57 protein-coding genes (2 of these 57 running past the window's edge) are annotated in these 56,889 nt (G+C 58.4%); 19 read left to right on the top strand and 38 right to left on the bottom strand.

Going from position 1 to position 56,889, the window contains the following annotated elements:
• On the bottom strand, positions 1–812 hold the 5' portion of the coding sequence (locus JNJ66_01810) for a hypothetical protein (protein ID MBL8159171.1). Its footprint begins 145 nt before the window's first position; 812 of the gene's 957 nt are visible here — the first part of the coding sequence; it begins with the start codon at positions 810–812; its stop codon lies off the left edge, out of view.
• Positions 813–858: 46 nt separating this feature from the next.
• On the opposite strand from JNJ66_01810, the gene JNJ66_01805 reads away from it, so the two are divergent.
• On the top strand, positions 859–1,155 hold the full coding sequence (locus JNJ66_01805) for a hypothetical protein (GenBank protein MBL8159170.1): 297 nt from the start codon (positions 859–861) through the stop codon (positions 1,153–1,155).
• Between the two features lie 155 nt (positions 1,156–1,310).
• A complete protein-coding gene (locus tag JNJ66_01800; GenBank protein ID MBL8159169.1) occupies positions 1,311–1,637 on the top strand; it encodes a hypothetical protein in 327 nt (108 codons plus the stop codon).
• 14 nt (positions 1,638–1,651) lie between these two features.
• Here the strand turns inward: JNJ66_01800 and sbcB are convergent, their stop codons facing one another.
• From sbcB to JNJ66_01765, 7 genes are all read right to left on the bottom strand, one after another.
• Complete coding sequence (gene sbcB, locus JNJ66_01795) at positions 1,652–3,082, bottom strand: exodeoxyribonuclease I (GenBank protein MBL8159168.1); 1,431 nt, start codon at positions 3,080–3,082, stop codon at positions 1,652–1,654.
• Positions 3,083–3,116: 34 nt separating this feature from the next.
• Positions 3,117–4,427, bottom strand: coding sequence for a GTPase ObgE (gene obgE, locus JNJ66_01790; GenBank protein ID MBL8159167.1), 1,311 nt, complete (start codon positions 4,425–4,427; stop codon positions 3,117–3,119).
• Positions 4,428–4,530: 103 nt separating this feature from the next.
• Complete coding sequence (locus JNJ66_01785) at positions 4,531–5,526, bottom strand: LysM peptidoglycan-binding domain-containing protein (GenBank protein ID MBL8159166.1); 996 nt, start codon at positions 5,524–5,526, stop codon at positions 4,531–4,533.
• A gap of 474 nt (positions 5,527–6,000) precedes the next feature.
• Positions 6,001–7,080, bottom strand: a complete 1,080-nt coding sequence (gene mltG, locus JNJ66_01780; protein ID MBL8159165.1) for an endolytic transglycosylase MltG — start codon at positions 7,078–7,080, stop codon at positions 6,001–6,003.
• A gap of 1 nt (position 7,081) precedes the next feature.
• Positions 7,082–7,495, bottom strand: coding sequence for a Holliday junction resolvase RuvX (gene ruvX / locus JNJ66_01775; GenBank protein MBL8159164.1), 414 nt, complete (start codon positions 7,493–7,495; stop codon positions 7,082–7,084).
• The gene (locus JNJ66_01770; protein ID MBL8159163.1) at positions 7,485–9,197 is read right to left on the bottom strand and encodes a hypothetical protein; all 1,713 of its coding nucleotides are present in this window, start codon (positions 9,195–9,197) and stop codon (positions 7,485–7,487) included. Before JNJ66_01770 ends, ruvX begins: the two co-directional genes overlap by 11 nt.
• 39 nt (positions 9,198–9,236) lie before the next feature.
• On the bottom strand, positions 9,237–10,514 hold the full coding sequence (locus tag JNJ66_01765; GenBank protein ID MBL8159162.1) for a hypothetical protein: 1,278 nt from the start codon (positions 10,512–10,514) through the stop codon (positions 9,237–9,239).
• Between the two features lie 131 nt (positions 10,515–10,645).
• Here JNJ66_01765 and JNJ66_01760 point away from each other — a divergent pair, with 131 nt between their 5' ends.
• From JNJ66_01760 to JNJ66_01745, 4 genes are all read left to right on the top strand, one after another.
• Positions 10,646–11,056 carry a hypothetical protein gene (locus JNJ66_01760; protein MBL8159161.1) on the top strand — a complete coding sequence of 137 codons (411 nt, stop codon included), beginning with the start codon at positions 10,646–10,648 and terminating at the stop codon, positions 11,054–11,056.
• 170 nt (positions 11,057–11,226) lie between these two features.
• Positions 11,227–11,700, top strand: a complete 474-nt coding sequence (locus JNJ66_01755; GenBank protein ID MBL8159160.1) for a hypothetical protein — start codon at positions 11,227–11,229, stop codon at positions 11,698–11,700.
• A 62-nt stretch (positions 11,701–11,762) separates the two neighbouring features.
• Positions 11,763–12,164 carry a hypothetical protein gene (locus tag JNJ66_01750; GenBank protein MBL8159159.1) on the top strand — a complete coding sequence of 134 codons (402 nt, stop codon included), beginning with the start codon at positions 11,763–11,765 and terminating at the stop codon, positions 12,162–12,164.
• A 203-nt stretch (positions 12,165–12,367) separates the two neighbouring features.
• Positions 12,368–12,802, top strand: a complete 435-nt coding sequence (locus tag JNJ66_01745; GenBank protein ID MBL8159158.1) for a hypothetical protein — start codon at positions 12,368–12,370, stop codon at positions 12,800–12,802.
• Between the two features lie 115 nt (positions 12,803–12,917).
• Here the strand turns inward: JNJ66_01745 and JNJ66_01740 are convergent, their stop codons facing one another.
• From JNJ66_01740 to pyk, 18 genes are all read right to left on the bottom strand, one after another.
• Positions 12,918–14,795, bottom strand: a complete 1,878-nt coding sequence (locus JNJ66_01740; protein MBL8159157.1) for an alanine--tRNA ligase — start codon at positions 14,793–14,795, stop codon at positions 12,918–12,920.
• Positions 14,796–14,844: 49 nt separating this feature from the next.
• Entirely contained in the window at positions 14,845–16,038 is a 1,194-nt protein-coding gene (locus JNJ66_01735) for a PQQ-dependent sugar dehydrogenase (GenBank protein MBL8159156.1), read from the bottom strand.
• Between the two features lie 13 nt (positions 16,039–16,051).
• Entirely contained in the window at positions 16,052–17,221 is a 1,170-nt protein-coding gene (mnmA, locus tag JNJ66_01730; protein MBL8159155.1) for a tRNA 2-thiouridine(34) synthase MnmA, read from the bottom strand.
• Entirely contained in the window at positions 17,122–17,736 is a 615-nt protein-coding gene (locus JNJ66_01725; GenBank protein MBL8159154.1) for a YdcF family protein, read from the bottom strand. Before JNJ66_01725 ends, mnmA begins: the two co-directional genes overlap by 100 nt.
• A complete protein-coding gene (locus JNJ66_01720; GenBank protein MBL8159153.1) occupies positions 17,733–18,893 on the bottom strand; it encodes a cysteine desulfurase in 1,161 nt (386 codons plus the stop codon). The genes JNJ66_01725 and JNJ66_01720 overlap by 4 nt, the downstream gene beginning before the upstream one ends.
• Before the next feature lie 81 nt (positions 18,894–18,974).
• Positions 18,975–19,394 (bottom strand): hypothetical protein, encoded by a 420-nt coding sequence (locus JNJ66_01715; protein MBL8159152.1) that lies wholly within the window; start codon positions 19,392–19,394, stop codon positions 18,975–18,977.
• Positions 19,391–19,915: a hypothetical protein gene (locus tag JNJ66_01710; GenBank protein MBL8159151.1), complete on the bottom strand. Its 525-nt coding sequence runs from the start codon at positions 19,913–19,915 to the stop codon at positions 19,391–19,393. The genes JNJ66_01715 and JNJ66_01710 overlap by 4 nt, the downstream gene beginning before the upstream one ends.
• A gap of 63 nt (positions 19,916–19,978) precedes the next feature.
• A complete protein-coding gene (locus JNJ66_01705) occupies positions 19,979–20,776 on the bottom strand; it encodes a TatD family hydrolase (protein ID MBL8159150.1) in 798 nt (265 codons plus the stop codon).
• A gap of 4 nt (positions 20,777–20,780) precedes the next feature.
• Complete coding sequence (locus JNJ66_01700; GenBank protein MBL8159149.1) at positions 20,781–22,535, bottom strand: methionine--tRNA ligase; 1,755 nt, start codon at positions 22,533–22,535, stop codon at positions 20,781–20,783.
• Between the two features lie 106 nt (positions 22,536–22,641).
• A complete protein-coding gene (locus JNJ66_01695; protein ID MBL8159148.1) occupies positions 22,642–23,313 on the bottom strand; it encodes a C39 family peptidase in 672 nt (223 codons plus the stop codon).
• A 1-nt stretch (position 23,314) separates the two neighbouring features.
• A complete protein-coding gene (locus JNJ66_01690) occupies positions 23,315–24,088 on the bottom strand; it encodes a polyphenol oxidase family protein (GenBank protein ID MBL8159147.1) in 774 nt (257 codons plus the stop codon).
• Between the two features lie 50 nt (positions 24,089–24,138).
• Positions 24,139–24,939, bottom strand: coding sequence for a ribosomal RNA small subunit methyltransferase A (gene rsmA / locus JNJ66_01685; GenBank protein ID MBL8159146.1), 801 nt, complete (start codon positions 24,937–24,939; stop codon positions 24,139–24,141).
• Positions 24,926–26,062 (bottom strand): DUF348 domain-containing protein, encoded by a 1,137-nt coding sequence (locus JNJ66_01680; GenBank protein MBL8159145.1) that lies wholly within the window; start codon positions 26,060–26,062, stop codon positions 24,926–24,928. Before JNJ66_01680 ends, rsmA begins: the two co-directional genes overlap by 14 nt.
• A gap of 97 nt (positions 26,063–26,159) precedes the next feature.
• A complete protein-coding gene (locus tag JNJ66_01675; GenBank protein ID MBL8159144.1) occupies positions 26,160–28,298 on the bottom strand; it encodes a UvrD-helicase domain-containing protein in 2,139 nt (712 codons plus the stop codon).
• An 80-nt stretch (positions 28,299–28,378) separates the two neighbouring features.
• A complete protein-coding gene (locus JNJ66_01670) occupies positions 28,379–29,683 on the bottom strand; it encodes a hypothetical protein (GenBank protein MBL8159143.1) in 1,305 nt (434 codons plus the stop codon).
• A gap of 84 nt (positions 29,684–29,767) precedes the next feature.
• Positions 29,768–30,538: a triose-phosphate isomerase gene (locus JNJ66_01665; GenBank protein MBL8159142.1), complete on the bottom strand. Its 771-nt coding sequence runs from the start codon at positions 30,536–30,538 to the stop codon at positions 29,768–29,770.
• 141 nt (positions 30,539–30,679) lie between these two features.
• Complete coding sequence (locus JNJ66_01660) at positions 30,680–31,930, bottom strand: phosphoglycerate kinase (protein ID MBL8159141.1); 1,251 nt, start codon at positions 31,928–31,930, stop codon at positions 30,680–30,682.
• A 55-nt stretch (positions 31,931–31,985) separates the two neighbouring features.
• On the bottom strand, positions 31,986–33,428 hold the full coding sequence (gene pyk, locus JNJ66_01655) for a pyruvate kinase (GenBank protein MBL8159140.1): 1,443 nt from the start codon (positions 33,426–33,428) through the stop codon (positions 31,986–31,988).
• 117 nt (positions 33,429–33,545) lie between these two features.
• Between pyk and JNJ66_01650 the strand changes: the two genes are divergently transcribed.
• On the top strand, positions 33,546–34,640 hold the full coding sequence (locus JNJ66_01650) for a D-alanine--D-alanine ligase (GenBank protein MBL8159139.1): 1,095 nt from the start codon (positions 33,546–33,548) through the stop codon (positions 34,638–34,640).
• Here the strand turns inward: JNJ66_01650 and JNJ66_01645 are convergent.
• Positions 34,567–35,319, bottom strand: coding sequence for a phosphatase PAP2 family protein (locus JNJ66_01645; protein ID MBL8159138.1), 753 nt, complete (start codon positions 35,317–35,319; stop codon positions 34,567–34,569). The two genes, JNJ66_01650 and JNJ66_01645, sit on opposite strands and share 74 nt — an antisense overlap.
• Positions 35,320–35,337: 18 nt before the next feature.
• Complete coding sequence (locus JNJ66_01640; protein ID MBL8159137.1) at positions 35,338–36,000, bottom strand: hypothetical protein; 663 nt, start codon at positions 35,998–36,000, stop codon at positions 35,338–35,340.
• A gap of 90 nt (positions 36,001–36,090) precedes the next feature.
• On the opposite strand from JNJ66_01640, the gene JNJ66_01635 reads away from it, so the two are divergent.
• On the top strand, positions 36,091–36,552 hold the full coding sequence (locus tag JNJ66_01635; protein ID MBL8159136.1) for a hypothetical protein: 462 nt from the start codon (positions 36,091–36,093) through the stop codon (positions 36,550–36,552).
• A gap of 64 nt (positions 36,553–36,616) precedes the next feature.
• Positions 36,617–37,597 carry a DNA topoisomerase IB gene (locus JNJ66_01630; protein MBL8159135.1) on the top strand — a complete coding sequence of 327 codons (981 nt, stop codon included), beginning with the start codon at positions 36,617–36,619 and terminating at the stop codon, positions 37,595–37,597.
• 61 nt (positions 37,598–37,658) lie between these two features.
• On the opposite strand, the gene JNJ66_01625 is transcribed toward JNJ66_01630, so the two are convergent.
• Positions 37,659–38,108, bottom strand: a complete 450-nt coding sequence (locus JNJ66_01625) for a hypothetical protein (protein ID MBL8159134.1) — start codon at positions 38,106–38,108, stop codon at positions 37,659–37,661.
• Positions 38,109–38,334: 226 nt separating this feature from the next.
• Entirely contained in the window at positions 38,335–38,925 is a 591-nt protein-coding gene (locus JNJ66_01620) for a hypothetical protein (protein MBL8159133.1), read from the bottom strand.
• A 115-nt stretch (positions 38,926–39,040) separates the two neighbouring features.
• Here JNJ66_01620 and JNJ66_01615 point away from each other — a divergent pair, with 115 nt between their 5' ends.
• Positions 39,041–39,709, top strand: a complete 669-nt coding sequence (locus JNJ66_01615) for a hypothetical protein (GenBank protein MBL8159132.1) — start codon at positions 39,041–39,043, stop codon at positions 39,707–39,709.
• A gap of 92 nt (positions 39,710–39,801) precedes the next feature.
• On the opposite strand, the gene JNJ66_01610 is transcribed toward JNJ66_01615, so the two are convergent.
• Together JNJ66_01610 and JNJ66_01605 are read right to left on the bottom strand one after the other, a co-directional pair.
• Positions 39,802–40,812, bottom strand: a complete 1,011-nt coding sequence (locus JNJ66_01610; GenBank protein MBL8159131.1) for a hypothetical protein — start codon at positions 40,810–40,812, stop codon at positions 39,802–39,804.
• 77 nt (positions 40,813–40,889) lie between these two features.
• Entirely contained in the window at positions 40,890–41,450 is a 561-nt protein-coding gene (locus JNJ66_01605; GenBank protein MBL8159130.1) for a type II secretion system protein, read from the bottom strand.
• Positions 41,451–41,557: 107 nt separating this feature from the next.
• Between JNJ66_01605 and JNJ66_01600 the strand changes: the two genes are divergently transcribed.
• Together JNJ66_01600 and JNJ66_01595 are read left to right on the top strand one after the other, a co-directional pair.
• A complete protein-coding gene (locus tag JNJ66_01600) occupies positions 41,558–42,160 on the top strand; it encodes a prepilin-type N-terminal cleavage/methylation domain-containing protein (protein ID MBL8159129.1) in 603 nt (200 codons plus the stop codon).
• Positions 42,161–42,349: 189 nt separating this feature from the next.
• A complete protein-coding gene (locus tag JNJ66_01595) occupies positions 42,350–42,940 on the top strand; it encodes a prepilin-type N-terminal cleavage/methylation domain-containing protein (protein MBL8159128.1) in 591 nt (196 codons plus the stop codon).
• A gap of 429 nt (positions 42,941–43,369) precedes the next feature.
• Here JNJ66_01595 and JNJ66_01590 read toward each other — a convergent pair whose 3' ends face one another.
• Positions 43,370–44,353 carry a polysaccharide lyase family 7 protein gene (locus tag JNJ66_01590; protein ID MBL8159127.1) on the bottom strand — a complete coding sequence of 328 codons (984 nt, stop codon included), beginning with the start codon at positions 44,351–44,353 and terminating at the stop codon, positions 43,370–43,372.
• Positions 44,354–44,444: 91 nt separating this feature from the next.
• Positions 44,445–45,314 carry a hypothetical protein gene (locus tag JNJ66_01585; GenBank protein ID MBL8159126.1) on the bottom strand — a complete coding sequence of 290 codons (870 nt, stop codon included), beginning with the start codon at positions 45,312–45,314 and terminating at the stop codon, positions 44,445–44,447.
• A gap of 62 nt (positions 45,315–45,376) precedes the next feature.
• Between JNJ66_01585 and JNJ66_01580 the strand changes: the two genes are divergently transcribed.
• From JNJ66_01580 to JNJ66_01570, 3 genes are all read left to right on the top strand, one after another.
• Positions 45,377–47,125 carry a PAS domain-containing protein gene (locus tag JNJ66_01580; protein MBL8159125.1) on the top strand — a complete coding sequence of 583 codons (1,749 nt, stop codon included), beginning with the start codon at positions 45,377–45,379 and terminating at the stop codon, positions 47,123–47,125.
• A 209-nt stretch (positions 47,126–47,334) separates the two neighbouring features.
• Positions 47,335–47,997, top strand: coding sequence for a hypothetical protein (locus tag JNJ66_01575; protein MBL8159124.1), 663 nt, complete (start codon positions 47,335–47,337; stop codon positions 47,995–47,997).
• Between the two features lie 185 nt (positions 47,998–48,182).
• Positions 48,183–48,869, top strand: a complete 687-nt coding sequence (locus JNJ66_01570; GenBank protein MBL8159123.1) for a hypothetical protein — start codon at positions 48,183–48,185, stop codon at positions 48,867–48,869.
• A 204-nt stretch (positions 48,870–49,073) separates the two neighbouring features.
• Here JNJ66_01570 and JNJ66_01565 read toward each other — a convergent pair whose 3' ends face one another.
• A complete protein-coding gene (locus tag JNJ66_01565) occupies positions 49,074–50,123 on the bottom strand; it encodes a hypothetical protein (GenBank protein ID MBL8159122.1) in 1,050 nt (349 codons plus the stop codon).
• A 231-nt stretch (positions 50,124–50,354) separates the two neighbouring features.
• Between JNJ66_01565 and JNJ66_01560 the strand changes: the two genes are divergently transcribed.
• Genes JNJ66_01560 through JNJ66_01550 form a run of 3 tightly spaced genes read left to right on the top strand, consistent with a single transcriptional unit; the run spans position 50,355 to position 52,991 of the window.
• On the top strand, positions 50,355–50,657 hold the full coding sequence (locus JNJ66_01560; protein ID MBL8159121.1) for a type II toxin-antitoxin system HigB family toxin: 303 nt from the start codon (positions 50,355–50,357) through the stop codon (positions 50,655–50,657).
• Positions 50,650–51,861 carry an ImmA/IrrE family metallo-endopeptidase gene (locus tag JNJ66_01555; protein MBL8159120.1) on the top strand — a complete coding sequence of 404 codons (1,212 nt, stop codon included), beginning with the start codon at positions 50,650–50,652 and terminating at the stop codon, positions 51,859–51,861. The genes JNJ66_01560 and JNJ66_01555 overlap by 8 nt, the downstream gene beginning before the upstream one ends.
• 29 nt (positions 51,862–51,890) lie before the next feature.
• Positions 51,891–52,991: a beta family protein gene (locus JNJ66_01550; GenBank protein MBL8159119.1), complete on the top strand. Its 1,101-nt coding sequence runs from the start codon at positions 51,891–51,893 to the stop codon at positions 52,989–52,991.
• Here JNJ66_01550 and JNJ66_01545 read toward each other — a convergent pair.
• Together JNJ66_01545 and JNJ66_01540 are read right to left on the bottom strand one after the other, a co-directional pair.
• Positions 52,966–53,553: a sce7726 family protein gene (locus JNJ66_01545; GenBank protein MBL8159118.1), complete on the bottom strand. Its 588-nt coding sequence runs from the start codon at positions 53,551–53,553 to the stop codon at positions 52,966–52,968. The two genes, JNJ66_01550 and JNJ66_01545, sit on opposite strands and share 26 nt — an antisense overlap.
• Before the next feature lie 392 nt (positions 53,554–53,945).
• Positions 53,946–55,037, bottom strand: coding sequence for a hypothetical protein (locus JNJ66_01540; GenBank protein MBL8159117.1), 1,092 nt, complete (start codon positions 55,035–55,037; stop codon positions 53,946–53,948).
• A gap of 119 nt (positions 55,038–55,156) precedes the next feature.
• Between JNJ66_01540 and JNJ66_01535 the strand changes: the two genes are divergently transcribed.
• Entirely contained in the window at positions 55,157–55,786 is a 630-nt protein-coding gene (locus tag JNJ66_01535) for a hypothetical protein (GenBank protein MBL8159116.1), read from the top strand.
• Between the two features lie 365 nt (positions 55,787–56,151).
• On the opposite strand, the gene JNJ66_01530 is transcribed toward JNJ66_01535, so the two are convergent.
• On the bottom strand, positions 56,152–56,889 hold the 3' portion of the coding sequence (locus tag JNJ66_01530) for a putative DNA binding domain-containing protein (protein MBL8159115.1). 696 nt of this gene lie beyond the right edge of the window; 738 of the gene's 1,434 nt are visible here — the last part of the coding sequence; its start codon lies off the right edge, out of view; its stop codon occupies positions 56,152–56,154.

Genomic DNA, 56,889 nt, shown 5'->3' with positions numbered 1-56,889 from the left:
CTAGTGCTCTCGACGACGCTCAGCAACATGTCCCAGGCCTCAGTGCGCGTCAGCGGTTCCGGCTCATCAGCAATCGCAGCCTGCAGTTCCTTGTTGGTGATGGCGAAGTGCTCAGGACTTATCTGACTGCCATTTTCCGCCATGTCGGTTCGCCCGACTGCAAAATGCACCTCGTACACCTGGCCAGCGGCCGCCATCTTAGGCCAGCGCCCCTCCCAGCCGGGCAGGTAAAGTCCAGGGGCATCAACTGCATCCTGGCGATCATGGAACGTGTCGGGCAGAAGATGCGTCACCCCGGCTTCGCTCAATACCTGCATCTCATGATCAGGACTGGTAATGCCAAACCGTCTCCACAACTCCGGCCGGGGCTGAGCGCCACGCCGTGCCGATGTTGAGTTCTGATCGGTAAACTTTTCCCCTGGCGCGAGAGCTTCAGGATAGACGACCATGTCAAGCGGCCGGCCGACAGCACGCTCCAGACGGCGCAGAGTCTTCAGAGACGACATTTCAGGTGGCATTGCCAGGCGTTCGACGAGTGGCGAGCGGCTGTCTGTAAAAGACTGGTGGGTCGACACTACCAGCTCATCGTCACACGGCAGCTGCAAGAAAGCTGCGATAGCGCCCCTGCCCAGGACGCTTGCCAAAAAACGATCACGCACCGGATGTATCTCATATCCGACATATCCGGTTGCATCTGCGAACTCTCCCAACTCATCCCGGCTGCGCCACAGACTTCCCACTTTTGCTTTGAACGAGCTAAGGTCAGCCAGGTTACCATTTGCACACGCTATCTCTACGGTCGGCTTAAGCATACATCTCCGATCTCCGCCCATTACTATTCGCTGTTATAATACCATCATGGAATCCATAAAACGCAACTGGCGCAAAGTGCCCCGTATCATCCGTATTCCGTTCGTGCTGCTGGCGGGCATTGCCACCATCATCGCCGGCATCATCATGCTGGTAGTGCCAGGCCCTGGCCTGTTGGCCATTTTTGCCGGTATTGCCATCATTGCCACCGAGCTGCCATGGGTGGACCGGCTGAAGCAGTGGATCGAGCGGAAATTCATGATTATCTACCGGTACGTCAAGAAACGCTGGAACGATCACCTGGGCCGGCACTCGGTGAGCCATAAACTGAAAAAGCGGTTGTAGCGCAGCAAAAAAGCGAGACCCGGACGGACGGCGGCCATGCCCAGGCGCAGGCCGCCGTTTTTATTATGCTTGTGCTTTAAAATATTATTGTGCCGTCAGCAAATACTTGGTATCGTAGTAATAAGTTTCATAGCAACATAAACGGAGGAGACCGCGTGAAGAACGTGTTTATTTTTGGCACATCCGTCAGCCTGGCTGGCGCTTTGGTAATGACTGATTTGACGGGCAACATCGCCAAACACGGCGGCGCCTTCCTGATGGCCGGCATCATACCTGGTCTCGACATTCAGTTGCCGTGGTTCGTCATGCTGGGGCTGTCGCTACTGGTGCTGGTGGGCTGGATGCTGGCGTATGGCGGCAGGCACTGGCGGCACACGCCCATCCAGGTCATCGCACCCGCCAGTCCGACAGCCGAGGTGCTGCGCAAGTCTCCCCTGCCGGCCATTCGCCGCCAAGTCATCATTGCTGCGCGGCAATCGTAACGCGCGTCTGCCGTTTAGTCATCGACGGGCATGATGCTCTCAAACCAGAGCTGCAGTTCTTGCAGCAAAAAGGCCTTGTTGTCGTCCTGCTCTTCCGACACCTGCTTGGCCAGCTCCTGCATCTGTTTCAGGAAGCCTGGCGCATCAGCCTGCAGCCGGGCGGTGCGGTACTCTTCCCAGGCAAATTTTTCTTCCGAGCTGAGTGTCTGCGGATAGTTACGGGCTTTGTAGCGCGGCAGCAGGCTAGCAAGCCGATTGTCATTAAAATCCAGCTTCAGACTGGCAATGTTTGAACGGTCAGCTGCCCGGACGGCACGCATTTTGGTCTTGTCGCCTTCGCCGATGAAGCCGTCATACAGAGCACCGTCACAGTCAGTCTCGCCCCGCTCGGCCTTCTCACGCGCGAACACCTGCTGTAACTTCTGCGCGAGGCCGGTCTTGATGAGCGCCGTCTTGTGCTTTTCGATAGTTTCCAGGCTCAGCCCCAACCGCTCCTGCGCCGCCGCATCGAATGTGCCCATGGGCGCTACGGCCGGACACTTGTTGCACCCCAATTCTTTGGCGGGGAACGGCTTATACTCCGGCTTCTGGCGGTCTTCCCATTTGACAAAACGGAGACTGCGCAGTTCTTCCACTGATTTATCGGCCCAATCCGCCGGGTCGTGACGCAGGTCATAGACGATGATGGTGCCGGGGTAATTACTTAAAGATAACGGGAAAGCCACAGTAGTGTGCAGCGTCTCCTTGGGATACCGGCCGGAAGTGTAGACGAACGGCTGCGGATTCTGCGGATTTACCAGATCTTCCACACACTTCTTGGCCCGCATCTTAAACAGATAATCATACAGTTTGGGCTGCTTCTGCCGGATGAGACGGGCGACGTCGATCAGGGCCAGTACATCACTGAGCGCATCGTGGGCATGCTCATGCGTCAGGCCGTTCTCTTTTGTCAGCAGCTCGAGGCGGTTAGTTGGCGCACCTTCAGGCGTCACCGGCCACTTGATGCCGTCCGGCCGTAGTGCCCGGGTCATGCGCACGACATCAAGCAGATCCCAGCGCGAGCAGCCGTCCTTCCAGCTCCATTCGTAGGCATCGTAAAAGTTGCGGTACAACGTATGGCGCATGAACTCATCGTCAAACCGTACGCTGTTGAAACCGAGCATGGTAGTACCCGGCACGCAGATGTCCTGCTGGAAGATGCGGAGGAACTCCGCTTCGCTATAGCCTTCTTCCTGCGTCTTCTGCGGTGAGATGCCGGTAATCATGATGGCTTGCGGGTCGGGCAACACCTCGTCGGTCAGGGCGACCATCAGGTTGAACGGTTCGCCGATAAGATTGAGGTCAAGGTCGGTGCGCTGGCCGGCGAACTGCATGATGCGCTGCTTGCGCGGATCGGTGCCACTGGTCTCGAGGTCGTAGAAGAATAATGATGGGGATGCTGCCATAGGCCTAGCTTATCATATGAAGAAGCTGCCGCGCCTATTCCATATCCTCCATGGTCAGCCGGTACTTCCGGGCATCACCGATGTAGATGGTAGCCGTCGGTGAGGCGTCCATGCGCTCCAGCTCGTGACGAATGCCCATCTTGCGCAGGATATCGCGCAGGCGGATGACGCCATGGATATTGGCGAAGTCGGTGCGGGCGGCAAAACGCTCAATCTTGGCGCCGGTCACGATGTAGGCACCGTCTTCCTCGCGTACCTGCCAGGCCTCGTCCTGCTGACGGTCGTCAAGCTCGATCACGGCCATTGCCTGCTCGGCCTTCTCGGCGGCGAGCCGCTCCGCCTCGGCTTTGCGGACAGTTTCGACATGTCGACGCAACAGACGCAGCACTTCTTTGACACCGTGACCGCTGTGTGAGGAAATCGCGAATATTTCCGCATCTTTGCCGGCAACGTCACGGATAGCATCCTGCTGCATGGCGATGATGTCGTCATCCAGCCCTTCGGTCTTGGTCAGGGCGATCACCTCCGGGCGCTCTGCCAAATGGGCGCCGTACGCCGCCAGTTCCCGCCGGATAGTCTGATATGTTTCGGCGGCGTCATTGGAGTAGGCATCGATCAGATGAAGCAGCACCGCTGTACGCTCCACGTGGCGCAGGAAACGGTCGCCCAGCCCCTTGCCCTCGCTGGCTCCCTCGATCAAACCTGGAATATCTGCAATCAATAACGAAGTCTCATCGATGGTCGCCACGCCAAGATGCGGCACCAACGTGGTGAACGGATAGTCGGCCACTTCTGGCCGGGCATGGCTGACAGAACTGAGGAACGTAGACTTACCGGCGTTCGGCAAGCCGACCAGTCCGACATCCGCCAGTAACTTCAGCTCCAGCCGCAACTCAAAGACCTCACCTTCTTCGCCCAGCTCAGCGACGCGGGGCGCCTGGCGGGTCGACGAAGTAAAGTGGGCGTTCCCAAAACCACCGCGACCGCCTTTTGCCAATACCACCGAAGCTTCATCTTCGGCCAGGTCGGCCATCGTTTCGCCTGTCTCGTCATTGACAATAGCCGTGCCGACCGGCACCTTGACCGTCACATCGCGGCCACTCTTACCGTGGCGCCGGCGCTTAGAACCAGCTTCGCCATCCTCGGCCTTGATTTCCTGCTTGTAGCGGAAATCATCAAGCGTATTGACATTTCGGCTGGCCACAAAGACGACATCGCCACCCCGGCCGCCGTCGCCACCATCCGGACCGCCCTTATCGACATAAATCTCATGCCTGAAGCTGACGACACCGTCGCCGCCCTTGCCGGCCGTTACCATGATCTTAGCGCTATCAACAAAACTCATAAAATTATCTACCTCTTTTTGCAACACTCAGTTACAGTGTCTCGATTATAGCAGCAAAGCGCCGGAACTGTTATCCCGGCGCTTTACCCTTTGTTTCTATTCCTTATCGGTAGATGTAATTCGGATAGCTGGAAGCTGGTACCCAGCCACTGGTGCCGACCCGGTTGAAGCCGGCCAGGCCATTCATATCCGAGTACCGGATCTGGGAACCATCCGCAGACACTTCTTCGACGATAGCCACGTGGCCGAGGCCGCCGCCGCGCTGGGCGATAGCACCTGCCTGCGGCTGCGAGCTGACCGTCCAGCCGCTTGCCTTGGCGTAGTAGGCCCAGGTAGCCGCGTTGCCCCAGTTGCGTGGCACGGAGATGCGTGATGCGACATAGTAGGTGCAGTAGCCATGGACGTAGCCGTTGTTGCCATATACCGGCGTGAAGCTGGAGGCAGTGTAGGAAGCACTGCCGGCAAAGCTGCCGTAGCTGTAGGTCGGGCGGGGTGGTACATAGCCGGGGCGCTCGGTCTCTGGCACGATGCCGCCGGGGATGACGATCTGCTGGCCCGGGCGCAGACCGCTCAGCTCAGCGTCATTGAAGCTGACGATACGGTCACGGCTGGCCTTGTACTTATTGGCCAGGTTTTCGACGGTGTCGCCGTTCTTGACGGTATATACCACGCCGTCAACGGTTGGGATGGTCAGTTCTTTGCCAAGCTCAAGGCTGTCGCCGGTAAGGTTATTGGCCCAGCGCAGCGTGTCAACGGAGACACGATGGGCCGAGGCGACCTTCTGGACGTTATCGCCCTGCTTGACCTTGTACGTCTTGACACCGTTGCGCTCGGTAGTGGCCACCATCTGCGGCTTTGAAGCATATGCCTCATTGGATTGGGCCAATTCAGTGCGGGCGTTCAGACTGGTAGAAAGGTTGGCGACATTCGCCTCAACGCTGATATCCGCAGACTCAGCAATAGTAGCCGCAAGTCCGGCGGCCGAAACCTGATCGATTGAACCTTCTTCTTGAGCGGCAGCCTGAGCATTGGCAACGCCAAATACTTCAGTGCTGTCGGTGGCGCTTTGATAATTGACGGAAAGGACACTGACTATCAAAAGCGCAATTGAAACGTAAGAGAACGCTGCGGTTAACTTATCTCGACGACCATTCTTTTTCTTTAATGAAAGAGATTTGGCGCCTGCTTGGTTACGTGAGGAGTACAAACTCTTCACTTTCGCTAGTGTACTGATATGCTTCTCCATGCTGAAGTGTTACCACTTAGCTGCTCCAGGACAATCTCATACATCCCGCTTTGAACAGGTGCATGACAGGGTGAATCGACCTACGATTATTATTGATCAACTTTGATAATAATAAGTTTATCGCTGTTTGTTTAAATTACTGTAGATCACCCTTATGGATTGACTTGGAGTAACCCTTGTCGTATGGGTCTAAAGCGTGATTGAACGCACTTTTAGCATATCCACCGCCCAAGCGTTATGTACCAATAGTACTCCCCATGCACCAAAAAGTCAATTTTTGTGTTAATTTTTTCATAACATTTCAACAGATTGACCCCTGTTAGACGACTATTGGCAACCAAGTTGACAATGTGCAGAAACATTAGCTTCGTGCTCTGCCAATGTCTTAGAAAAGTACGTGATTCCGTTGTCTCCGGCTACGAAATACAGGTCTTCAGTCGGTGTTGGATTAAGCACTGCCTTGATGGCTCCGAGACGGGTATTGGCAATAGGCCCTGGCGGCAACCCCTTGACAAGGCGCGTATTATACGGGGATTGCAGCTCCGGCGTCGCCTTGACGCCCATCAGCTTGGCGGCATACATGTAGGTAACATCCGATCCAAGCGCCATATCTTCCTTCATGCGCTTCAAAAATACCTGCGCCACATGCGCCTGATCCTCTGCCGAGCTGACCTCTTTCTCGATGATGGAAGCAAGTGTCACCAGCTGATGCAGGTTCAGACCCCTGGCCTTGGCACCGTCAATCGCATTTTCGGCAGTCAGCTTCTTATAGAACGTATCAAACACCTGTTTGAGTGCCACTTCCGGCCCCTCATCCAGCTGGATCCGGTAGGTATCAGGGAAAACATACCCTTCCAGGGTGGCTGTGCCCGGACGGTCTTTCAGCAGCGGGTGTTCATACCGCTTCGTAAAGGCGGCATCGACGGCATCTTTGCGGAAACCGATTCCAACGAACTGCGTCTTCACCATATCAAGCGTAATGCCAGGAGAAATCTGCAAGTTTACCACATCCACCTTGCCCGACTCCAGTTTTTCCATGATATCTGTCGCATTTTCAGAGGCGGCAAGACGGTAGCTGCCCGCCTTGATATTGCCGGCCTTGCCACTGAGCCGCAGGGCTATCTGAAACGCCAACGTATCCCGTATCAGCCCCTGCTGATGCAGCCGGCCGGCAATCGCACTGGCCGAGTCGCCGCTCTTGACCGTGAACAGTTCCGGCTTGGCCGAGGCAGCAGGCGCCTTGAGGGCTTCGAAATACCAAAATATGCTCCCGCCGATAGCGGCCAGCATCACCACTGTCAGTCCGGCCACCACCCACGGCCAGCGGCGCTTCGGGGCCGGTTTCATGTGTTGGTTCAGGGAATATTGGACGCCGCCAGCTTCCGGCTCTTTGTTGAACGGTTGCATCTTAGCGGTCCTCCGATTCTTCCAGATAGTCAATTAGTATCAGTTCTGCGGCTTTGCGGTCGATGTCGGCTTTGGCGTATGGCTTCCCGCTTGCTTCCAGCTGGCGTTCGGCATGTACCGAGGTCAGGCTTTCATCCTGCCAATCCACCGGCACACCCAGCGGTTCCAGGTATTGCTCTGCCCAGGCCTCCACTACTTCCGTCTGCGCCGTGGTCTCACCCGCCTGGTTGCGCGGCCGTCCGACGACGACGACATCAGGCTTCTCCTCGGCGTACAGTGCTGCCAGCTCTGCCCTGATGGCATCATCGTTGATAAGCGTCCTGATGCCAGCCGCAATGCGTGGCGGCACGACGGCGCGGGCCACCCCCACCCGACGCGCTCCGACGTCGAAGGCGAGTATGACCCTACTCGCCATTCTTCTTGACGTCAAGCGTTATGGTTATCTTGTCAGGTGATGGCGCCTTGGTCACCCAGAACGGTGAGAAGGTGATGTCGACGCGCTCCACGTTCGGCACGTCCCGCACGATCGATTCGATTTCGCCGTAGACCTTACCGGACATCTGCTCCTTCAGGCTCTTCTGGTCTATCTTGGAACCGATGTATCCGGTCGTCTTCAGCCGGAAGGAAGCCCGTCCGCCATCCAGGCTCTGGAAATCCGAGACCTTCATCTCCTTGCGGCCATTGTCATAAATACTCTGGCGCTCCTTATTATCCATATCCTCATTAATTATCTTGTTGAGGAACTCATCGAGCTGCTGGTTGCGGACACCGATGGCAGTATACGTTGTCTCGGCCGTCAACTTAGCCTTGGTCGCCTCGGCGTCGATGGCCGGACTGACTGCCGGCTCGCCGGTCTGCACCTTGAAACTTTCGCGGATGCCGGTCGTGTTGCCGTTGAACTTGGCAAAGAGCTCGGTACGGGCAGCGTTATCGTCGCTGGCGTTCAGGCTCTGCTTGGCCTTGTCGACATCCGCCTGCGAGACGACGGTGATGGTCCGCTTGGAGCCGCCACTGACCGCAGCCGTGACAGTGGCCGTCAGTTCGCTGCTATGGCCGCTGACACCCAACTTGGTACCGTTTGCCAGGTTGTAGTTCTCACCGATATCGGAAGCCACGATGCTGACCGCCGGCGAAGATCCCGCACTGGTACAGCCCGTGATGAAGTTACCCGTGCCGCCAGCCACCGTCACGGCAGCCTGCGTGGCATAGTTCTGCCCGTTGACGCTGACGGCCGTGCCGGCATCGATGGTCTGCGCAGTCGGCGTCTCGCAGTTCTTGAAGACGATCTGCCCCTTGGCCTTTTCGCCGACGTCCTTCTTGCCGGTGGCGTCAAAATCGACGGCCGCCGTCTTCTTCAGCTCCTGCGTCTCCGAAGGCAGCAGGTTCTTGCTGGCATCAAACTCCGCCGCCGGGTCAAGCGAGACACTTTCTTCGATATTGGTCAGTTCGGTCTTGGCCGTGATAGCCACCCTGGCCGTCGGCGCAATCCAGTACGCCCAGTAGATAAGTACGCCCAACAGCACCGCCCCGAGTCCACCAAGGTACAACCGTTTGCGGAACCTGCCAAAGTCAGGTATGGCCACCTTGTTGTGCCCTTTGGCATCGCCCGGCTTATCCTTGCCGGCGGCGGCCGGCCCGGTAGCTGCGGCACCGGCCCGCACTGGTGCCGGCCTGGCAGCCGCCAATGTGGCTGCTCCGACCGCCTGCGCCTCTTTATCACCGAGCCGGTCGGACCTGGTGGGCACAGCCTTATCGCCATTGCCCAGTGCATCATCAAGATCGCCGACAGCCAGTTCACTGCCATTGACCACATCTTCCTCGTCATCAATCGGTGCCCCGGCAGAAGCGATTTCCGGCCGGCTCTGCAGATTTTTAGCACTCGGAATCATCACGCCGCCGGCGAGCGAACGCAGCGACGGGTCACTGGTAATCAACACCACATGCTTGCGCGCACCAGAGGCCGCCCGCTTGAGCAGCTTCAGGTTGACTGCGCTCTGCAGCATGCCGGTCCGCTTGGGAGGCACCAGCGCGACGATATCACTCTCGGCGGCTTTTACCTTGCCGATGACCGCGGTGATGTCGTCTTCAGTATCGATATATATGACTGTTTTTGGCATGTTCTCGTGTCAGTGTACGCCTAAGTTATGGATTTATGATTATACGCTGAGAATGCGGTTAAAGGTTTCCTTGATACCCTCGGAAGGACGTGTTCCTATCATGGTATCATACCCGACCCGGAGCAGTCCCATGGCGGTAATGTATGTATGGTCGGTCACCTTGCCTGTCTGGTCGATGATGCCCGCCACCTGGTCCGGCTCGATGTGGCGCACCGTCGGCCGCCGCGTGAACGGCAGCTGTTTATACCAATCGCGGTCTTCCAGGGCCTCAATCAGCATGGCCAGGCTCGAGCCACCACCACACAACAGGATACGGTTGGGGAGATGGTCGATGGCATCGAACTCACCCAGGGCCAGTTCCACGCCGCTCAGCCAGACCTCAAGCGTCTTGTCGACGGCCGCGGCAATCTTCTGGCGGGCCGCCGGTTTGAGGTTGGGGTCATCAATGGCCAGCTTCAGCTTTTCAGCATCATCGAATCCCAGGTCGAGGTCGGCCGCGATAGTACGCGTAAAGCTCCGCCCGCCGATGCCGAACATCTTCGTCCCCTCGACACCGCCATCATTGACCACGGCGATATCCGTCGTGCCACCGCCCACATCCGCCAGAATGGCCGTGAACGAGGTGCTGGCATCCACGCCCAGCACGCTGCGGCTGACTGCGAACGGCTCGGCCGCTACTGCCAGTAGGTCAAGATCGAGCTCGCTGGCGGTGCGCTCCAGAGCACCGATGTGCACCATAGGTGCAAAGGCCGTATAAATCTGGATTGACATATCACGGCCCTGGAACCCGATCGGGTTACTCACCTTATAGCCATCGATATGGATGCTGACGATCGCCGAGTTGACCAGCTTAATCTCCACGTCGGCATTACCCGTCTCCCAGGCAATCTGCTTCTGCGCCTTGGCCTGTGCCCGTTCCTGCACCTTCTCAATGATCAGCTCCATCTCGCGCATATCAAGCGCCCGGTCCGGCTGGGGCCGCTTATATTTGATGGTGTTGGTCAGGCCTTTGACCAGCTCGCCGGCGATGCCGATGACCACGCGTTTCGCCTGGAAACCGGCCTGCTCCTCGGCCTCGGCCAGGGCACGCTCACAGTTCTGTACCACCGCGCCGATATCGGCGATGGCGCCGCCATGCATATCACTCAGCTCCTGGTGCTGGCGGCCGGCACCGACGATGGTGATGTCATCGCCGTTCACCTCGGCCACGAGCGCCTTGACGTACTCCGTACCGATATCCAGGGCAACCAGCGTATTGTCAGCGCCATCGTCGCTGGAGCGGCGGGGAATGGCGTTTTTAATTTTGTCGAGAATCATCGCTAACAGTATACATGATAGAGGTTATGCATACAAAGCCAGCCGGGTCGGTTTCTGTGATGATGATTGACTATATTATCGTTTATGCTATAGTATCGCAGTCAGATTCGTCGAACGATTGGAGTGCTGTCATGCCCACCCAGACGGCCGCCCGGCGCACCAGCACCCTTGCCCGCCTGTCCGAGAACTTCAGCGACCTGCTCCTTGTGGGGTTCTGGCTGATGGCCATCGCTGTCATGGGGTTCATGTGGGGCTTCGCCCTGATCGGCACCGAGCTGGTGGTGCGCTACATGATGGAGATCAACGACATGCCGCTTACCTCCGTCGAGGCCGTCAAACAGCAGCTCGACCTGGTGATGAGTGAATCCGTCAGTCAGGGCCTGTGGTTCGGCGGCATCAGCAGTCTCTGGCTGCTGGCGATCTGGATCGCCGGACTACGGCGTTCGTACCTGCACTGCCTGGCCTGGCTGGCCAAGGCCCAGGTGCCGCTGATGGCGGTGCTGATGGTCGTCAATTTCCTCCGGGCGATCTCGTACCTCTGATGAACCGGTTGCCGGCGGGGCGTGTCACTAGCGATGCGCCTTGCCGGTGACCGGTGTTTCTTTTTTGACGAATGCAACCATGATTATGGTTATGATTATTGACTATTTTTATTTTTTGTGCTATAATAATAGATACAGGCACGTCTACCCACCCATCTTCGAGGAGAGTCATGACCACGCTTGCGCACCGAAACATCGCCCTCGCCATCCGCAAGGTCCGCGAGGGAGCCCCGCCGCCCGCCTGGGTGACCCGGCTTCCCCGCCCCTGGATGCAGACGACGGCACACTGCACCATCCGCAGCGCCCCGTGGGTCCTCGCCGCCATCGGCAGTGGGCTTGTCTGGGGACTGCTATTCGTCGGGCTCAACCTGACCATCAGCTTCTTCACGGAGCTGGACGGGTTCACGAACCATGGTGAACATGTGCTCAGCCACCTGCGCCGCCAGAAGCTGGACGACATGTTCTTCAACACGTTCATGTTCAGTAGTCTGGTGGCCCTCATCAACACCGGCTCGATCCTCTGGATGCTACTGAACACGCTCGACATGAACCGCAAGGTTCGCCTGGGCGAGTTCCGCCCGCTCCAGATCTTCACGCTGGCCATCGTCATCGGCTGCAGCATGATGAATCTGCTGCTCGTTTGACCACACCCGCCTCACCGACCCGAAGGAGCTACACGATGACCACCACGCACGACATGTTCGCGATGGACACGCCCCTCTACGACGACGTCACGCGTCTCATGGAAGAGCGTGCATCAAGCAGTGAACAGCGCCCCACCTGGATCTTCCGGGAGGGACCGCTGCAGATCCTGCTGATGATGGCGGTCGCCTTCGTCAGCAGCTGGATGATGTTCTACGGCGCCACCGCGGTGCGCATCACGCGCGTACTGGGTGGCGAACCGATGGACGCGCTGCTGCTGCCGCCGTCGCTGCCCGGCTACGGCGGCGCGGTGGTGATGGGCTGGATCTTCGCCCTGGCGGCCACCTTCATGGTGCCGATCATCCGGCTGGCCTGGGCCAAGGCGGAGCCGCTGCAGCGCACCATGATGCTGCTGTCCATCGCGGTCTTCGTCCTGGTCATCCAGCCAGGCATCGCCTTCCTGTGAGGGCGCGCCGGTCTCCACCGTGGGGGCCGGCAACCGGTCGCCGGCAGGCTGAGTGCACTTCGGTGCCTCGCCTGCCGGTGGCCGGTGTTTGATTTTTAGGGCACTCTACTTATCAAGCTTATGGATACTTGATTTTTTATTATTTTTGTGATATAATTATATTATAAGCCCGCAGTACCGCTCACGAGAGAAAGAGTACGCCAATGCTTAGCACCACCTCCCGTCCGGGCGACGCCATCCAGACGGTCTTCCAGTCCAAGCCCGTCCGGATGCTCCTCCGCTTCCTGGGGGAAATCCTGGGCGTCATCGCCGTCGCCTTCGTGGCACTGCTGTGGGGGCTGGTCCGATTGGCCGTCAGCCTGCTGGAGCAGTTCGTCGCGGCAGCGAATGGCGGTTACGCCAAGCTCGGCGTATCGCCCGAGTACGACGCCGTCAACTGGGTCGTCGACATGTTCATCAAGGGCATCACCTGGGGCAGCCTGGTCGCGATCCTCGTGGCAATCGTGCTGTCCGTCCGGTGGCTCACGACCACCAGCCACCCCCTCAGTGAACGGGTGACGATCATGCTGCGCTACCAGTGGGTTTCGCTGGGAGTCGTGATCATCTCGCTCCTGAGCGAGTACACCTGGGCGCCGTAGAGACGGGATGCACAGCGGCCTCCGGGCCGCAACCGGTTGTCGGCGGGATGGATGCTTCGGCGTCCGCCCGCCGGCAGCCGGTGTTTGATTTTATGGATTATGAAGCTGGCGTGCCTTACTGCAACACTGCCTTGATCCGCCGCACCCCGGCCGAACTGGCCTCTTCCTTCAGAATCTTGAACTTCTTGCCATCTTCGAACAGCTGCAGGGTGTGGTCCACGTGAGGGCCGCCGCAGATTTCAAAGCTGAAGGGCTTCTCCGCATCATCGGCGATCATCTGGTACACCTTGACGGTCTCGCCGTAGCGGTCACCGAACTGGCCCAGGGCGCCCTTCTCTTCGATGGCCACCTTGGTAGGATATTCGGCGTAGCTGATCTTGAGGTCCTGGCCGATCTGCTCGTTGACGATCTTTTCAACTTCGTCGAGCTGCTCGCGGGTCACCTTCTCGGGGTGGGAAAAATCAAAACGCAGGCGCTCTTCGGTGATATTGCTGCCGCGCTGGATAACGTGCTCGCCCAGGACATCACGCAGGGCCTGGTACATCAGATGGGTAGCCGTGTGATACTTCTTGTGCTGCAGGGTCTGCCCGCCCAGGCCGCCCTTGAAAGTGCCTTTAGTGGCAGTCTGGCTGCGTTCACGTTGTTCCTGCATCTTGGCGTCGAATTCGGTGCGCCAGCTTTCAGAGACGGGGATATCCTGCTTGAAGGCCTCCTCGGTGCTTAGCTCAACTGGGAAGCCGAAGGTGTCGTAGAGGCGGAACAGCGCTTCGCCATCGACTTTTTCAAGCTTTTCCAGCTCACGCAGGCCTTTGCGCAGAGTCTGGCGGAAGACTTTCTCTTCCTTGACCAGCGTAGCGATGACATCGTCGCGGTTGGCGGCGACTTCCGGGTAATCCTCATGGTAGAGGTCGGCGATGACCGGCACCACCTGCTCAAAGAAGTTCTGCTCCACGCCCAGCTCAAAGGCAAAGCGGATGGCCCGGCGCAGCAGGCGGCGCATGACATAGCCCTGCTCCTTGTTGCTGGGGCTGACGCCGTCGACGGCCAGGAAGGTGGCGGCGCGCAGGTGGTCGGCGATGACGCGCATACTGGCGGTGTGGCTGTCGTACTTCTTGCCGGAGATTTCTTCGAGCTTGGTGATGATCGGTTGCAGCAGGCTGATCTTGAAGACATCGGGGCTGTCGATGGAAGCGGCAGCGATACGCTCCAGGCCACCGCCGAAGTCGACGTTCTTGTTCTCGAGCGGCTCAAACCCGTTCTCGGTGCGCAAATACTGCATGAAGACCTGGTTGCCGATTTCCATGAAGCGGCCAGAATCGCTGGCCGGGTGCGGCTGACCGTAGCTGGCGTCGTGGTTCTGATCGCCAAAGTCGTAGAAGACCTCGCTGTCAGGGCCGCACGGGTCGCCGACGGGCGTCTTGTCCAGACCGCCGCCACGGCTCCACCAGTTTTCGCCGTCGTCGTAGAAGAAGATGCGGCCGTCCTGCATGCCCATCTTGTCGCCGTCGGCCTGGCTGCCGACTTCGACGATGGCGGCATCAATGCCCTTTTTCTTAAAGACTTCCTGCCAGATGGAGGCCGATTCGTCGTCACGCGGGATGCCATACTTCTCGCTGCCGATGAAGCAGGTGACGTAGATCTTATGCGGATCCAGGCCGACTTCTTCGGTCAGGAAGTTGAAGAACCAGCGGATCTGCTCCTTTTTGAAGTAGTCACCGAGGCTCCAGTTGCCAAGCATCTCAAAGAAGGTGGTGTGACGATTGTCGCCGACGTCTTCGATGTCCTGGGCGCGCAGACAGGTCTGACTGTTGGCCAGACGGACGCCATCGGGGTGCGCCTCACCCAGCAGATACGGGATGAGCGGCTGCATGCCGGAACCGGTGAACAGGGTCGACGGGTCGTTGTAAGGCACCAGCTGCGCCCGTGGGATGACGGCGTGGCCATTAGCTTTGAGGGACTTGAGATAGGAGTTTCGGATGTCTTGAGCTTTCATACATCCAAAAGTATAGCAGACGTACCTCTGTTACAAAAACCCTTGCCCCCTATTTGGGCGTCACTTTGATGATTGCGTCCTCGTTACCGTTGTCCGTCGTCAGGTACAGGTTGCCATCGGTACCCTGCACGGCACTGCGCAGACGGCCGAACTGATCCTTGAAGAAAGTTTCGTCCTTGCTCAGTTTCTGCTTGTCGTCGTACTGCTGGATGCGCAGATGCTTACCCTTGAGCACGGCGACGGCAAGCGCTCCTTCGTAGCCCTTCCACTGCTCGCCGCGAAGGAACGTGGCGCCGGACGGGGCGATGGTCGGGTCTCCGGAACTCCAGAAGGCGCTGATAGCGCTGGGATAGAAAGCCAGGTCGGTCATGGGGACGCTTTCGTTGTAGCCGGGAACGGGGTTCCAACCGAAGTTACCGCTCTTCAGCGGGTTGATTTCATCGTCCCGGGCGGGACCATGCTCCACACTGACGCCGGCCACGCCATTGACCGGCTCGTCATACAGGGCGATGCCCTGCACGTTGCGGTGGCCAAACGAATAGATCCGCGTGTCAAACGGTAGCTTCTGGTTGCCCGGCAGTGCCTTGCCGTAACGGTCGACGCGTAATATCTTGCCGCCCAGACTGCCGGGAGACTGCGGAAGCTCACCGTTGGCGGCATCGCCCGTGCCGACCCACAACGCCCCCGTCTTATCCATGCGCGGACGGCAGCCAGAATGCCTGCCGGACGGGTTGAGCGGGATGCCGGTGATCATCTCGGTCTTGTCGGTGAAATTGGTGCCATCAAACTTCCAGCGCACCAGGCGTACGTCCTGGTTGGTAGAAGCATAGCAGGCAAAAATGAAATTATTCTGTTCAAAATCAGTATCGACGGCCAGGCCCATCAGGCCGCCCTCGCCGCGGGCAGCCACATCGGAGACGGCCAGCAGGACCCGCGGCTCCCCCTCTTCCAGCTTGGATATGGTACCGCCCCGTTCGGTATATAACAGCGTGCCGTCAGGCAGGAACGCGATATCCCAGGGCCGCGACAGCCCGGCGGCTATCTTTTCGATACTGAGCGACGGCGCGCTTTCGTCGCGGGTTTTCACCACCTGGGGCGTCTCTTTCACGGCCCTGGGCCCAGGCGAGCCCAGCAGCACTACGACCACTGCCGCTCCCGCTGCCAGCAGCGCGACAACCAAAAGCACTGCACTGAACGCCAACTTCCGCTTGAGCCGTCCCGTCGGTGTATGCTGCTGATCCATTCCTCTTAGTGTACTACGAAACGGCCACGATTCCGCCGCCTATCACCGTCTCGCCATCATAGACCACGACCGACTGGCCAGGCGTCACCGCGCGCTCCTCATCCTGCAGCTGCAGCCGTGCCGTGCCCTCCCCTACGGCCTCAAAGTGCGCCGCCAAGAGCGCCGCCCGATGCCGCAGCCGGACCGTATACTTCCGGTCCGGCACGGGCGCCTCATGAATCCAGTGAGTGTCGCCGAGCGTCACTTCCCGGTGCCATAATCCCGTATCATCAAGCTTGGAAGTGACGTAGACGATGTTCTTTTTCATATCCTTGCCCGTGACATACAGCGGCAGCCCGCCACCCAGCCCCAGGCCGTGGCGCTGGCCGATGGTGTAGAAGATAGCGCCGTCATGGCGGCCCAGTACCTCGCCGGTGGCACTGTTGACGATGTTGCCAGGCACCCCTTCGACATACTGGCTCAAAAACTCCTTGATACCGATCTTGCCGACGAAGCAGATACCCTGTGAATCCTTCTTGCCGGCCGTATACAGCCCTTTTTCGGCGGCTATCTCGCGGATGTGCGGCTTATGAAACTCACCGATGGGAAACAGGGTGTGCGCCAGCGCATGCTCCGTGATACGGTACAGAAAATACGTCTGGTCCTTGTTGGCATCCACGGCCATGCGCAGCGCCGGCCGCGACCGCCCGGCATCGTCAGTCATTGAGCTGATGCGGGCGTAATGTCCGGTCGCAATCGCGTCGGCGCCGTCCTCCAGCGCCGCTTCCAGAAACAGCTTGAACTTGACCTCCTGATTGCACATGATGTCGGGGTTGGGCGTCCGGCCGGCAGCGTATTCCGCTACCATGTAGTCGACGACCTTGTGTTTATACTCAGCTTCGAAATCATAGATTTTAAAAGGGATGCCCAGCTGCACTGCCACGCGCTTGGCGTCGCTCAGATCATCAGCCCAGGGACATTTCATACCCGGCAGATCCTGCGTCCAGTTTTTCATGTAGACGCCGGTCACCTCGTGGCCCTGCTCCTTCAATAAGGCGGCCGCCACGGAACTGTCGACGCCGCCGCTCATGCCGATAAAGACTTTCACGGCTGGCTGCCCTTGGAGAGCTCTGCGACCGTCTTGGCCATCTCGCCGATTACCAGGATCCAGCTGCCCGGTTGCGTCCACCACAGCGGCGGCCAGTACTGGTCGCCCTGCGTCGGGTGGCTGCGCACCGAACCGAAGTCCATGAAAGCCCGCTCAAAGACCAGCTCCGCCCGGCGCTGATGATACGGCGAGGTGACGACGATGACGCGGCGCAGGTCGTGCTCGCGGGCCACCATGGCCACACCCTTGGCATTACCGCTGGTATCCTGCGACAGTTCATCCACCAGGATACGGTTGGAAGGCACGCCGGCGCGGATCGCCTCGGCCCGCATGGTGGCCGCATTGGAAGGACCGGTCGGATCAAGCGCCGCACCGGAAACGATCAGCGTCCCGGCCCAGCCGCGCTTATAGAGTTCGACAGCCTCGGCCGTCCGCGCCGACGTATCGCCGCCGCTGATGGCCACGATGGCATCGGCTTTGACGCAGCCGCCAGTCGTCGGACGGTCCTCGCAGCCCGCCAGGTCATCCACCGAGACGTACATCTGCGTCCCAATGCCCAGCAACCCGGCCAGCACCACGACGGTTATCAACAATCCGCTCAATTTTTTCATGCAGTATCCTTCATTATTCTCACACAGCCAATTATTTCTTTTACGGCACGCTCTACGTCCTCCAGGGTCAGCAGATGACTGAACGAACAGCGCAGACTTCCCTGCCGGTGCGCCTCATCAAGTCCGATGGCCAACAATACGGTCGAGGCCGTCTGCTTGTTAGCGGCGCAGGCGGCACCGGTAGCAACCATGATATCCCGTTCATCCAGCATGAATAACAATGTCTCGGCATCGATGCCCGGCATGACAAAATGAGAGATGTGCGGAATCCGCTGCCGGGCCGTCGTAAAGACACAGCTGTCGCCCAGCGCCTCTTGCAGGCGCTTTTCAAACAAAGCACGCAGCTGCCCGACGTGGCACGCCCGCTCGTCACGCTCGGCACGGACCAGCCGGACGGCTTCGGCAAAGCCGATGATACCCGGGACATTCTCAGTGCCGGAGCGTAGGCCCGATTCCTGACCGCCGCCCTGCATGACCACGGAAAGCTGCGTGCCGGTCCGCACGTACAACAGCCCGACCTGCTTGGGGCCGTACAGTTTCTGTGCCCCGACGGTCATCAGGTCGACGCCCAGCCGACTGACGTGCATATCGGCATAGGCGGCCGCTTGGGAGGCGTCGGTGTAAAAATATAGCGGCAGCGTGTTGCCAGCCTCGCGGCGCTCCGTCCTCACTGCCGCGATCAGCTGCCCAAGCCGCTTGATAGGCTGCAGCGTCCCCAGCATGCCGCTGGCGTAGCCGATAGAGACCAGCACCGTATCATCACGGATGGCCGCACGCAGCGCCTGCTCGCCCACCGCCCCGCTGTCATCCACTGGAATTATTTCATGAGGGTATTGCCGGGCCGTCTCCAGCACCGCGTCATGCTCGATAGCACCGACAGCCACGCTCGCCCCGGGGTGCGCCCGCATGACGCCGTGCAGCGCCAGATTAGCTGATTCGGTGGCGCCGGCCGTCACGATGACCTCACGCGCCTTAGCCCCAAGCCAGTCCGCCAGCATACCGCGCGCCTGCTCGACATCTGCCCGCACTGCCCTGGCCGCCTTATAGCTGGCCGAGGGATTGTAAAAAGCGTCACTGAAGTACGGCTGCATGGCCGCTATGACGCGCGCATCGACCGGAGTCGCCGCCGCATAATCCAGATAAACGCTACTATTCATGGTCTCAGTATAACAAGAAGCGCCAGGAGCCGGCCGTAAGGGTCGTGCATCCTGGCGCCTGCTTTGCATATGGTAGTTTATTTAGGCGGTCAGCGGCTGGTTGGTAGCCGGATCGAGGTGATAGACTTCCTCGGAGACACGCTGGTTGTACAGGCGCATGGCACCGACCAGGTTCGTCAGCTCCTCGCCTTCGATGACCTTGTACGGCTGCCCTGCCTGGATCTTGATGATGCCGTTGGTGTGCAATTCGTAGCGGGTGGTCTGCTCCTGCTCTTTCTTGGTGGCAGGATCAATCCATTTTTCGTACCAGATCCAGGTCCGCTCGTCCAGGCAGAAGAACTCGCGTTGGTGACCCTGCGGCACCTCACCGAACAGCTGGCGGCCGATCAGCGATTCTTTGCGCAGCAGGTCGCGCTCGGAGTATTTGCGGGTCGAACGGCGGATATTCGGCACTGTGCTGGTGTCGCCGACGAACAGATTGACCAGTTTCTTGAGCATCATGACCGTTCTCCAGAGGTGACCAGACCGTTCCAGGTGCCGGCGCGACGGTCGGGATCGTCATCATCCAAGGAGTCGCGCAGCGGGTCGATCAGGCCTTGGCGGCGGGCGATGATACCGGCGGTCAGGCCGACTGCTTCACGCACTTCGGCAGCAGCAGTCTCCTGCTCATGGGCGTCGTGATCATATTCAGTTTCAAGCGGCCGGCCGGTGATGACGTTATCGCGGACCGAGATGACCACATGCTCGCCACCAGCCTGAACGACCCGCGGGGTGCGGACCACACTGGCCTCGGACATTGCATATGCCTTGGCGGTTTCTGCGGCAGCTGCGGCGGCCAGGGCCTGGTCTTCGGCTGTTGCCGGTGCCGGCACTGCCTCTGGAGTGGAGGCAGCATACCCGTTGGCAAATTGCTCGGCTTGCATGATGCCGCCCTGGATGTATTCAGAAGAAATCCCGCCATCTTCCGGCTGGGCCGGCAGGTGGAAGATACCATCTGAAGGGGCTGTACGTTGTTCGGACACGGTTAAATCTCCATGCATTAAGAGTTAATTGCACGCCTTTAACGGTTTGTCAGTTTGTTTTGACTAAATTGAAAAGAGTGAAGTAGCGTTCCGATCTGTAGCGGTGGCAACAGCTTCCACCGGGATGCCGCGGAGAGCGGCGTGGGAGCGTGCCACATGCGTAATGAACGCTGGCTCATTTATACTACCACGAAGCGGCTTTGGTGTCAAGTATGGCGCATCGGTTTCTAGTAGTAATTTTTCCAACGGTATTGAGGAGAACATGGTGATCTGTTCTGGGATCTTAGTGAAGGTACTGATGCCGTTCACCCCTATGTACAATCCCCGTTCCAAGGCTTTGGCCAGATTGTCACTAGAGTCTGTGAAGCTGTGCAAGACGCCCCTGATGCCCTTGAACTCATCGAAAATCGGCCAGAAATCGTCAAAGGCGTCACGGACATGGAACGACACCGGCAGCTGCAGGGCGGAGGCCAGCTCCAGGTGTTGACGCAGGAGGTCGCGCTGGAGCTGCCGGTCATCTTCGTCATCATGGTAATAGTAATCCAGGCCGCACTCGCCGATACCTACCAGTTTGGCCGGATTGGTCAGCGCCAACTCCTGGATGGCTGCCCAGCCGCCGTTTGACCCACCAAAGACGCCTAAGGCCGCGCCGAATTTGGCCGCCTCGTGCGGGTGAATGCCGATGACGGCCCAGACACCGGCGTGCGCGGCAGCGAAGGACATGGCGCGGGCACTGCTATCGGCGCTGGTGCCGACGCACAGCAGGCGGTCGACACCGTCGGCCATGGCGCGGGTGTAGGCCGCCTCGGGGTCAAGCGGATAATCATCCTCGTGGATGTGGCAATGGGTATCGGTGAACATCGGCTTATCGCTGGGGTTCGGCTGGTGGCGCGGCGGATGGTTGCGGAGCGGCCGGCGGTGTGGCCGCAGGAGCGGCGGGCGGCTGTGCGGGACCAACAGGTGTCAATGGCTGGGATGGAGCAGGCTGGATGACGCCGGGCGGCGGCGGGGGCAGTTGCACGGGCTCCGGAGCGGCCGTCGGCGCCGGATTGTGCGGAGCGGGCGCGGGAGCAGCGGGCTGTGCAGCTTGTGCAGCCGCCTGTGCAGATGCTGCACGGCTCGCCGTGGCAGCAGGCGTCTTGTGGGTCAGCTTGGGATCAGGCGTATGCTTGTAAATTTTCGGAAAGAGCACATCGCCGGTAGTGATGACATCGGCGGTGAAGGTGCGGCGGATTGATTCGGCAGTGTCGGGCAGGAACGGCAGAAGCAGGTCGGCAATATGGACAAGGCTGCCAGCGGCGTACGCCAAGACCTCGTTCAGATGCGAGGCCTCTTTTTCGCCGGCCTTGGCCAAAGCCCAGGGCTTGACCTCTTCCAGATAGACATTCAGCTGGCGCACCTGGTCCCAGACGGCGTCGAAGGCGTCATTGAGGCGCAGTTCGGTCATGGCCGCCTGATACTGGGCAGTGTCGTGGACGGCCGGTGCGATCTGGGTGATCATGCCGTTCTGGTAGCGGACGACCATACTGGCCACGCGCTGCACGAGGTTACCAAGCTCATTGCCCAGCTCGGTGTTGTAGGCTGTCTCGAACTTTTCCCAGGTGAAGTCACCGTCGTCAAGCGTCGGGATGTGGCGCAGGAAGAAGTAGCGGAAGGCGTCGACGCCGTACTCATCGGCGATCTGGATCGGATCGACGACATTGCCGACGGTCTTGCTCATCTTGGCGCCGCCGACGTTTACGAACCCATGGACCAGCAGCTTCTTGGGCAGCGGCAGGCCGAGGCCGATCAGCATGGCCGGCCAGATGGCAGCGTGGAAACGGAGGATATCTTTGCCGATGACCTGGACGTTGGCGGGCCACAGACGGGCGAAGAGCGGACCGTCCGGGTACCCCAGGATGCTGACATAGTTGATGAGCGCCTCAAACCAGACGTACATCACATGATTGGGGTCGTTGGGTACCGGGATGCCCCAGCTCAGGTTCTTGCGCGGGCGGGAGATGCTGATGTCTTCCAGGCCGTGGTTCAGGAGGTTGAGAATTTCTTTCTTGCGGAAAGTCGGCTGGATCTTGAGCGTATCGCTTTCGATGGCCTGCTTGACGTGCTCGGTGAAGGCGCTGAGACGGAAGTAATAGTTCTCTTCGCTCAGCTGGACATACGGCTGTTTGTGGTCGGGGCAGACGCCGTTGTTCTCCGTGGCCTGCTTGGCGGTGACGAATGATTCACAGCCGACACAGTACCAGCCCTCATATGTGCCTTTATAGATGTATGGCTGCAGCTTTTGCCAGATATACTGGGAGGCTGTCTCATGACGGGCTTCTGAGGTCCGGATGAAATCCGTGTAGCTGATATTCAGCCGGTTCAGCATGTCATGGAAAGCCGGGACCATCTGGTCAGTGTACTGCTGCGGGGTCAGGCCGGCTTCGGCGGCCTTGGCGGCAATCTTGTTGCCGTGCTCGTCGCTGCCTACCCCGAAGAACACCGGGATATCCTGTTGGGTATAGTAGCGCGCCAGAACGTCGGCCAACATGTAGTCCATAGCATTGCCGATGTGCGGTTTTGCGTTGACGTAGGGGATGGCGGTCGCGACGTAGAATGTCGACGGTTTTTGTTCGTCCATGCTATAGACTCCTGTTAGCTGATAATACTGGGGTATTATATCAGATACCAACAGGGGTGGCTATCAAAGGCTCTATTGCAGACTGCCGACAGCCGGTGCCCGCTGGCTACGTCGTGATCTGGAAGAGGACGTTGTCACACTCAATCTGCGCGGCCGAGATGGCGCAGACCAGCCGTTCCGGATCGACGACGATGCGGCCTTCATACGGGTCTGCCACCAGGAAATTACCCTGTGGATCGTAGCCGTACACCAGGACGGTGTGGGTAGTTTCACTGCCACCGGCGTTGTGCAGCGTGTTGAAGCAGACCGCCACGACCACCGGTGCCTTCTGCAGCAACTCGTACAGCAGACGGGCGCGCGGGAACGGCTCGATGCGGAGGTTGCCGCCACGCTTGAGGAAGTTGAGGTAGGCATCGATGTACTGGTTGGAGATATGCGGGCCCTGGGCGGCCGAAATCCGGACGCCGCGGGCGGCTTCCAGGCGGTTAATCAGTTCGGTGGCGGGCAGCCCTTCCCAGGCCAGGTCGATGATCTGGCAATCAAAGGTATGCATGCGGACACCGAAGCCGGCACTCAGACACCAGGCAGCCAGCTCCTGCACCAGGTTGCTGCCATACGGGTTGCCTTGCTCGTCGCGGCCTTGCGGCACGGTGCGCATGACATCTTCGACGCTCATGGGGTGACCATAGTACGACATCAGCATAGCCAGTGCCGTCTGGCTGCAGTTGCGCTCGGTCGTCTGGCGGACATCTTCAAAATCATAGTCTATCGGTTGCATGCTACTTCCCTTCCTTGATCATGGCGACGATGGCAAACCGGCCAGCCTTGGACTGCTCGTTATGGACACTGAAGCGATGGTGCGAGGGGTAATCGGGATGGGTGGCGGTGTCGACGCCGGAATGGTCGATATGGGCCTCTGGCACGCCGGCGGCGACCATCTGTGCCGTATTATACGCCTGCAGGTCGACCAGCCAGCCCTCACCGTCTTTGCGGGTGAACGGTTGCCAGGCCGGGTCGTCGGCGAAGTCAAAATACTTGAGATGATAGGAATCGCCGCTGATGCTCGGGCTGATCCAGACATGCACATCGGCCGGATCGGTGCCGAACTGCTCCACCATATAGTCGATGGTGCGGGCGGCCAGCCCTGCGAAGGTCGCCTGTCGTCCAAGGTGGACGACACCCAGAATCCGCTGGCGGGCATCAAACAGCACCACGCCGCCGCAGTCGGCCAGCGGCAGAAACAGGGCGTGCGACTTTTCACGCGTGAAAAGTGCGTCGGCGATGACGTTGTGCTCCAGATCGATGATGCCACGGCCTTTGTCGGCGACGTCGGCCGTCTTGATGCGCAGGTAATCGATGCCTTCGCCGTATGTCACCTTTAGCAGCGTGGTGTGCTCCGGGCTGATGCGAAGCGTGGATAACCACTTGGTGCGGTGTTGCTGCACGTCAGTCGTGGCTCCTTGCGGCGATGACATGGTGCCGTCGGCCAGAGTGGAGGCCCGGGCAAACACAGGCATGCTTTTAAAAACAGTCGGTTGTATTGCGGCGGTCATACTTCGATTATACCCCTTCCGGCGCCAAACCACGCCTCAAACCCCAACTATCACATCGCCATCGGCAGCAGCGAGGCCAGGCGATGCCATTGCTGCAACGTCAGCTCCTGCGCCCTGGCTTCGGCCGGAATACCGGCTTCGGCAAGAATACCGTCCAACCGGGATTTTTCCAACTGCAGCCCACCAGCCAGACTGGACCGCAGTTTCTTGCGGCGCTCAGCAAAGCCGGCTTTTACCACCCGGAAAAAGAAACGGCGGTCAACGTCATCGTATTTCGGGCCGGTATAATCCAGCCGGACCACTCGGGAGTCTACCTTGGGTGCCGGCTCAAACAGCTCCTTAGGCACGACATCGCCCAAAGTGACAGTGGCGTAGAACTGCGCAGAGACACTCAGCAGACTCATCTCGCCAGGCCCGGCAGCCAGACGTTCGGCAACCTCTTTCTGCACAAGCAGGGTGGCGCTGGCGGGCGGGCGGTTCGACTCCAATAGCAACCTGACGATCTTGCTGGTGATGTAATACGGCACATTCGCCACTACCTTATAGCCCAGGGGCATGACCGACAGGTCATACCGCAGGATATCGGCATGGTGGACGGTGAAACCGGGCAGCGTGATAGTGCGGGCCAGTTCAATGGCCAATGCCGCATCGAACTCGACGGCCGTGACGGCAGCGCCCTTCTCGAGCAGTAGCCGCGTCAACGGGCCTTTGCCCGGGCCGATCTCGAGCACGGTGTCGCCAGCCTCTACACCTGCGAACCCGACTATGTGGTGCAGACTGGCTTTGTCAAAGAGCCAGTGCTGTCCCAATGATTTATTAGGGAGAGGGCCGGCAGTTTTATCGGTAGACATCCTGCAGGCCTAACTTCCGGGTGCAGCCGGGCCACGGTGACCAGCCACGGCGTCCATAGGTCTCGGCAGCTTTGGCGTCCTGGACTGCCGGTGGAGCTTCGCTGGGGAGACGGAAGCCGCCGTACCCTGCCCAGGTACTGACATCGTACTGATAGGCGCCGTAGTAGCCGTTGCCGCTGTTGCGGTCGTAGCGGCCGCCAGCCTCGCACTGGCGCAGGCGGGCCATGGCGTCGGCCAAGGCGGCATCGACGCTGCCACGCTTGGCGCCGACGACCTGCACCTGCTTCTTGGGCTGTTCAGTCACGACGCTTTGGATTTCTTTGCGGGCGACTTCCTGTCCATTCTTGAGGGTGACTTCGTAGGTGACCATCTTCTTGCCCGGCTTGCCCGGTTCACGGATTTCTTTGAAACCGATGTCGCGGTCGGCGTCCTGGATGGACTCGGTCTCAAATGCGACCGGTTGCTCTTCGGTCTTGGTCTGGATGCCGTTGCGCCAGACATCGACGATGATACCGGCGGTCAGGGCGGTGTCACCCGGCAGCGATGCGCCGTCGTCCCTGCCCAGGACGATCTTCTTTTCTTTCAGTAATTCGCTTACCGTAGTGGCGCGGGTGCGGATCTGTGTCTGGACACCATACAGCACCAGATTGACCGGCATGGCACGGTCAATGGTCAGCTTCAGGCCGATGCCTTCATCGGTCATGAAATCATTGATACGCTCCATGACCACCTGGTCCTCGGCGTACAGCTCGACGCCAGCGTGCGTGACGATGGAGCGGGCGCTCTGGTACGGGCTCATGATTTCTTTGCGCTTGGCACCATCGATCACGGTTACCGGCCGGGCACGATAGACATTGACGGTATAAGCAGGTGCTGTCAGTTCGGTCTTGGCAGCCGGTTCAACGGAATCATGCGAATCCAAAGTGACGCCGGCGCGCTTCAGGGCTTCGCCGACAGTAGTGGCATCGGTGGCAATCGTCTGCTCCGCACCGCCATCGTGGATGGTGATGACACGCTGATTGCCCGCGTTAGCCGGTTCCGGCGCCAGCGCGGCAGTCAGCACAGTCAGGCCTGCGACCGATACGATCAGTCCCAGTGCGACAAAGGATTTTCTAAATATCATAGGTGAAATGCAGGGTCCAACTCACGGACACTGCAGCCAGTATACCAGACATGTACAGGAGTGGGTAGGTAGTTTCCACAGGAAACACCAGGGCCTGCTACGCCCGTTCGAGCGGTGCGAATGCCAGATTCAGCTTGCGGACGCCGCGAGGGAAAGCGATGGTGGCCGTCATGCCGTCAAGTGATTGTACGGTGCCGACGCCGAAGATCTGATGGCGTACCTTGTCGCCAGGCGCCAGTCCGCCGTCATCCTCGGGTTCGTAATGCGGCTCAAAATCATCTTCCGGCAGGTTTGAGGCGGCAAAGCCGGGCATGGCCGGTGCCAGGGCGGCGTCACCATCGATGTCGCTCAGGAACCGCGAGGGCGGATTGTGCTGCGTCGAGCCATACAGCAGACGCGAGGCGGCACTCATGAGGTGCAGCTCCTCTTTGGCGCGCGTCATGCCCACATAACACAGCCGCCGCTCCTCTTCCATTTCCGCCGGTTCATACAAGGCACGGGAATGCGGGAAGATCCCCTCCTCCATCCCGACCATGAAGACCACCGGAAACTCCAGGCCTTTGGCGGCGTGCAGCGTCATCAGTGTCACGGCTTCGGCCCCGCTCTCCATACTGTCAAGGTCGGATATCAGGGCAACCTCCTCAAGGAATCCGGACAGGCCAAGATCGGCGTATTCCTGAGCCACCGACAGCAGTTCCTCGACGTTTTCTTTGCGGCTTTCAGCCTGCGGCGTACCGTCATCGAGGAACTCCATGAAATTGATGCGGGCGATGAGCAGCTCGATCAGTTCCTGCAGCGGCAGGCTATCGATCTGGCCAGCCAGACGATCAAGCGTGCTGCCCAGGCCCTCCAGCGCGGTCTTAGCCTTGCCGGTCAGCTGCGGGCAGAGCGCCGCCGCTTTCAGGCCGTCGACGATGCTCATATCGGTCGCCGCCTGCCACTCCAGGAAGCGGCCCAGTGATACCGCACCGATGCCGCGCGCCGGCACGTTGGCAATCCGCAAAAAAGCTGCCCTGTCGTTCGGCTGATACATCAGGCGCAGATAGGCCATGACATCCTTGATTTCTTTGCGGTCGTAAAAACGGACACCGCCGACGACGCGGTATGGCACGCCATAGCGGATGAAGGCTTCTTCGACACTGCGGCTCTGGGCGTTGGTGCGGTACAACACGGCATATTCGTTCAGACGCCGGGCGCCAATCTCGACGGCCATCTTGATGCGGCTGACAATCGCCTCGCCCTCCTGCGACTCGGAACCGACCTGGACGATCTGCACCGGCTTGCCGCCGCCGGCCGCCGTCCACAGTTTTTTGTCTGACCGGTTGTCATTCTTGGTAATGACGCTGTGGGCGGCATCGAGGATAGACTTGGTTGAGCGGTAGTTCTGCTCCAGCTTGATGACGTTAGTGCCGGGAAAATCCCGTTCAAAGCGCAGGATGTTGGTAAAATCGGCGCCGCGCCAGCTATAAATGCTCTGCCAGTCGTCACCGACGACGCAGATATTGGCATGCTCATTCACCAGCAGCCGCACCAGCTGGTACTGGGCGGCGTTGGTGTCCTGGTACTCATCAATCAATATGTACTGAAAACGATGCCGCCAGGCCTGCCGCAGCTCCGGCAGGCTTTTGAGCAGGCGGGCGGCCTCGGCGATCAGGTCGTCAAAATCGAGGGCGCCGGCCTTGTGGCGCTCAGCTTCATACAGCGGATAGACATCGGCCACTACTTTCTGCAGCGGCAACCTGGCGACACTGGCGTAGTCATCAGGCCCGACCAGTTCGTTCTTGGCGCTGCTGATGAGACCGAGGACGCTTCGCGGCGTAAATGATTTCTCGCTGATGTGCAGCCGTTTCATGGCATCGCGCACCAGGCTGAGCCGGTCGGCATCGTCCAGAATGGTGAAATTGCGGGGCACGCCGATGTGTTCGCCATCGTAGCGCAGCATGCGCACGCAGACCGAGTGGAAGGTGCCCATCCAAGGCATGAATGAGCGGTTCGTGCCATCCTGGCCCAGTAGTAAGCCCAGACGCTCGCGCATCTCCTTGGCGGCCTTGTTCGTGAATGTCACGGCCAGTATCCGTTCCGGAGCGACCTGTTTCTCTGATATAAGATAGGCGATCCGATGAGTCAGCGTCTTCGTCTTGCCCGAACCGGCGCCGGCAAGAATCAGCAACGGACCCTGATCATGGATGACCGCTTGCTGCTGCTCCTCATTCAACCCCTCAAGTAAGTAATGCATCGCCCGTATTATAGCATTCCCGTCAGGGATGACGGCCGATAGTCGTAGAAATTACCAGAAGCACGATGAGATGGTGTCGGTTATTGGAAGAATGTCTTGAGATTGTCACCAAAGACCAGGATAAGTCCGGCCAGGATGATAGCCAGCACAAAGACAGCGATAGCTACCGGCAGCATCTTGCTGCCCGGCTGCGGGTCTTCGGAAGGAACATCGGGCATCGGTACGGGTGCCGCGGGAACGGCCGGCGCCGGGGCTGGAGCGGCCGATGCTGCAGACGACTGCACCGACGCCGCGCCCAAAGAGGATTGGAAGCTGGCCGACGGCTCGAATGTCCGGCGGGCCGAAGGCGGCACGGGATCATTGGTGCCATGCTCGGGCAGGCGGTGATCGAGGTCGGCTGACTCGTGCGGCTGGGCATCCTCGGCGCGCAGGCTGCCGAGCGGGCGTTTTTCCACCTTGGCGTCTTCAAGGAACGGCGACGCGGGTGCGGCTGGTGCCGTCTCGGCATCGGGTGCCGTTTCATCTGATGACGCAGGCTGCGGCGGCGTCTCTATGAAAGCCGGCTCGGCAGCGGGCTGGGAAAGCTCCGCAGCAGGCTCCACGGCTGGCACCTCAGGTGCCGGTGCGGCAACCTCGGCCTCAGGCCGTACCGGGCCGGCCTCGGGCGCAGCTGTTTCGGGTGACGGCTGTGCGGCTAGGGGCGTCACGGGAGCTTCGGCTATCGGCGTGACATCGGCCGACTCTGCCTGCACAGGCCGCTCCTCTGCCGACAAACCATAGTCTGCGCTCGAAAGCGTGTCGAAGCGTTCGAACGTCTCGGGGGCTGGCGTTTGCGTAGCGGGCGACACTGGATCAGCCTCAACCGGCGCGGGACTGACGGCCACCATGCCATCAGTTGACCGTTGCTGGCTGTGCCGTTCTTCTACCTTCGGCGCATGGGCGGCGTGCGGCCGTTCGGGCAGCGCGAGCGTCACGGCCTGGCGTGATACCGGCTTGGCTGGTGCCATGACATCAATCAGTGGACCGCCTGGGCGGGAACGGTTGATGGAGTGGCGGGGTGTGATAAGCGGCCGGGTAGCGGCAGGGATACCAGCGGACGCTGAAGCCGTTGACGCATTGGCGACACTGATGCTGGTAGCAGCAGGCTGTTGTGGCAACACTGGGCGCTGGACAACCTTTACCGTATCTTCGGCCGAGTCGGCTTCAGGCCGGCCGGCGTCGGTGCGTTCAACAGGCTCAGGCCGTTCAACCGGCTTGGGGGCTGCAGCCCGCGGCTCTGGCTTGATAGTCCGTTTTGCTTCAGACTTGGCCCGCTCTGACGACTTCGATGGCGTCAGGACGCTGTTGATGGCCTTGTCGAGTTCATCGAAATCGAGATCATTCATTATTTCCACACCCTATGGTTATTTGTTTTCATTATGTTTATGTCTACTCTACTACAACCGACCATAGTAGCTCAACCATTTAGGTTAGTCACTCTTCCTGGCTTTGGCAATGATTTCAGCAAACACGTGCGGCTTCAGACTGGCGCCGCCGACCAGCAGGCCATCGACTTCCGGTAATGCCAGGTAATCCGCAGCGTTGTGATTATCAACACTACCGCCATACAGCAGACGGATATCTTCGGCTGCTTTTTTGCCGAATAGGTCCCGCACCTGCTTGCGGATCAGCTTCATAGCCTGTGTCACATCGTGTGGCTTGGCGTTATCGCCAGTGCCGATAGCCCAGACCGGTTCATAGGCAATGACGACACGGCTGATTTCTTCTGAGGTAATGTTAGCCAGGCCGGCCGTTACCTGGTCGTGCAGGATAAAACCGGTGTCGCCGTCCAGACGCTCCTGGCCGGTCTCGCCGACGCACAGGATGGGCTGCATCTGGTTGCGGACCGCGGCCTGTACTTTCAGGCGGATATCCTTATCGATTTCACCGAACAGATGCCGCCGCTCCGAATGACCAAGGATGACGTACTGCGCCAGTCCGCGCAACATATGCGCCGAAACTTCGCCGGTGTAAGCACCGAAATCGCGCCAGAAACAGTTTTGAGCGGCCAATTTGAATTTACGGTGATGCTTCAGCTGCAGGCTGACTGATTGCAGAGCCAGCGTGGTCGGCGCGATGACGGCCTCGACATCAGCCGGCACTTTGACCGCTTTGTCCAAAGCGTCGAGGTACAGGCTGGTCTCTCCGATGGTGAGATGCATTTTCCAGTTGCCGACAATCAGGGTCCGATGAGTGCTCACAAGCAGCCTCCAGGGTATGGTGTTGTGTTTTTGTTATACATAGCTATGGTGAGGATACGACGCATAGAAATAAATACTCTTATGCTTAGTGTAGCCCATCGGCGGATTGCTGTCCACTTGTCCGTCATACCGGACGGATGCTTATTTCTTGCCCAATAGCGCAGCCACGCCGGGCAGCGTCTTGCCCGACAGCAGCTCAAGGCTGGCACCACCCCCGGTCGAAACATGGCTGAAACTGTCGCCGTGGGCAGCATCCCAACGCAGCACGAAGTCGGCAGTGTCGCCGCCACCCACTACGCTCTCCAAACTGTCCTTATGACCAGCCAGCCAGGCGGCCAACGCGGCAGAGCCTGCCGCAAAAGCCGGCACTTCGGCATACCCGAGCGTGCCGTTCCACAGCACGGTAGCACTGCCTTCCAAAAACTTCTCCATAGCGGCAATTGTCGCTTCGCCGACATCCAGGATGTAGTCGTCGGCAGCAACATCGGTCAGCGGTTTGTTGACGCGCTGTGCATCGGCAGAGACTTCAGCACCAACGGCCACGTCGAGCGGCAGCAGCAGTTTTTCATTCTGCTGGACACACATCCGGTGGTCGTGGACTTCGCCGCACAGTTTGTGCATGATACGCTCGACTATCCTGACCGCCTCTTCATCAAACTTACTCTTCCCTATCTGATACCCTTGCCAGGCCAGGAAGTTATTGGCCATCGCGCCACCGATTATCACTTTGTCGGCCTTCTTGATGAATTGTTCGACGACCTGCACCTTGTCACTGATCTTAGCGCCTCCAAGCACGACACTGAACGGCCGGCGCGGCCGGTGTGCCACCCGTCCCAGGACGCTGCATTCGCGTTCCAACAACAACCCCGCCACGCTCGGCAAGTGGTGCGTCACCGCTTCGGTGCTGGCATGCGCCCGGTGCACCACGCCGAACCCGTCCTGCACAAAGTAGTCAGCCAGACTGCTGCCAGCCAGTTGCCTGGCAAAGGCGGCATCATTCGCCTCTTCTTCAGCGTGAAACCGTAAGTTTTCCAACAGGATGACCTCGCCGGGAGACATACCCTTGACGGCCTGGCGGACGCGGTCGCCGACACAGGCCGGCACGAACCTGACCGGCGTGTGCAGATAATCAGCCAGCCGCTGCGCCACCGGCTCAAGCGAGTAGCGTGCGTCCGGCTTGCCGTCCGGCCGCCCTAAATGGGCGCACAAGACGACCTTGCAGCCTTGCTCCCGCAAGTACTGCACCGTCGGCAGGGACATGACGATCCGGTAATCATCATGGATAGTCTGTTTGCCACCCTCCTCACTCAGTGGCACGTTGTAGTCGGCGCGCACCAACACGGTCTTGCCGGCCAGTGGGAGGTCACGGATGGTCATCTTGTCGAAGCTCATTATTTTTACCTTTTTGTTATTTCGTAAGCGTTGCTATGATCTGATTCTATCAGTCTTATTCTAGCACTCGGATGCGGATAGTGTCGGTCATGCCGGCCATACCAGGCTGGCGCCCGGATACCAGGACGACAGTGTTGCCGGACATCAGGAAGCCGGTGCGGACAAGGTCCTCGGCCAGAGCCAGGCCGGCTTTCTCGCCATCTTCGCGCTGAAAACTCTTGTTGGCGTAAAGGATGGACAACTGCTGCGCCACGCGGCTGCTGCTCGTAACGCTGATAATCGGCATGGCCGGACGATGAGAGGCGATGCTGCGGGCGGTCTCGCCCGTCTTGGTCTCACAGATGATGGCGGCGGCATCGATCTGATGCGCCAGCGTGATGACAGCCGAGCTGATAGCATCCTGCTGGTCACGTTTGCCTTCCTGGAAGTAGACCGGCTGCACCGGGGCACGGTTCTGGGTGTAAAGGATGACCTTCTTCATTTCCTTGACTGTCTCCAGCGGATAGCGGCCGGCAGCGGTTTCGTCGGAAAGCATCAGACAGTCGGCACCAAAGATGACGGCGTTGGCCACATCACTGACCTCGGCACGGGTCGGCGACGCAGACTCGACCATGCTGGCCATCATCTGCGTGGCAACGATACTGATACGGCCGTGCTTCTGGCAGAGGCTGATGATGTCGCGCTGCACGATCGGCACCACCTCGGCACCCGCCTCGACGGCCAGGTCGCCACGGGCCACCATGACGGCGTCGGCGGCGATGACGATCTCTTCAAGGTTCTGGGGTTCGATGGCCGATTTGGTCTCGACCTTGACGATGACGCGGGCGTTCGACCCGTTGTCACGCAGGATCTTGCGCAGGTGCTCGACCTCGGCCGCCTTCTGTACGAAGCTGATGGCGACGTAGTCGAGGTCCTTATCGACGCCGTACATGATGTCTTTCATGTCTTTATCGGTCAGGACATCGCCGCCAAAGTCGGTGTCTGGCACATTGATGCCCTTACGCTTCATGACGATGCCGTCGTTCTCGATCCGTACCCGGACAGTGTGGTTTTCCGGTTCGACCGCCTGCACTTCTGAACGGACTTTACCATCGAACATGAACAGCGGCTCGCCGACCTTCATCTTCTGGCTCAGGTCATACTGGATAGCCAGGCGCTTGGCATCGACGTCCGTCTCGGCGCCATAGGTCAGATTCCAGACCTCTCCGGCTGACACGTTGACGACGCCTTCCATCTCGCCGAGGCGGATCTTCGGACCCTGCAGATCCTGGAAGATCGTCACCGGCTTGCCGACCTTTTCGGCAGCCTGGCGGATCCACGGGATCTGCTTGTCACGCTCCTCGTGGGTGCCGTGGCTGAAGTTAAGGCGGAAGCCGTTAACGCCGGCCCGGGCCAGTTTTTCAATCATCTCGGGGTCGTCGGTGGATGGCCCGATGGTGGCAATGATTTTGGCGCGCTTGTAAGTGCGCGATACGGCTGTCGCTGTCTGTGATTCCATGTTGTTTCCTCGCTTTAATAGGATGGTACTTTGTAATATACCCACATTGTACACCCGCACTTCAAAAAACAATCATATCAACATGATGTCGCGCTGCGGTACGCTACAATGGTTCCCATGCATACACCCACCAAACTGCGCGTCGGTCTGCTATACGGCGGCCAATCCCCCGAACACGAAGTTTCCGTCCAATCTGCCCGCAACGTTTACCGGGCACTCGATACCACCCTGTTTGAGCCAATCCTCGTAGCCGTCACCCGCACCGGCGTCTGGCAGCTGGCCGACGAGACCAGCCTCTTTGCCCGCGATGCCATCGAAGAAGCCACCGGCACGCCCCTGGCACTGGTACCCGGCGGTCATGGCCTACTGGTCGGCCAGGGCCGAACGGAGCCGATAGCCGCACTGGACGTAGTCTTTCCCGTCCTGCACGGCCCGCACGGCGAAGATGGCGCCCTGCAAGGCCTGCTCGAACTGGCCGGCGTGCCCTGCGTCGGTCCGGGAATACTCGGTTCGGCCGTCGGCATGGACAAGGACGTCATGAAGCGCCTGCTCCGCGAAGCTGGATTGCCGGTCACGCCAAGCGTCGTCCTGCGTGCGCACGAACAGGATGCAGCCGACCCGGTAGCCATGCTTCGCCAGCTTGGCCCGACCGTCTACGTCAAGCCGGCCAACATGGGGTCTTCCGTCGGAGTCGGCCGGGCGGACACTCCAGAGACTCTGAAGGCGGCCCTCAGCACCGCCTTCGCCTATGACACCAAAGTCCTGATTGAAACAGCCGCCTCGGGACGTGAAATCGAGTGCGCCGTCCTCGGCAACACCGACCCGGCCGCCTCCGTTCTCGGTTGCATCGCGCCACGCTCCGGCGACTTCTACAGCTACGAGGCCAAGTACCTTGACGAGAACGGCGCCCAGTTCGAAGTCCCGGCCAGACTTCCAGAAGCTGTCACCGCCGCCGCCCGCCAGCTGGCCGTCAAAGCATATACGGCACTGGAAGCCGAAGGCCTGGCCCGCGTCGACATGTTCATCGATGATGCCGGCACCATACTCATCAACGAGATCAACACACTTCCCGGCTTCACCAAGATCAGCATGTACCCGAAGCTATGGGAAGCAAGCGGCCTGCCGTACGGAGAATTAATTACGAAGCTGATTCATCTTGCCCGCGAACGCCATCAGCGGCGTGCGGGGCTTGCCGCCGCCCAGCTTTCGTAACATTCCCGGTGTTTCGTCGCCGGTACAGAAAATTGCCTTTGAAAATGATGGTGTACGTAATCAATGCCCACGCCGCACTGACACACCACCCCGCCACCACATCAGACGGGAAGTGTACGCCCAGATACAGCCGCGTCGCCCCGACGATGAATGCATACAGTCCGCCCGACACCACCGCCCACCAGCGATAGCGCGTATTCCAGAGCAACAGGATGATGATGAAGGCGATGGCACTGCTCAGCATGGCGTGCCCGCTCGGAAACGAATAGGACGACTCCGTCACCAGGGTAGTCCAGAGCGACGGCCGATCCCGCTCAAAACCATGCTTCAGCAAGAAATTGATGAAGCCGGCACCGCCGTATGCCGCCAGCACAAATACCGCCTGGCGCTGTCGTTGCTTCACCCACAGGACACCAGCCAATCCGATAATGAAGACTGCCGTAATCAAAGAATCGCCCAACTGTGTCGCCAGCAGGGCAAAGGTATCAAACCCGGGCGATGAGAACCCGTTCAGCCAGGTCAGAAACGACCGGTCAAAGCGGATGTCATCACGTTCGTGCACCCGGGTGGCAATCTCGGAAAAGATGATGACCGGAATCCAGAAGCAGGCCGTTGCCACCAGCAGGCGGCGCCACCGCACCAGCGGCATGATAGTTTGCAGTCGTTCAAGTAGGGCCATGTAGCTGTATTTTACTACTTAATCGTAGTACTCGCTATGCAGATCGCTGCGCTCAACCCCCAGCTTCAGCAGTAGCGCCACCAGGCTCTCCACCGTCTCGTGCCAAGCGGAGACGTAAAACGTTGCGGCGCGCAGCTCCTGAAAATGCTGCCGTAAGTAGTCGCTGACGCGCCCTTCATAGCCGGTCCAGCCCGGGTCGGGGCGGCTCAGCGCATACACCACTGTGAAGTTGGCGTACCGTCTGGCCAGCGCGTCAAGCCGGTCGGTATAGAACAGGTTAGCTTGCGACCTGGCACCAAAGAGCAGTGTCAGCTGCTTACGTTCTCCCTGCGCCAGCGCCCCTTCGATCATTGCCAGACAAGGGATGATGCCCGTGCCCGTCCCCGCAAAACAGGCCGGCTGACCGGAATGGTACGTATACCAGCCCTCCGGTGGCAACATCAGGTACCTGTCACCTGGCTGCATGGCGATGAACTCCTTGGATGCCCTCCCGCCATCCACCAGCTGAGCCACGATGACGACAGTAAAGGCATCCGGCATGGCCGCAACCGAATAAGCCCGCCACTCCCCTTGCATCTTCAGGCGGATATACTGGCCCGGCACAAAGCTGAGCGCCTCCGGCAACGCCAAGGTGACCTCGATGACGGTCGGGGTCAGGTATGCAGTCCGGGCAATGGTCACAAAAAGTCGTTTGGCAATAGCCCCATCATACCATTGCCATCATGCACGCCCAGTGCAGGAATTACCCCGCAGATTTGCTATAGTGGGAACATGAACCGGTCTTACGCCAACGACAAAAATAAAAATTTCACCCCCTCCACCATCCTCACTCTGCTATTGATCGCCCTGGGCACGGCCGTCGCCCTCTACGCCGTCCCCTTCATCACGGGTCCCATCAACGAACAGAACCTTAAAAACGAACTCAACTCCCTGCAGCTGCAGATGCTCGGCTTTGCCGAATCCGAAAATTTCACCAACAAATCAATGGCCACTGATGCCGAGCTCGTCCGCCGCTTCCCCGTCGGCGATACGCTGGAAATGCCCGACCGGCAGCTGATTCTCGGCGAGCTCAAGCGCCAGGGTTATACCATCACCGAAAATACCGCCTCCCTCATCCAGGCCCACCGTGAAGATTACAAGATCACCCTGGAACTGCAGGCCGCCGATGGCTCCACCAGCCTCTCCGACCAGGCCCCCGGGCGCCGTGTCCACGTCAGCCTCATCAAGTACTAGGCGGCCGGTTATGGTATGGTATGGATACGTGCACTGATACGCGGTTAACGGAGATACGCCCCACATGACACACGCTTTTATCACCAGGAAACGCAGCGGCGACGGCTTTGATTATTTTCAGCACGATGACCGCATTACCGACGAAAGCCTTATCGAACGGCTTAACAAACTCGCCATACCGCCCGCCTGGAAAGACGTTCAGATCTCCCCGTCTCCCCGCAGCAAGATCCAGGCCACCGGCTACGACGATGCCGGCCGCAAACAGGCCATCTACAGTCAGGCCCATCACAAGCGCCAGGAGCGCCTCAAATTTGACCGCATCCTGCGCTTCGCCTCTGCCCTGCCGAGCGTGCGTCAGCAGATCGCCCGCGACCTCAAGGCCGACGGCCTGCACAAGGACAAAGTGATGGCCTGCGTCGTCAAGCTGATGGACGAGGCCTACTTCCGTGTCGGCAACGAGGAATACGCCCGCCAGCACCAGCACTACGGCATCACTACCATGCGCCACAAGCATACTCATTTCGAAGGACACTCCGTCACCTTCCACTTCATCGGCAAGAGCGGGCAGGAGCACGAGCAGACCATCGACGACAAACAGCTGACCGATATCATCCGCCAGCTCGATGAGCTGCCCGGCTACGAAATCTTCAAATATTACGATCACGACGGCACTCTGCACGACGTCTCCAGCCGCGACGTCAACGACTACATCAAGCTCCACATGGGCGAAGAATTCACCGCCAAAGATTTCCGCACCTGGGGCGGCACCTTGCTAGCCATGACCGAACTGGCCGCCAGCCAACAGGCAAGCAGTGAAGCCGAACGCCACAGGATCGTCACCGAATGTATCAAGAAGGTCGCCGAGCGCCTTGGCAACACACCCGCCATCGCCCGCAAGTCATATGTCGACCCCCGTATCATCAATGCCTACATGAAATCCGATGCCATCCACAAGGTCACCCAGACCGTCCGTGGCATGCGCCCCCGCCGCTACATGAGCGCCAGCGAACGCGGCGTCCTGGAGCTCCTTAGCAGCGTTGATTAACACAGTCCTGCGCAACAAAAAGCCCCGGGGTAGTCCCGGGGCTTTTCAGTCGCGCCTCATGCTAGATGCGCTGCGGCTGCGTATAGCCGCGGATGACGGTTTCGGCATTCTGCATCATCGCCGGCGTGACGCTTTCGCCCATCACACGGCTGACCGTGGTAAACAGCTGTTTGGCATATGTCTCGATGACCGGCATGGTGATGGCTTTCTTGTCCATCGTCGCCGACGCCAGGGCGATAGCCTGCCCGATGGCCCACTGGGCACGGATTGAGCTGTCGCGGTTGACGGCTGTCGATTCGGCCGGCTTCTTGGGAATCTGGCGTACAAAACGGTCACCCCGCTCATTGGTGTAGCTCTCCACACTGCCCTCATAACCGATTTCGCTGATGGCACGGCTGTACGTCTTGAGCTCGTACTGCTGCCCGCCAGCCTCCAGCGTGACCTTCCAAATTGTCTTCTGGCCGTCCGGCGATTGCCAGACCTGCTCACTGTTGATGGTTTTAACTGTCATATAGACTCCTTATACCCCTTACCCGCACATGCGTCGGGCTCACTTGATAATTGATTGCAACCGTGTCGTTGCTACCGCTCCTTCCGCGCACACCCACGGTAGGTTCTTATGTGTTTTGCTGGTTAAGATTGATAGGCCGGCCTCTGTCTGCTGCCCTTTTTGTCTGTATTTATCATAGCAAAATAGCACTCCTAAATCAAGAGTGCTAATGCTTATATTACAATAATTAGCTACGTCGCGTAAGGTGCTTAATGCGACGTAGTAGCAACTGACGCCGCGGATACAGGTAGATGCCTACCGTCGTCAGCATCAACAGGACCGCCACTGTCAGCGTGATGATGATTGGCAGCTGGCTGCGGTCGGCCGTAAATACCACGTTTATGTCAGAGGGCTGCTCCTCGAGCGCCGCCCGCTGCGAGCCGGGCGTAACCGGCGGTTCGATTTCCGGCGTCACCGTATCCGTCGATGGCCGCGAGCCGCCGCCAGGTGTCACTGGCGGCGTCGAGGGGCCTGGCGCCGCACCCGGTGCGGTCGTCTCGGGCTGATCGGCAGGTGCTGGTGCCTGGGTCTCCGGCTGGGTACGCGGCGGCCCCTCGGGAGTATTCTGCTGCGGCGAGGTCGGCGAGATAAGCGGATCGGTCACCTCTTCGACCGTTTCCGGCACTTGCTGGATCACTTGCGGATTCTGGACTTCCTGAACGATGGGCTTAACTGGTGCAGTCACTGCCTCCAATGCATATGCGGGTATCTCCGGCAGGAGACCCAGGCCGCCCAAAGCGAGAGCAAAGACAAAGATGTAACGTAAAGTTGCATTCATAACATGTTCATTATATAACTTTGCGTCAACCTGTCAAAAAACCATAGTGAACCCTTTTGCGGCAGCGGTACTTGCATTTTTTAGCATTTTATGCTATAATGGTATAGTACCCTGCTTGACAGAGGGACACCTTCCCACTGGGCATACGCCCCTGATGGTCAGGGAGACCACCATGCCGCAAGAGTACCACCTCTACCTCAACCCGTGGCCCATCACCGGGCTGCTGGGATTGGCGCTGCTCGTCATCGCCGGCGCGCGGCTCTGGGGGATGAAGTCCACCCCGCAGGGCGAGCGCTGGATGAAGCACGGCCTGCCGGCCTGCTGCGCCTTCTTCGTGGCAGTCATGTCGTTCATCGTCAGCGGTGAACTCAAGCGGCTGTACGAGAAGGCACTGGCCGACGGGCTGAAGTACGGCTACGCCGACCTCACCGGAGCCGCCAGCTGGCCCATCGCCATCCTGGCCATCGCCCTGGCGGGTGCGCTGTGCGGCTTCGCCGTGCTGCAGCTCGCGGAGCGGCGGGCGTTCTGGGCGGCGCAGGGCTTCACGGCCACCATGGTCGCGGCCATCAGCGCCTCGCACCTGGTGCAGCGGGCGACGGAGTACTACTCCGTGCGGGACTACATGGCCGGCGTCACCACCATCATGTGGTGGCTGGGCGGCCTGGTGCTGCTGGTGACGCTCGCAACGGGCAGCATCGTGGGCATCCGCCGCCTGCGCGCCCGGCGCCGCCGTGGCCCCGTGGCCACCGCCACTCCTCTCGAGGGGCGGACGAAGGCCGGCTGACCCGGTACCAACGCCGACGGCACCCCACTTCCGGGGTGCCGTCGGCGGCACGAACTCTCACCACGATACTATGCAGCCCGTACGGGCTATTTTTATTGCTTCGGCGCTTTGTCGGAAACCTTGATCGACTTGATCATGTCCTGCACTTCTTTGTACAGCGAGGTCTGCTCGGCCGTCAGTTTGCCGGATTTCATGGCATCAACCGCCTTTTTAATCTTGTCAGCTTCGGCGTCAGTCTGCTCACCATCGGCCATCAGCTTGTCATACTGCTCGTCGAGCAGGGCGAAGTTGCCCTGGGCAAAGACCTTGCTCTTGTTGATCTTCCCCGCCATCAGCACGATGACGGATGGAGCGTATGTCGTGCCGTCCGGCGCCAAACCGATGAACGCCACTCCCTCCAAACTCTTGTCGGCGGTAGCAATCAGCTTGGGTTGCACTACGGTCCGATCGCACGGCGTCATGAAGGAACCGCCGATGACTACCTTGCAACTGGCTGCCTGCAGGCCGTCCGCCGTTTTCAGTCCGTCGATGAAGTCATAATAGGCCTGCTTCTGCACATCGGTGACGGCCGCACCGCCCAGCTGACTCTCGGTCTTCAGCCAGTCTTCCACACGGAGTAGCGTGAGCTTGTTGCTGGTAGTCAGCGATGAGTACTGCGGCATGCGGTCGGGGTGGCTGGGTATGCTCATCAGCCGGGCCAGGACGTCGCTGGATTTGAAATCGGCGCCATACGCATCGGGCTTTAGATCGGGCACATTATCAATGGTGCGCCAGGCCGTCGGAGCGGTCAGGCTCAGGTAGCGCGTAGCAACCGGGTCGCCAGCTTTGGCGTCCGGTGGCGAGGAAAGCAGGTTGACCGTGATGGTCTCAGTCTTGGCTTCGCCTTCGTCTTCGTCTTTCTCTTCTGTGGCCGGCTGCGCCGACTGCCCGACTGGGTGTGTCGCCTGCCAAAAGGCCGCGCCCCCGGCAAAGGAGGCCGCCACCACCATGAAGCCGATAAGTACGCCGAGCACCTTCAGACCGGTCTTGCGCGGTGGCGGTGCCATTGGCGGCATCTGGTTATCCTGCGGGTATTGATAGGGGTAGCCTTGGTTCGGGTACATGCTGTCCTTGGTGTTTGTTGTTGTGATGTGATTACGCTTATTTTACCGTACGCATGCCGCCGCTGTCGAGGGCAGTGCTATTGCTCGAGCTGGGCGTAGCAGTACGTGGTGCCGTTGCTCGAATACGCAAGCACCAGTTTTTGTACGGCGCATTTCTCGTTATCGCCCTCCAGGAAGAAAATGACTTCCATGCCACCGTAATTCAGGACCGGCCCCACCCGACTCACGCCGAGCCGGTCGACAACGGGCGTCTTGATGTTAAGTGGCAGACGACCATTGTTATATGCCTTGAGCTCAGTGGTGAACGTCGCGTCTTCGTCAGCCGTGTTATAGGGCGGTCCGGCGTTGGTCAGGTCGTAGCAGTCCCTGGTGGTGTCGCCATCAAAGTCGGGGTACCCTTCGCCAAGGCAAACATAATTGACGGCACCGGATCTGGTGGGATAGTAGCCTTTGGACGTATAGAAATTAGATAATAAGGTGATGTAGACGTCAGCCGCTTTCAGCCGCTCGGCATTCCGCGCCCGGCGCGGCCCATCAAACATGGCAAAAGCCACCGCAGAGGCCAGGACGGCAATGATGGTGATGACGATGATAAGCTCAACGATTGAGAACCCGTGGTGTTGACGTTCAACGCGCATGATAGTTGTCAGTATAGCGCTTATGCAAGCGTCGGCACAAGTGCCGCCAGCTTCACATCGCCAGTACCGCGACATTTGATTTTCCGGCCGCATCGGCTTACACTATACTGTATATGCTTAACAACAGACACGCCCCACGTCGCCAAAAAGGCTTCACCATCGTCGAAATCGTCGTGGTCATCGTCGTCATCGGCGTTATCGGCGTCGTCGTGAACATGGCCAATTCCCAAGCCATCCACCGTGCCAAGGCCACTGATGTTGCTAAAGCCTTTCAGACCGTTGAAGGTGCCCTGACCAACTGGCACATCAAGCAGGCCTGGTCTACCTGGAAGACAGAGAACGAGCTCGGTTTCCCCAACGCCACCTATCCCAGCGCCACCGCCAACGTCCAGATTGACTGGCTCTTAGGCAACACCGGCATCCCCGAGAACAACGGCCTGCGCGAATACCTGAATATAAACGACCTGCCCGCCCGCAGCCTCGGCCAGATCCGCTACGACAACGATGGCGATGTGCTTGGCGATCCCTGTACCGATGTTTCCAACGGTGTCAACCTCCAGATCTCTAACACCAAGCAGTTCTTCACTGAGGTCGACAATATCATCGACAAAGGCGATGGCCAATGCGGTAAGGTCGCCCTCTGTGACACCTCGTTCACGTGCATCTTGTATCGTCTCGGCACTCAATCCACCGACTTCAAGGCAAATTAGCGACCAGCGTCGGGCCTTCCACTTTTCCCCTTGGCCGGGGTATGTGAAATCTGTTTCTAGACAGATTTCAGCCTAGCGCTTGCGAGGACTTCCAGTGGAAGTCTCTGCAAAAAGCGACCCCGGCCAAGGGGAAAAGTGGAAGGCTTGTGCTGTTTGACCATTTGCCTTGAGGCCATTACACTTATGGTTATGAAACGAATCAGGGCCAAGCGACGCGACGGCTTCACGGTGGTCGAAATCGCTGTGGTGATTGTCGTTATGGCCATCCTTACTGTATTTGTGGCATGGGGGAGCCAGGAGGCCAGCCGCCGCGCCAAAGCCGCCGATGTCGTCACCTCGTTCCGAACAGCCGAGGGCGCTTTTTTGAACTGGCACGTCAAGCAGAGCTGGTCCACCTGGCAGACCGAAAACCAGCTGGGCTTTCCAAACGCCACCTATCCTTCTCTGACCGACAACATCCGTTTTGATTACCTGCTGAGTGGTGCCGGCGCACCCTCTACTCTCGACCTGCGCAACTTTCTCAATATGAATGAGCTGCCGGCGCGGAGCATCGGGCAGATGCGCTATGACAATGATGCGGATAGCAATACAGATCCGTGTACGGATGTGGATGGTGGGGTGAATTTGCAGATTTCTAATGCTAAGGAGTATTTTGCGTATATTGATGCCACTGTCGATAAAGGTGATGGTCAATGCGGCAAGGTGGCGCAGTGTTCGGCGGCGTTTTCCTGTGTCGTGTATCGGCTCGGCACGCAGTCGAGTGACTTTAGGGCTAATTAGTGTATCGCGGCATACGCGTTTCCTGAAAACCCCTGTGCCGGGGGCACTTTTTTAAAAGACTTCCACTGGAAGTCTTTTAAAGCGTTAGGCTGAAATCGGTATAGACCGATTTCACATACCCCGACACAGGGGTTTTCAGGAAACGCAGCGCTACGATACACGGGAGTCCATGCGCCGTTGAGCTGCGAACCGAGACGGATGTCGCAGGAAACCGCCACCAACCACATGCTAGTGTGGTCGCAGCACCGGCCCGGATGACGCGGGCACGGCTACTGAAGTGTACTGCTCCGGGTATGTGAAATCGGTCTATACCGATTTCAGCCTAACGCCTAAAGGGACTTCCAGTGGAAGTCCCTTTAGAAAGTGCCCCGGTGCAGTGCGCTTCAGTAGCCGTGCACTATGATGAGTGGCAGAGTTCTGCGTCAGCAACTAGCTGTGCGTCACCTTGACATCCGACAGCTCAACCTCGGAATACGCCCCATCCTGCTCATCCGGCGCCGAAGTCGGATTCGACTGCAAGTAATTCCCCGCCTTGAAGTAACACCCGTCAGCATTCGCCGATAACTCATAATCTACCTTCTGCCCATCCACATAGTAGAGCACCTTGCCGCCGCCCGCCTCAAACTTAACGCTGATCGGCGTGCCCAGCTCGTAGTTGTCCTTGACGAGGTAGCCATGGGTATTGTCACCATCAGTAATCCACAATGATTTGCCTTCAAGGCGGAAGACGGTCAGGTCGTCACCGCCACCGTGAATCTGTGCGATGACTACATGCGGCTTGACGGTCGTCAGGTGCGTCACCTTGGTCTTTACCTCCATGATGTGCGTACCGGACGAGGTAGACCAGGAGGCTTCGTCAGAACCGTCGGCGTTCATCTCGCGCAGCTCGCTCCGTGGGTTCTTTGAGTTCTGTGTAGTGTTGCCGCCATGGACGGCCCGGAAGACAATGGCGTTCTTGGCGTCGTTTACCTTGAAGTATGGGTCGAGCGAGTAGGTGGCCAGTTCCGGCTGCTTGATTTCCAGCGGACCGTCACCATCACCGGCAATCGGCAGCGTCACCTTCCACATCGTCAGGTCGATGATGTCATTCGGCACCGAAGCATTCGGGTTGCCGGGATTGTCAGTACCGCCGTCATCGCCGCCGTCGTCGTCGCCCCCGTCATCGCCGCCAGCCGGCGCGTCACCAAAGAGGATGGCGCTGCTCTGTGAAGCGGTCGCGTCAGCAATGATCATTTCTTCGCGCGTCACCTCGCCGTCTTCGGCCTCGGAGGCCACGGCCGGGCCGGCAGCCTGCACGGCCAGGATGATGCCTGCCAGACTAAGGAAGACCACGGCTGACACCAGGAAGGCTTTTGATTTGTTGTTAGAGAATAATTTTTTGTGAAGTTTGGAGGCGGCGTTACTTTTTTGCATGCGTCCATTATACAACTATAAGCACGATAGGGAATAGCCGGGACGCGACTTTTATTGACAGAATTGCCATCGAAGTATCATAGAGGTGGCATCAGGCGGCCGCCTGCATGCCGTCGGCGCTTCCCAGCCGCTCCGTAGTCGCCAGCACATCAAGTGCCCGGCGCCCGAACCTGGCGATTCCCCGGTTGATGCGGGCGGCACCCAGGTCGTAGGCTGCCAGTTCGGCCTCGCGCTCATCTTCGGACGGTATAGCCTTCAGCCGCTGGCTGCGCTGCCAGGCCACCTCGCGCATGCCGGCGATCGCCATGACGACCGGCGTGATCTGCCGCCGCCGCACCACCGGATGGCCGGGAATCAGTTCCGGCGCCAGGCTGTTGGTGGTGATGGCGATCAGGTCATTCACCTCGTGCGAATAGTCGGCGTAGTATGCCTCTCCGGCTTCCGACGCGTACAGGCTGCCTGGCAGATCCCGCCCCAGGATATGCGACACCATACCGGACACGAACTGCTGGCCGCTGTAGCCGCCGCGGATCCGGTCATCGAGCAGAGCCACCTCCCAGGGTGGTGTCACGCGCCCCAGCGCCTCCTCCGCCCGCTCCGGCTGCGCGTCGGCGTAATCGATATACTCGGCGATGTCGCGCAGCGGCGCAAAGTAATACTCACCAAAGATGCCGGCGGTGTGCTCCACCTGATCGGCATTGCTGATACGGGGAAAATCATCGGCACTATCGCCCGGCCGGCGCTGCATAGCCATCAGCACCCTGAGCGATAGCCCCCAGTACACATAATTGAATCCCGGCGGCAAGCGGGCCTCCTCGAGCGTCCGCCCGACACCGCCAAGCTTATCAACGAACTTTTCCATGTCACGCACCGGCTCCGGGTCACCAAGCGCCCGGCGCAGCGGCAAGACGTTTGCACCAGAGAAATCAGGAATTTGACGGCGGTTCTCTTGCGGAATCACAAGGAACATTATACCACGCTTATGTTTTGTGCCGTTTTATGGTGAGGTGTTAAAATATGGCTGTGCCACAGAAACAGTCGCCCCGTCATGCTCCCGGCCAGCCCTACTCCCGGCTCGTCCAGCACCACCTGGCCGAGCTCCGTCCCGTCCTGGCCAGCGCCATCGAAGGCGACTTCTCTAAAAATCTGACTATCCCCGATGCCGACGACGATTTCACCGAACTCTTCCGCGGCGTCCAGAACATGGTCGAGGTCATCCGCACGCAGATGAGCGAGCTACGCGAACTCAACCAGACACTCGAGGAACGCGCCCGCGAGCGCTCGGCAGCCCTGGAGGAGGCCCAGGCCCTCACCCATCTGGGCAGTTGGCAGTGGGATGTCGCCAGCAACGTCATCACCTGGTCCGACGAGCTGTACCGCATCTACGGCCTGCGCCCGCAGGAGCGCCAGGTCAGCTTTGACGAGTTCATCGGCTTCATCCACCCCGATGACCGCGAACGCATCCAATCCACCATCTACGAAGTCTTTCAATCCGGCTCCGCCTTCAACTTCGTCCACCGCGTCATCCACCCTGACGGCCAGGTCCGCACCCTGCGCGGCATCGGCAAGGTAGTGAGGGACGGGGAGGGCACGCCGCTGCGCATGCTCGGCACCTCGCAGGACATCACCGACCGCGAGGCCGCCCAGCAGGCCCTGCAGAAAAGCGACGAGCGCTTCCGCACCGTCACCAAGGCCACCCACGACCTGGTCTACGACCTCGACCTGGCCAGCCGTACCATCTGGTTCAACGAGGCCATCCACAACGATTACGGCTACATCCAGGGCGAGATAGATAACAGTTTCGACTGGTGGGCACGGCGCATCCACCCCGATGACCTGCCGTCTATCCGCCACGAAATTCTCAACGTCCGCACCCGGCGCGACCAGCAGTGGCAGTCTGAATTCCGCTTCCAAAAAGCCGACAAGAAGTACGTAGTGGTTCGCAACCGCGCCTTCGTCCTCTATGATCAGGCCGGCGAGCCGGAGCGCATCATCGGCTCCCTGCTGGACATCACTGCCCAGAAACAGCTGGAGCACGCCAAGGACGAATTCCTGTCGCTCGTTTCACACCAGTTGCGCACGCCGCTGACCGTCACCCGCCTTTACAGCGAGATGCTTTCCAGCGGTGTTGCCGGCCCCATCACACCGGATCAGCAGGCTTACGTCAGCCGCATCACCGGCGCCAGCGTCCGCATGATCCATCTGGTCAGCGAGATTCTCAACATCTCGCGCGTCGAACTGGACCGCATCAAGGTGCAGCCTGTGCCGACCGACATCAACCGTTTCATCCAGATCCATCTCAAAGAGCTGACCCCGCTGGCCAGGGAAAAAGGTGTCAGGCTCGAGTTCACGCCCGATACCGACCTGCCGCTCATCCCGATCGACAGCGACGTCTTCAACCTCATCGTCGAGAACCTTTTGGCCAATGCGGTCCGCTACACCCGCCAGGACGAGGGGCGTGTCAGCGTCAGCTTCAACTGCGACGAGAAGGGCTGCTACGTGCTGGCCGTCCGCGATAACGGCATCGGCATTCCCGCCGCCGCCCGGCCCTACATCTTCAGCCGCTTTTACCGCGCCGATAATGCCGTCAACTTCGACAGCGAAGGCACCGGCCTCGGCCTCTACCTCATAAAGCTGATCTGCGACACCATCGGTGCTGAAACCTGGTTTGAGAGCAAGAAGAACCGCGGCACCACCTTTTACGTCAAACTGCCGCCATGTGGCATGGTGCCGCGCCAGGGACGGCTGGCTCTCGAAAAGGCGCACGACTAGGCCGAACATCCGTCCAGACAGTGGCTATGTAATTGACTTTTTGAGTCTTTTGTGCTATAATTAAATAACTTGATGTCTTTCAAGTGCAGTTTTACATGGCTCCCGCCCGGCCCCCCTTCCCCGCCCTGCCCAGTGTGCTTCTGGTGCGGCGGAGACGGCGAGCCGGCCGGGATATCAGGATCCCGGCCCATTGAGATAAGGAGATCGGCGTGAGCGTCGACACCAGCACTAGCACCACCAGCCTCGAGGTCGTGTCCACCGTCCCCAGCAACATCGCGACCGTGGGCACCCTCGCCTGGCACTGCGCCAACACCAACCCCAGCGGCAATTCCGTGGCCTATGGCGACGGCCAGCTGCTGGACGAGGTGGTGGCCCAGGTGACAACCATGCCGGAGTGGCAGCTCGCCGCGGCCCTCAGCGCCCAGCCGATTCTCCTCTGGGAGCGGCTGGCCCGCTGGGCCAACAACCAGGTCACGGCCGGGCGGCAGCCGACGCTGCATGCCTACGCCGTCTACCAGCTGGCGGCGGCGGTCGTCCAGGAGATGCGCCAGATCTGCGCCCGCATTCCGCTCTTCGGCGGGCACGGCGACAGCACCTGGGTGTTCCTGGGACGGTACCGGCGCGACCACAAGGCCCTGCCGCTCACCAGCCACCAGCAGCTGACCGGCACCCGTCAGTCGGTGCGCCTCCTGGAGGTCGACCTCTGGGGCTGCGTGGCCGACGGCTCGGTCTGGGTGAACTTCGAGCCCAACTACCGCGCCAGCCACCTGTCATGCAGCGGACCCGCCAGCCCCAGCGCCGACCCGCACGTGCGCGAGGCACTGCGGCGGCTGCACATGCTGCGGACCCGCCGCAGTGATCCCCGGCCCTGACCATGTCCCGGCACCCCTCCCCTCCGCCTGGAGCGGGAGCGGGTGCCGGCCCGACCTGAGTCTTCAAAGTTTGAAGCTTCAGGCCGGACTTTATAACGACAGTCTCCCCATTGTTTTTAATTGTTTTTGATTGTTTTCGTGTTATAAACGTATTTGTACTGCCGTGAACGTGTCCGACGCCGAGGATGACAGCATCCGCGGCCCACGCCACCAAGGAGTTCACCATGACCGATGGCACGCCCGGCAATTACCGGGTCATCAAGGACATCCCGGAAACGGTTGTCACGCCGGAAGACTTCGCCTGGCACTGCTTCCGCGAGGCAAGCGTCCCCTACGCCCGCGTCTTCTGTGACGACCTGTTGCAAGAGCTGCTCGTCCAGCTGATGGGCGTCACTGCGGCGCGTCTGCACGCACTGATCGCTCACTCCACGCATCTCACCGATGAACTGGTCGCCTGGATCAACCAGACGGTGGCCGCGGGTGGCCGCTCGATGTCCGGTGACTACTTCCGGCCGCTGGCAGCAGCCATCATTCTGGCAACCCTGCGCGAACAGCTGTCGACCGTCGCCCGCTTCGGCGGCAAGGACACGGACGAGTGGATATTCCTGGGGCGCATGCGGCGCGACCACGCCCACCTGCCACTGACCGAGTCGCAGAGCGTCAGCCCCGGCACACCGGCGCTGAACCAGGTGGACCTGTGGGCCCGGACCGACGGTTCCGCCGTACGGGTGGTGCACTTCGTCGCCGCGAACGGCACCATGCTCGTCGCCGCCAAGGACGACCCGGCGTATGCGGACGAACCTCACGTGCGTGAGGCCTTCCGGCGGCTCGGTCTGCAGCAGACGACCGACAGGCTGGCCGGCACATCCTGACCAGCCCCCCCCGGCACCCCCTCCCTCCTGGCCTGGAGCGGAGGCGGGTGCCAGCCCGACCCGAGTCTTCAGAGCATGAAGCTTCAGGCCGGGCCCGTTGTGAGAAATAAGGAAAGCACCCCGCCGGCATCGTTGCAGCTCCCCTGGGTAGCGGTTTGAAATGACAGTTAAACTTTAAATTTACATGCAGTTACAGTCAAATGATTAACGCGGATACAGCGGTGCCGGAGGCATCGGCGGCGGAGGCGGAGGCGGCGCCTGCACCGGCGCAACCGGTGGCGCCACCTGTTGCACCGGCCCTGGCGGCACTGGCGCCTGCCGGACAGGTGGTGGCGGCACCGGCACCCCGGCCGCTTCGGTCTGTACTACCTCAAAACGCTGGCGCGTCACCGGATCGTAGCCGTTGGCATAGGCCCGCTGGGCATACTGTGCCCAGGCGGTGCGCACCTGGGCTTCGTACAGCTGTTCGGCAGTGAAATAAAGTCCGCCATACTGATAGAGCTTTGGGGTGACGCCGGGCGGCGGGCCAGGCAGGGCGCCCATCTGCATGACGGGACGCTCGGTCGGCGGCGTCGGGGCGGCATAGGCGGCGCCAGTCGTGGCATAGGTAGTGTTGGGCGCCAGTGCGGGCTGCGGAGCCGCCTCTGTGGCAGCAAGCTGCTCGGGCGGCACCATCTCATCCCGCCGCAGCACGATGATACCACCGCAGATACCCGCTGCGATGGCGCAATACAGCGGATAGGCGATGCCCGTGACAGAAAAACCGCCCGCCAGCAAGGCCGCGCCGGTTGCCATGATGCCGCCGATGGCGATATAAAAATATGTCGAAATCGTCTCTTCGAACGGCCGGCGCCAGGCATGCCGGTAGGTTGGGATATAGCCGATGAGGTCGATGATGATGACCGCGATGACCGCCACGGCCGGCGAGTTGAAGATGTACCAAAGGACCAGCCCGATTGCCACCAGCACGATTGACACCCAGTCGATGATTTCAACAGAGCGGTCACCATAGCGCATACCGGCTGCCGCCACCATGCCGCATGTCAGAGCGGTCATGCCGGCAAAGAACGAACTCTGCAAATCGCCCGTCATTCCCGAGGCGATAGCCGCGATGGTCGCCAGCACCGTCCAGACACTCCAGGTCACCAGCCGCGGCTTGGTGCGGCCGCGCATCGTCTGCAGGGCATACGGCACCATCCCTCCGGAATTGATGAGGGCGCCGGCGATGGCGAGGATGACGATGAGGGCTTCCACGGATGTCTCTTTTTATGTTGGGCAGTTGCTTGTTACTAGAGTATCACGGACAGAAGTGTTCCTTAAAGTTTATAAGCATAATAATGGTTCACCTATGCCTCTTATGTATCGTGACCCGCTTTTTATATAGTAGGTCGCGCCAGCCTCATCCCGAACAAGGCCTTGACTAGAACAAAACCATGCCTTACAATTGTTCCCAATATGGGAACCAATTAATACAGCGACCGGGATATGACTTTACATAATAAAGAAGAGCTGGCGAGCTTTAAGCGCAAACACCCTGATGCAGTAGGCCAGATAAATGCCTGGGAAGCTGAAGTCGAAGCTGCCGACTGGCAAAGTTCCCATCGAGTCAAGGAACGTTATAGTCATGCAAGCATTATCAATCGTAGGGAAATCGTCTTTAACATAAGTGGTAATAAATATCGAATTTGGGTACTGATAAGTTACTTAAACCGCATAGTCAAAGTAATTAAAGCGGGCACTCACAGGGAATATGATAAATGGGATATAGGAAAATACAGTCATGAGTAAAATTAAAGCAATACGTACGGAGAAGGACTACGAGGAAGCTCTCGCATTACTTGAAGAAATCCTTTTACTTGACCCCGCACCTGATAGCGAGGAAGGTGATCGACTAAGTATTCTCTCAACCCTACTGAGTGCTTACGAGCAAAAGAACTTTCCAAAACAACTACCTAGCGCAATTGAAGCGATTCGATTCCGCATGGACCAACTCAGCCTTCGTCCTGCCGACCTCATTCCATACATTGGTAGCAAAAGCCGTGTGTCCGAAATTCTATCGGGAAAACGACAGCTTACTGTTTCTATGATTCGTGCATTGTCAGAAGGATTAGGGATTCCTTCTGATTCCCTTTTAAAACAATCACAACCATTTCAAGAAAGTTTTTTCGGAGATTGGGATAAGAAACTGTTTACCATCATGCGAAACCGGAATTACTTTGCAGATGTCCAAGATGATTCAGAGCCAAGTACAATATTGTCAAGCTTTTTCTCTGCCATAGAAGCACCAGTTGCTGCCCCTATACTACTTAGGCAGTCTAGCTATAGATCTGCCCCCACTACCGATCGCAAGGCATTGTTTGCATGGGCCACTCAAGTTTTGGCGCGTGCAGAAACCGAAGCAATACAGCAGCCCTTTGTGCCTGGAAGCATAACTATTGATTTCATGCGGGAGCTTGCCAAGCTCACCACCAGCGAAGACAGTCCCGTGCTGGCAATAAATGCACTCCGACAGAAAGGAATTGCTGTAATTATCGAACCAGAGTTACCAAAAACTCGTCTTGATGGCGCGGTACTCTTTACGTCCACCAAGGCACCTGTCATCGGTTTAACCCTCAGGCTTGATCGTTTAGACAACTTTTGGTTCACACTGATGCATGAACTAGCCCATATTTCCCTGCACTCAGAGCATGAAGATATTAACTTTTTCTTTGATGAGCTAGATGGCCTAAAGGGAATGCAAGTCAGCGCCCATGAAGAAGATGCGGATCGCCTAGCTAGCGAAGCCCTTATTCCCTCAGTCATATGGGATATTAGCCCTGCAAAATTTTTGCCATCCCCTATGGCCGCTCGGAAACTTGCCAAAACACTGAGCGTCCACATGGCAATCGTCGCTGGCAAAATAAGATATGAAACAGGCGAGTGGCATATCTTAAGCAATGTAGTCGAGGAGGCTAAGGTTCGCCACTTCTTCCCAACCTATTACAGGGGTTAACATAAATGCCTGTAATACCTCGAAATTACATGCCATTTCTCAAGTGGCGCGGGGGAGAGAAAAAGGCTCTTGCCAGCCTAGCCATGGATGCAAAAGAGAACATTTTGCCTCTTATAGAGATTGTCTTGCCCGAATTAGATACATCATCAAATCCTATGTCATCTGACTTTAATTCAAGAACTTCACTATCCACGTCAAGTGAGAGTTACTTAACGAAGGCCGTCAGGGATATAAAAAACTTTTGGGGCTCAAAACCTATACTCGTAGACCTAAGTTTAGCCGCATCTGGAGATGCAAAGGCTTTTGGCACTAACGAGATAATTTCAGCTGCACATGAATATGACTTAAGCATTATTCCTGTAGTCAACATACGTGACACCTCTACTTACATAAGTCTTCTGTCGTCGCTACACAAATCGTATGACAATGGTATATGTATACGGTTAACGCCTAACGACCTTTTAGATTTTGATCTTCTCAACAAGCAACTGGAAGCCTTTGTCGAAAAAATTAAAGTGGACTATGTAGATATAGATTTAGTAATTGACCTAAAATTTACCCCATCTCGAAAAGTATACCGACGAATCTCTCTGCAAATACAGTCAATCACTCATCTGAATGAGTGGCGATCTTTCGTTTTGGCAAGTGGGGCTTTCCCGTCAAGTTTAATGCACTGCAAGCAGGATGAGGAAAATTTAGTCAAGAGAAATGACTGGCTTGGGTGGATAACAATGACACAGATGCCAGGCATGATCCGCATACCAACATACGGTGATTATACAATTCGTCATCCAATTTTTAGCGAAGAAGCCTCACGGCATCACCCATCCTGTAGCCTTAAATATACCCTGGAGCTTGAGTGGCTAGTTATGAAAGGTGAGGTTCTACGTTTTGACCACTATCTAGCTCATGCAAACTCTTTAATGGACGATGATTACTTCTATGGCGAAGAGTTTAGCAGGGGGGACTATATAATTCGAGAAAAAGGAGAGTATTTTCCAATATACATTCAAAAGAAAAATAATAACCCTACAAAAGCAGACGGCACCGGCAATGCTACAACATGGATTGAAGTAGGCGTTAGCCACCACTTGGCAGTAGTGACTAGCCAGCTCTCAAAGCTGACCTAAAGTGAATTTTTTCCACAACCTTGCGTCTTAATGATTCTTGCTCAAGACTGTCGGTAAGCCTATCGCACAATATACTCTTCGGCTTTGTCCTTACTCCATGTGCTGCATTAATGCCTTCAAGTATTTGCATTGCCTCGTCTCGCCACAATAGCCTCGCCAATGCATGTGTATCTAAGTTTTTATTGGCTTCCGCCTCTCGTATGCAATGAAGCGTAATTTCACCTGTGTCGTTCGCTCGCACCACCAGTATTCCCCACCATTCTGGCACTATCTCTATGACTGAATATATATGTGAGGCACCTGTTACAATCGTAACCTTATCAAAAACGGCATTGTAAGCTTTTATCTGATTAGGCAACCTATTTAAGCTATCGTAATCGCTTTTTATTTCATAGCCGTGCATTACATCTCCCACGGCAACTACGTCAGCCCTAACCTCGCCATAATTAATACCAAATTCGTCAAGTATTTGCATTTTTTCATCAAAGCAATACTCTAATCTCAAACAGTCTTTTAGTGTTGACCGAATTTCACGATCTTTTACACCTGGTAGTTTAGTCATTATTCTAAGTACTTTTTATTTGTAGTGTATTAAATCAATTCTATCATATTGATAAGCACTACCCTCATGACTGACGACAATCAAAAACCCAGCCGGTAAGGCTGGGCCGATGTTAGAAGTGGGGCCGCCGCGAACGACGGCCCCAGGATGCCCGCGGTCCGGCGGGCACCCTATCGTGTTCCAGTGTCACCCGGAACACGGCGACACCCCGGGGACACCCAGGGCATCGATGGCACCGCGGCAGCCAATCGCGGTGCCGGCGGCGGCGGATGGAGTGACGGCAGTCCGCCGTCCAGAAACTCCTCCGCACACCTTGGGAAAACGCGTATGAGAGGCTTTTGCCTCGCGCTTGCTGAGTGACGCAGTAGGGTAATGATTGCACTTATTATGATTTATTGCAAGGCATCAGGGCCAGCACCGGCTACAATCTCGACGCCCGTCTGGCCATAGCCGCCGGTAATCTTATTGTCCGAGTAGAATTTGACGTTGCTGGATGCGCTGGTCACCTCAATGACTCGCCCGGAGTCACCGGCGAACTCGTTGCGGGTAATCGTCACATCGTCAATGCCGTCAAGCTTGATGCACTGGTTCCAGCTGTCCTTAAAATAGTTATCAGCAATCAGCCAGTTGCTCGGGTCGCCGTCGCCGCCGCTGTTGCCGCCGCGGCCCAGACCTTCAGCCATGATGCACTGGTGGATGCTGGGAATGGCGTTATCGCGGCCCGGGTTGTCCGGTCCGCTGAACTTGTTGCCCTTGATGATGACGTTCTTGCTGGGCGTGGGGTGTGAATCGGATACCCAGGTCTGGATGGCATCGGTGTGGCTGCCGCCCGGGTCGCCCTCCACAAAGTCAATCGCCGTGTTGTACAGGATCTTGCTGTCATTGCCAAAGAACTCAATAGCGTTCATGTCGCCGTCGCCGGCTGCGCTCACCCCTTTGATGTCGTTGTTCTGCACCGTGATGCCGGTGCCTTCGAAGTTGACGCCGTCCTGGCTGGTGGCGCGGATGTTGAAGTTCTGCACGGTGACATAATCGGCGCGGATGGTGATGGTTCCGACGGTGTGGCCCTGGCCGTCGTAGACCTTGGGATTACCAGCCGTGCCGGATTCCTCGATCTTGAGCTCCTCGGTCGAATCGGCCGAGCTGAGAATAGCTCCGGCCGGTGTGGCGACGCCGCCGACGCCAAGCGTCTGAGTGCCGGGCTGAGGGCCGGGATCGGGATCTGGATCAGGACCGCCGTCAACAGGCGCATCGCCAAACATGATAGCTTCGCTTTGCGAGGCCGTCGCATCCGAGATAAGCATTTCCTGGCGGGTCAGCTGACCGTCCTCTGCCTCAGAAGCCGCACTCGGGCCAGCCGCCTGCACGGCCAGGATGATACCGGCCAAACTGAGAAACACCACAGCGCCCACCAGGATGGCGCGCAGACCGGAACGGTTTGAAGTTAATTTTTTGATGTTAGACGCTGCACTTTTTGTTTGCATAATGTCTCTATTATACAAGTAAAAGCATAAAGACAAAATATCATTGACTTTTTATATATAATGTGATATTATAGCACTATTCCACTGGGATCCGCCCGGTGGCGAACCAAGGAGTACCGATGCGCAAGCTTGCAGTCACCCCGGCCGACCTCAACTTGGTCCCCGCCGATCTGCAGCAGTTCATCTACGACAGTGAGCGCAAGCACGGGGTCACCATCCCCCAGCTCGCCTACACCATCGTGCTCATGCTTCGTGCCGTCCTGGACACCACTGTCTTCGACTACTACGACAACGAGTTCGATGGCCAGCGCGTCCTGTGGGCGAACGAGGCAGACAGCTTCGGCTACCGCACCACAGTGATGTTGGCCGCCAACCAGCGGGACGACTACATGGGCGACGAGGAGTACGTCCTCCAGAAGGACATCTGGGCTCGCCTGCTCACCATCAGCACCAACTCCGAGAAGGGTAGTGCCGTGGATGGTTGTATCTTCCACGGAGGTCCGCTCGGCGACCGCTTTGTCCGCAGGGGTTCGGGTATCACCCGGATCTTTGAGGACATCGCCGCCACCGATCACCTGATTACGCTCTTCGACAGGACCGAAAACGGCTTCCGAATGGACTTCGGCAAGCGTTACCAGTCCTTCGACAACAACCGGTACATCCTGGACGTCGAGTACGTCTACGGAGAATACCGGCTGCAGGTGACCGACATCAAGGTCTCCCTGCGCACGGACCGCATGTACATCTGATCCCGAGCGGTTCAGGTACAGCGGTAGCACGATAGGCATGACCCGGTAATGCACCGGTTATCCTGTCTCGGTTAAGCCGGGACATGGTTGGCGCAGTATCGCTCCACCGCACGTGTTGTCGCCGCTTTGGCGTCTTGCACCCGCACTCCCTTGGATAGCAGTATCGCAATTTCCGATACACCAGCCTTGCTGGGCCGACCCGTCGGCACAGGTTTCGTGGCACCTGCATATGGTCACGACCCGTCTTTCTTGGGTTAAGGGAAAGCGGTCGCTTCGGCGGCCGTATTTTCATCTTAGGGCTATCTCAATGAGTTGCCAGCTTGTATGTTACTCGAAAATTTTTCAAGTTATCTACATGCTATCTTTTAGTTACCAGTTTTGATTTTCCAGTACCCACGGGGATCCATAACAGAAGTGCCAATATGTTCGATTAGTTTTTTTTCAGCAAGACCATGCAGATGTTTTCGAGCCGTAGGACGCGTGACACCCAACAGCGAAGCAGCCTCGTTTGTCGTAATTCGGCCCTCTCGGCTTATAAATTCCACAAATCGTTCCGATCCAGGAGGCAGATGTCGCAATATTCTACCAGCCAATGGGTCTTCAAGAAGCACGACCTGCACAAATGCCGATCCTTGTGTATAGATTGGATCTGGCAGGCCGGCAATACCCATTTCCTCGAACATACGGTTGACGCCCTCTCCAAGTTCTCGGCCATACCGAATATCACTGAGTGCTCGTGCAACACGGGGATTGCGAGCAAAGCGTGTCGAGCGTATATTTTCTAGGCGCACCAGACCTGGCAGCCGACCCGGACTTTTAACTTCTATGCGGTCATCAAAAATTTCAATACGCGTATGGTCGCCGCCTATACTATAGGATCTATGTATGGCAGCATTCACAATAGCTTCTATCCATACATACTCGGGCACTAGCGTAGATTCTCCAAACCGACTTTCAGATCCAAGCCGAATTGCACGAGGTAAAATTTTTTGCAGTTCGCTTCTTGCCTGTTCAATCTGATAGCTAAGCGGCCCCTCTATTCTACGATCGTAAATGACATTGGCACGCGAACCGGTCTCTCTTGAAGAACCCTTATAGACAAG

It is taken from the genome of Candidatus Saccharibacteria bacterium, from assembly GCA_016789455.1.
Lineage (GTDB): Bacteria > Patescibacteriota > Saccharimonadia > Saccharimonadales > Saccharimonadaceae > CAIJKY01.
This window is presented reverse-complemented; position numbering and strand designations above follow the sequence as displayed.

What these genes read in the sequence shown, in the direction of transcription:
- JNJ66_01595 (MBL8159128.1), top strand. Translation starts at nt 42,350, where the DNA reads ATGAAACGAATCAGGGCCAAGCGACGCGACGGCTTCACGGTGGTCGAA.
- JNJ66_01555 (MBL8159120.1), top strand. Translation starts at nt 50,650, where the DNA reads ATGAGTAAAATTAAAGCAATACGTACGGAGAAGGACTACGAGGAAGCT.
- JNJ66_01535 (MBL8159116.1), top strand. Translation starts at nt 55,157, where the DNA reads ATGCGCAAGCTTGCAGTCACCCCGGCCGACCTCAACTTGGTCCCCGCC.
- JNJ66_01635 (MBL8159136.1), top strand. Translation starts at nt 36,091, where the DNA reads ATGAACCGGTCTTACGCCAACGACAAAAATAAAAATTTCACCCCCTCC.
- JNJ66_01650 (MBL8159139.1), top strand. Translation starts at nt 33,546, where the DNA reads ATGCATACACCCACCAAACTGCGCGTCGGTCTGCTATACGGCGGCCAA.
- JNJ66_01765 (MBL8159162.1), bottom strand. Translation starts at nt 10,514, where the DNA reads ATGATTCTCGACAAAATTAAAAACGCCATTCCCCGCCGCTCCAGCGAC.
- mltG (MBL8159165.1), bottom strand. Translation starts at nt 7,080, where the DNA reads ATGCAACCGTTCAACAAAGAGCCGGAAGCTGGCGGCGTCCAATATTCC.
- JNJ66_01745 (MBL8159158.1), top strand. Translation starts at nt 12,368, where the DNA reads ATGCTTAGCACCACCTCCCGTCCGGGCGACGCCATCCAGACGGTCTTC.
- pyk (MBL8159140.1), bottom strand. Translation starts at nt 33,428, where the DNA reads ATGGAATCACAGACAGCGACAGCCGTATCGCGCACTTACAAGCGCGCC.
- JNJ66_01660 (MBL8159141.1), bottom strand. Translation starts at nt 31,930, where the DNA reads ATGAGCTTCGACAAGATGACCATCCGTGACCTCCCACTGGCCGGCAAG.
- JNJ66_01755 (MBL8159160.1), top strand. Translation starts at nt 11,227, where the DNA reads ATGACCACGCTTGCGCACCGAAACATCGCCCTCGCCATCCGCAAGGTC.
- JNJ66_01770 (MBL8159163.1), bottom strand. Translation starts at nt 9,197, where the DNA reads ATGCCAAAAACAGTCATATATATCGATACTGAAGACGACATCACCGCG.
- JNJ66_01705 (MBL8159150.1), bottom strand. Translation starts at nt 20,776, where the DNA reads ATGTTCACCGATACCCATTGCCACATCCACGAGGATGATTATCCGCTT.
- JNJ66_01645 (MBL8159138.1), bottom strand. Translation starts at nt 35,319, where the DNA reads ATGGCCCTACTTGAACGACTGCAAACTATCATGCCGCTGGTGCGGTGG.
- JNJ66_01630 (MBL8159135.1), top strand. Translation starts at nt 36,617, where the DNA reads ATGACACACGCTTTTATCACCAGGAAACGCAGCGGCGACGGCTTTGAT.
- JNJ66_01700 (MBL8159149.1), bottom strand. Translation starts at nt 22,535, where the DNA reads ATGGACGAACAAAAACCGTCGACATTCTACGTCGCGACCGCCATCCCC.
- JNJ66_01610 (MBL8159131.1), bottom strand. Translation starts at nt 40,812, where the DNA reads ATGTACCCGAACCAAGGCTACCCCTATCAATACCCGCAGGATAACCAG.
- JNJ66_01670 (MBL8159143.1), bottom strand. Translation starts at nt 29,683, where the DNA reads ATGAATGATCTCGATTTCGATGAACTCGACAAGGCCATCAACAGCGTC.
- JNJ66_01690 (MBL8159147.1), bottom strand. Translation starts at nt 24,088, where the DNA reads ATGACCGCCGCAATACAACCGACTGTTTTTAAAAGCATGCCTGTGTTT.
- JNJ66_01545 (MBL8159118.1), bottom strand. Translation starts at nt 53,553, where the DNA reads ATGACTAAACTACCAGGTGTAAAAGATCGTGAAATTCGGTCAACACTA.
- JNJ66_01720 (MBL8159153.1), bottom strand. Translation starts at nt 18,893, where the DNA reads ATGAATAGTAGCGTTTATCTGGATTATGCGGCGGCGACTCCGGTCGAT.
- JNJ66_01695 (MBL8159148.1), bottom strand. Translation starts at nt 23,313, where the DNA reads ATGCAACCGATAGACTATGATTTTGAAGATGTCCGCCAGACGACCGAG.
- JNJ66_01605 (MBL8159130.1), bottom strand. Translation starts at nt 41,450, where the DNA reads ATGCGCGTTGAACGTCAACACCACGGGTTCTCAATCGTTGAGCTTATC.
- JNJ66_01550 (MBL8159119.1), top strand. Translation starts at nt 51,891, where the DNA reads ATGCCATTTCTCAAGTGGCGCGGGGGAGAGAAAAAGGCTCTTGCCAGC.
- JNJ66_01620 (MBL8159133.1), bottom strand. Translation starts at nt 38,925, where the DNA reads ATGAATGCAACTTTACGTTACATCTTTGTCTTTGCTCTCGCTTTGGGC.
- JNJ66_01740 (MBL8159157.1), bottom strand. Translation starts at nt 14,795, where the DNA reads ATGAAAGCTCAAGACATCCGAAACTCCTATCTCAAGTCCCTCAAAGCT.
- JNJ66_01750 (MBL8159159.1), top strand. Translation starts at nt 11,763, where the DNA reads ATGGACACGCCCCTCTACGACGACGTCACGCGTCTCATGGAAGAGCGT.
- JNJ66_01675 (MBL8159144.1), bottom strand. Translation starts at nt 28,298, where the DNA reads ATGCATTACTTACTTGAGGGGTTGAATGAGGAGCAGCAGCAAGCGGTC.
- sbcB (MBL8159168.1), bottom strand. Translation starts at nt 3,082, where the DNA reads ATGGCAGCATCCCCATCATTATTCTTCTACGACCTCGAGACCAGTGGC.
- JNJ66_01725 (MBL8159154.1), bottom strand. Translation starts at nt 17,736, where the DNA reads ATGAAAAAATTGAGCGGATTGTTGATAACCGTCGTGGTGCTGGCCGGG.
- JNJ66_01625 (MBL8159134.1), bottom strand. Translation starts at nt 38,108, where the DNA reads ATGACAGTTAAAACCATCAACAGTGAGCAGGTCTGGCAATCGCCGGAC.
- JNJ66_01540 (MBL8159117.1), bottom strand. Translation starts at nt 55,037, where the DNA reads ATGCAAACAAAAAGTGCAGCGTCTAACATCAAAAAATTAACTTCAAAC.
- ruvX (MBL8159164.1), bottom strand. Translation starts at nt 7,495, where the DNA reads ATGGCGAGTAGGGTCATACTCGCCTTCGACGTCGGAGCGCGTCGGGTG.
- JNJ66_01715 (MBL8159152.1), bottom strand. Translation starts at nt 19,394, where the DNA reads ATGATGCTCAAGAAACTGGTCAATCTGTTCGTCGGCGACACCAGCACA.
- JNJ66_01570 (MBL8159123.1), top strand. Translation starts at nt 48,183, where the DNA reads ATGACAGCATCCGCGGCCCACGCCACCAAGGAGTTCACCATGACCGAT.
- JNJ66_01805 (MBL8159170.1), top strand. Translation starts at nt 859, where the DNA reads ATGGAATCCATAAAACGCAACTGGCGCAAAGTGCCCCGTATCATCCGT.
- obgE (MBL8159167.1), bottom strand. Translation starts at nt 4,427, where the DNA reads ATGAGTTTTGTTGATAGCGCTAAGATCATGGTAACGGCCGGCAAGGGC.
- rsmA (MBL8159146.1), bottom strand. Translation starts at nt 24,939, where the DNA reads ATGTCTACCGATAAAACTGCCGGCCCTCTCCCTAATAAATCATTGGGA.
- JNJ66_01760 (MBL8159161.1), top strand. Translation starts at nt 10,646, where the DNA reads ATGCCCACCCAGACGGCCGCCCGGCGCACCAGCACCCTTGCCCGCCTG.
- JNJ66_01590 (MBL8159127.1), bottom strand. Translation starts at nt 44,353, where the DNA reads ATGCAAAAAAGTAACGCCGCCTCCAAACTTCACAAAAAATTATTCTCT.
- JNJ66_01680 (MBL8159145.1), bottom strand. Translation starts at nt 26,062, where the DNA reads ATGATATTTAGAAAATCCTTTGTCGCACTGGGACTGATCGTATCGGTC.
- JNJ66_01560 (MBL8159121.1), top strand. Translation starts at nt 50,355, where the DNA reads ATGACTTTACATAATAAAGAAGAGCTGGCGAGCTTTAAGCGCAAACAC.
- JNJ66_01735 (MBL8159156.1), bottom strand. Translation starts at nt 16,038, where the DNA reads ATGGATCAGCAGCATACACCGACGGGACGGCTCAAGCGGAAGTTGGCG.